Below are 57,671 nucleotides of genomic sequence, written 5' to 3' on the forward strand. Positions count from 1 at the left end.
GTGGTATTATTTGTGATCCCAGAAAACATTCTAAAGCAGAATTAGAGAAAATTACCAGAGGATATACCAAAGCATTAGCTGATATTTTTGGACCGAATAAAGACGTTCCGGCACCAGATATGGGAACAGGCCCTGACGAAATGGGCTGGTTAATGGATGAATTTTCGTTACTTCACGGCAAACCAATTCACGCTGTCGTAACCGGAAAACATTTGCATTCCGGAGGTTCTTTAGGACGAGTAGAAGCAACCGGAAGAGGTGTGAGTATTATTACGTTATTGGCCCTTCAAAAATTAAAATTAAGACCTGCAAGATCTACTGCCGCAATTCAGGGATTTGGAAATGTAGGATTGCATTCGGCCTTGTTTTTATATGAAAAAGGATTGAAAATTGTTGCGGTTAGTGATGTTTCAGAAGCTTTTTATAATCCTGACGGACTTAATATTCCAGAGTTAATATTGTATTATAACCTGAACAATAAAAACATTAAAGGGTATCCAAATTCGGTTGCTATTAAACACGAAGACTTGTTGCTCTTAGATGTTGATGTATTGATTCCGGCCGCTAAAGAAGATGTAATTACAAAAAAGAATGCAAAAGATATTCGAGCCAAAATCATTGTGGAAGGAGCAAACGGACCTGTTTCTTCAGATGCCGATAAAATATTGCATGACAATAAAGTTTTAGTTGTTCCGGATATTTTAGCGAATGCCGGAGGTGTAACTGTTTCTTATTTTGAATGGCTTCAGAATTCACTTTTAGAATCATGGAGAATTCATCAGATTAATACACGTTTGGAAGATATTTTGGAAAAAGGTTTTGAAACCGTTTTTAGAATTGCATTAAAACACAATGTAACGCCAAGAATTGCAGCCTATATTATCGCTTTGCAAAAAGTGGCTGATACGCAGGCTGTAAAAGAGGTAGCATTAGAAGAGCCAAAATTCAAGCAGAATTAAGTTTTTCTAATAAGAATAAGATTATTTTCATCAGTTAAACTTGCGATTGCAATTTTTTGATTGATGAAAATGTCTTTTTTCGTTTGTATCAAATCAATATAAAGTAATCTTTAAAATGAGACATATTAATTTTCTCGCTTTCGCAATGCCTGCTTTTTTTCTTTTTTTATTTCTGGAATATAAGCTGGCACAACGTAAAAAAAGACCTGAGATTTTCAACTATGAAAGTTCTGTTTCAAACATTAGCATTGGTATTGCCGAAAGATTAATTAATCTTTTTATCGCAGCCAGTTTTTATCAATTGTATTATTTGATTTATGATAATTACAGGCTTTTTGATATTCCGAGTAATATTTTTGTTTGGTTTGCCTTAATTCTCGCTACTGATTTTGTTTGGTATTGGTATCACAGGTTAGGGCACGAAGTCAATTTTTTCTGGGCCGCGCATATCGTGCATCATCATAGCGAAGAATTTAATTTTACAGCAGCCGCCAGAATTACGACTTTTCAGGCAGTTATACGAACGGGATTTTGGTGTGTTTTGCCTTTCGTCGGATTTCACCCGGCAATGGTAATTACAATGCTGATTGTTCACGGAGCATATTCTTTTTTTACACATACACAGCTTATTGGCAGAATAAAATGGTTGGAGTATGTTTTCGTAACACCTTCGGTTCATGGTGTTCACCATGCTTCTGATGAAAAATACCTGGATAAAAATTACGGAGATATGTTTACTTTTTGGGATCGTCTTTTTGGAACTTTTCAGGAAGAAGAAGAAAAACCAAAATACGGATTGACACATCCATTAAAAAGCTACAGTTTTCTTTGGCAGCACTTTCATTACTATTTTGAGATTTATGAGTTGTGGAAACGTTCCGTTGGATTTAAAGCCAAATGGAAAGCAGTTTTTGGAAGTCCGGCGCATATGGATCAGGATATTCGGCCAACATTAGAAAAACGCTTTTTACAAGACAAGGAGAATCCGCATCAACGACTTCGATTCCGAAATTACCTTTATATTCAGTTAGGAGTTTGTACGCTGTTTTTAACCGTTTTTACCTATTATTTTGAGTATTTAAATGGTTTAGATAAAGCTTTTGTGTTGTTCTTTATTCTTATTACATTGGTTAATTGCGGTGCTTTATTAGAACAGCGAAAATGGATTTACTATTTGGAATATGGCAGAATTTTTATGGTTACAACCTACTTTTTATACGAAGAAGATTTGACGGTATTTTTCTTTGTTCCGTTAGCGATAATGATTTTTGCCGAGCAATTGTTTTCGTTGAGTAAACGTTATCAGAATGTGGTGTTGCAGTTAGAGGGTTCAGAATAGAGAATATAGAATAAAGAGCCAAGAGAAAAGAAAAGCGCCATCTGAAAAGTTGCCGCTTTTTTTTTGCCACAGATTAAAGGATTAAAATAATTTTTTAATTTATTGCAAAGAGTCTCAGCTGGACATCAATATTTATAGAAATGTTTAAAATCATGTGATCGCACCCCATCGGGGTTATATGTATTTCGCTCCGCTGGAGCTTTTATTCACAGGCCTATCATATTTTCTATAAACATAGTCCTCCGCTGGAGCATTGAAATAAAATCCTTTTAATCTGTGAAATCTGTGGCAAAAAAACTTTTTAATATTAAATCGTCTTAATAGACATAATCTTCTCTTCAAAAGTATCTTTAAAATCAGATTTGCTTTTGATTCTTGTTTTATAAGTATAGATGGTAGCTACAGAAAGTTCCAGAAATTCAGCCATTTGATTACTGTCCTGAATTCCTAATCGATATAAGGCAAAAATCCTGAGTTCTGTGTTTAAAAGCTCTCCTTTTTTAACGATGCATTTATGATCATTTGGGAATAAATGATTAAAATCCGTCACAAAAGTCGGAAACAATTTCAGAAAGATTTCATCAAATTGATGGAAAAGATTTTCGCGTTCTTCCTTCACATTGTAACGTTTCAAACTCGCAATAACTTCATCTGTTCTTTTGGTGATGATTTTATGTAATGTGCTTTTCTGGATATGGTCGATCTTATTAATGAAAGCCGATGTCGCCTTAATAAAATACGTAATATATTCTTCTTTAATAGCATTGGCTTCACTTAAACTAATGTTCATTTCCTGAAGCTGCGCGTATGAAGAAGCCATTATTTTTCGGGCTTTATTTCTTTCTTTTAATTGTTTGAAGATGATAATCAGAAACAAAACAATAATTATGGTAAGAATCGTCAATAGAATAATGATTCTTTCGAGTTTGTCGTTTTTGTCTTTTACATTATTTAATTGCGCTTTCTCGATAATTGGCAGAATGGACGAAATTTCAATTTTTCGATGTCTGGCATTATAGAAAGTAGCGTCATCCATCGCGATATTGATGTATTCGTTGGCTTTATCCAAATAGCCCATTTTAAAGAGTTCATTGGCTAGATTCCGAAGTGCAACCGTTTCTTTGGTCGCATTTTTAACATCGGCAATAGCGGCAAGTGCCAGGTAATAAATGGCTTTTTTGGTATATCCTCTTTCCGAATAAATATAACCGAGACTTGAAGTTGCAATTCCGTAATAATCGGGTGGCAATTTATAGTTGTTGATCCAGTAGCTGAAGGCAAATTCGGCACCACGCCAATCCTGTTGTTTTAATCTTTTTAAACTTTCGGCAGCCCAATATTCATTAGTATTGGTCCCGATTAATTCTAAAGCCTTTTTCAGAAAATGATTTCCTTGCTGTACATAATGAATGTTAAAACGCTGATCTTTATTGTAATCGGCTAAATCATAATACGCACGGGCTTTAATGGAATAATATTCAAATTTGTTTTTTTGATCGAGTTTTTGGTCATCAATTACGTTCAAAGTATCTATGGCTTCCTTAAAAAGTCCGGAAGAAAGTAATACGAAACCTTCTTTAATTCGGCTTTTAGCCAAATACTTAGGGTCTTTTAAAACAATTGCTTTGACTTTTGCTTCTTCTAAATAATAATAAGCCGAATCGTATTTGAAGGATTTGTATTCATCGAACAACGACATATAAGTATTATAAAGTTGTTCGTTGTTTTGACTTACGGTAAATTTTGATACGTCTTTTTTTAAAGCTTCTATTTTACGATACTTCTGTTTTAAGTAAATATCTTTTTTAAGAAGCACTTTATCTAATTCTTCCAGAACAGGATTTGTCTCTTTCGCAGTTAGAGAAAAACCTGCAATAAAAAAAAACAGAATGTATATTCTTCGCATGGTTTTGTTTTTGGTTTAGGGTAAAATGTTTTCGGTGAGTTTGAGTTAATTCGTTTTTTATTCAGGGTAAAATGGTAATAAATGATGATTAAATAGCGCTGCAGATTTTGGTAATTCTCTTAATAACAAAGCTATAAAATTTAGATCATCAAACAAAAATAAGATCTAAATGTTAAATGTAGTCTAATAATTTGCAATTATACAATAAAAAGCGATGATATATATGTATAGTGAAAAAAATATCGACTTTAATTTACATATTGTCATAAATACTATTATTTAGATGTTAATCTTCATCTAAACAACGTCTTGATTTTTGTAATTTTAAAAATATATTAAAACATTGATTATTAGTGTTTTATGTTGGAATTTATTTGAATTGTATCTTGATTTTTATCAGATATTTTTTTTTAGGTTTTTTTAACATCTAGCTTCGCCTTGTCCTTTTAAGGGATGAAAAACTAACAAACAAACCACAAATTTATGAGATGTAAAAGTATTTATTGGTTAGCTGTTATTATGTGTCTGGTTGCTATTGGCTGTGACAATATTGATGACGGAAGCTATGTTGATCCGATTACCATTTATGAGAAAGTAAACGGAGATTGGGGATTAACAAATTTGAAAATGGTAGATGAAGCTGCGAAAGCAAATAAGATCGAGCCAAACGAAGAAAACTTGAGCACGTATTTTAACTACGAGGATTTTAAAATCAGATTCAGCGTAGACGAAAAGAACCAGCCAACAAGTTACGAGGTTATGGGCAATGTTCCTCCATTATTTGCCCCAAAAGGATATTGGAAATTAAGTTCAGATTTTCAACAGACAAATGCCAGCGCAGTAAGAATCTATCTGTACAGCGATGCTCAAAAAACACAAAAAACAGATGAACTTCGATTAACATCAGTTCCTGGAAGCAACGACGAAATGGAATTTCAATTAGTGCATTCTTCTAACGGAACCCCTTTTGTGTCTTATGTATTCAAATTAAATGCTATTAATTAAGTACTATGAAAAAGTTTATATATACAATTTTATTTGCCCTTTTGATGGCTCCCAATTTTATTCAGGCTCAGGAAGAAGCTGGGGCTGTGGGCAGTATAACGTCATTTCCTGTAGTTTACAAATACGATGAAAAAGTAACATGGTACTTTGATCTTTCTGAAACTACATTTGCTGAAAATGAAGATCTTTATATCTGGATTTGGTCACCATCTGAACCGGATGCAGGACATTGGGAGAACTCATCAGATTTTGCAAAACTTACTCATGTAAAAGATAAAATCTGGAGTTTTACTTTAACTCCAACTACTTATTTTTCTAAAACACCAGCTGAAATTGCAGCAAGCGCAGGATTTTGGTTTCGTTTAAAAAATAAAACCGGATCGAAGCAAAGTGGTGTAGCCAATGTACCATACACTGATTTCTCTTCATTTTATACAGCAAATGAGTTAATCAGGGCGTATCCGACAAAACCAACAATCGACAAAGGAGTTAGTATTTTGTTTAATGCCAACTTAGCTCCGGGATTTGCAGGCGCGACAAGCGTACATATGCACAGTGGTTTGAACAATTGGGATATTAAACAAGAATACCAATCCTGGCTTCCGGATATCGTTGAAAAAACGAAACTAAAAGATTTAGGAAATGGTTTTTATAAAATGGATTTGGTTCCGAAAGATTATTACAATGCCCCAGACGGTTATGTAATGGAAAATCTGGTTTTCCTGATGGTGAAAGACGATTGGGCCGGAACTATTCCGGATCAGGTTTTATATGCTGGAGAATATATTCCGCCACCGCCACCAGTATTTGGATTTTTTCCTTTGCAAATCAGTCAGAAAGATTTTCTTGGAATGTCTCGTAAAAATAACGAGCCGGGTGTAAACAAATTAATTTACACGATCAACGCGGGTAGTAAAGTAATTTCAGGTGAATTTGCCGGAGGAACTGCCGAAATAAAAGGATTTGTCAATTTGGTTTCTGAGCTTAACGGAATTCCTGGCTTAACTGAAATTCATGTTTTGGTAAAAGATAATAAAGACAAAACGATTTCGGATACCACAATTCCCCTTAAAACTTTAGACAAATAATTCACTATCAAATTAAAACATCAATTCTAATGAATAGTAAAAATAAAAAAATAGTCCTGCATCAAATGTGGACTACTAAAACTGTGGTATTCATGATTTTCATGCTTTTTCTTTCGGCAGGAATGTTTGCTCAGGAAAAAAAGCAGGTATCAGGTACCGTTTATGACAATACAGGAACTGTATTGCCGGGTGCATCGGTAATTGAGGTTGGTACAAAAAATGCCACCACAACAGATTTTGACGGAAAATTTACTTTGTCTGTAGCCGTAGGAGGTTCGATTGAAGTTTCATTTATAGGTTCAACAACTCAAAAAGTACAGATTACATCGGCAACGAAAACTAATATAGATGTTCGCCTGCAAAACGATGGTTATCAGTTGGCAGAAGTACAGGTTGTATCTGTTGGTTATGGAACTCAAAAGAAATCAGATCTAACAGGAGCAATTTCAACGGTTAGAGCAGATGATTTAGTAAAAGGAACAATCTCTTCGACAGAACAGGTTTTGCAGGGAAAGGTTGCGGGATTAAATGTTATTCGTCCTTCTGGAGATCCTGCAGCGGGTTCTAGTTTACGTTTGCGTGGAGGAACTTCATTAACAGCAAGCAATAGTCCACTTATTGTAGTAGATGGAATTGCCGGTGTTGATATCAATGTCGTTCAGCCTTCTGATATTAAATCTGTAGACGTTTTGAAAGATGCTTCGGCGACAGCCATATATGGATCAAGAGGAGCAAACGGAGTTATTATTATTACAACAAAATCAGGTACGAAAGGAGTTTCGGTTACCTATAGCGGATTATCAAGTATTGGATATGTAAACGATAATTTAGATCTTTTATCAGCCAATCAATGGAGAGGGTATGTGCGCCAAACCGGAAATAAGGATGCTATTGATTACGGCGGAAATACAGACTGGCAAAAAGCAATAGAACAAACCGCTATTTCACAATCACATACATTAAGTATTAATTCAGGTAAAACGGACAGCGGTTTCAGAGCGTCACTTTCGTACTTAAATAATGAAGGTGTTATCAAAACGACGGGTTTAGAAAGATTAAGCGGAAACGTTAGTGGATATCAATATCTTGGAGACAATAAAGATGTAAAATTTGATATGGGTTTATTTGCTAATATCGATAAATGGCATCCGTTGGATTACAGAATTTTTGAGCGTGCCTATAATTTAAATCCAACTATTCCGATATACGATGCCAATGGTGAATTTACATCAGTTGGAGGAACAATTTATGAAAATCCGGTTGAAATTTTAACCAACAGAACAACTGATAATGAAAGACACAGGCTTTTGGGGTATTTTAAAACGGAGGTTAAGTTTTTAAATGATTTTACTGCTGTTGCTAATATCTCATTAGAACATAATGCAGTTCAGGGAAATACTTACATACCAAGTTACGCGGTTATGGAAGGAAGAACGGAAGATGGTCGTGCTCAAAAAACATATGCAGAATATACCAATGCACAAGGAGAACTTTATGTGAATTACAATAAAGTATTCGGAAAACATAATGTAAGTGCTTTAGGCGGATACTCGTATTTAGAGAATATTTACGAAGGTTTTGGAGCGCAAAGAAGTGGTTTCGTAACCGATGCTTTTAGTTATAACAATTTAGGAGCTGGATATAATTACCGTTTGGGAGATGTGTATTCTTATAAAGGAAAATCAAATTTAGTTTCTTTTTATGCTCGTGCGAATTATAGTTTTGATAGCAAATATTTATTTACTGCAACAGTAAGAAGAGATGGTTCAAGCCGTTTTGGAGAAAATAATAAATGGGGAACTTTTCCATCCGCTTCTGCAGCCTGGAGAATTTCTAACGAAGATTTTATGAGTTCTACAAAAGGCTGGTTAGGTAATTTAAAACTAAGAGTTGGTTATGGAGTTACTGGTAATCAGGACGGAATTGGTGAATACAAATCGCTTTCGATCTTAGGAGTTGGAAATGACAGTTATTACGATCCGGTTACGCAAACCTGGAGTTTGGCTTATTCTCCAAAACAAAACCCGAATCCTGACTTAAAATGGGAATCTACAAAACAATTGAATATTGGTGTTGACTTTACTTTGTTTGACAGAATCACAGGATCATTTGAATATTATTCAAAAAACACAGAAGATTTGTTATACACTTATGAAGTGCCTCAGCCTCCTTATTTAGTAGGGAATATGTTGGCAAACGTTGGCGAAATGTCGAACAAAGGAGTTGAGCTTACGCTGAATGCTGATATCATCAAAGGAGATAAATTTTCATGGAATGCTAATTTAACTTTAGGCCATAACGTTCAGAAAATCGAAAAACTTTCGAATACAACTTATGAAACAGATGTTATTTACAGTGGGTCTTTACACGGATTAGCAGGTATGTCAGGACAATATTCTCAAATTATTGCTGAAGGATATCCAGTTGGAACTTTCTGGGGATTCAAAAGTGCGGGGCTTGACGCCGATGGAAAAATGTTGTACTACAATGCAGCCGGCGATAAAGTTTTAGAAAATGTTTTAGTTGATGCTGATAAAGGTGATTTAGGAAATATTCAGCCAGATTTGACTTTAGGAATCGGTATGAATTTTACGTACGGAAATTTTGATTTAGGTGTTTCCGGTTACGGAATGTTTGGTCAGAAAGCATTAAATGCTACGAATATGATGCTGAACGATCCTAACAGATTACCAGCCTACAATGTTCCGGATGATTTCTTAAATAGTGGTATTACTTCAGCTCCAAAATATTCTAGTTATTGGGTAGAAGATGCTTCTTTCTTCAGACTTCAGACACTTTCAGTTGGGTATACTTTGCCTTTGAAATCGCAATCTTCAAAATTCAGAGTTTATGTTATGGGAGAAAATCTGTTTGTAATTACAAGTTATAAAGGTGTTGATCCTGAGATTGGCTTAAATGCTCAAGACGGAATAAATCAAACCGGAGTAATGGATACAACCGGATTAGCAGCTCCTGGAATTGACAGATACAATAATTATCCGCGACCAACAACGATTTCTGTTGGATTAAATTTTACGTTTAATAATTAAGCGATTAACTCAAAAATAGAACAAATGAAAATCAAAATAACAGCAGCACTATTAATAAGCATGCTTTTTACGATATCATGTACCAATCTGGATGAACAATTATATGATAAGGTAGAAGATGGGGATTTTGGAAATACTCCCAAAGAAATTGATGCATTAGTTGGAGGCGCATATTCTTCATTGAGAGGATTTGCAGATGCGATCTCCAATAATTATCCAACGTGTGAGTATGTATTCTTTTTAAACGAGACGGTTTCTGATGAAGCCACAATTCCTACCAGAGGAACAAACTGGTATGATGGCGGACAATATCAGGATGCACAAAAACACACCTGGAAAGCAGATAATCGTATGATTCTTTCAGCCTGGCGTTATAATTACACCGGAATTGCAAAGATCAATTCTATCATTTATCAAATCGATAAATCTTCATTGACAGATGCTGCAAAAGCACCAATTTATGCCGAATTAAAAGCGTTACGAGCCTATTACTATTACAATCTTTTAGATATGTTCGGGAATGTGCCAATCGTAACCAATTTTGAGGATACGGCTTTGCCATCAAATTCGACCCGCAAACAAGTTTATGATTTTGTAGAGAAAGAATTGCTGGATGCTATTCCACATTTAACTGCAAACGTGGTATATTCTAAATTCACAAAAAATGTTGCCTATTCTCTCTTAGCAAGATTATATCTAAATTCTCAGGCTTTTATAGGAACAGCGCGTTGGCAGGATTGTATTAATATGTGTCAGAAGGTAACAGGATATACTTTAGCACCTGATTTCTTTGCCAATTTTGCAACAGAAAACCAAAAGTCACCTGAAATCATTTTTGCCATTCCGTATGATTCAAAAGCAGGAACAGTAGGAAACTATATGTCCTCTATGTCTTGTCATTACTTGCATAAATTAACGCTTTCACCAGTTGGAGATTATCCGTGGAGTGCAAACGGTATGTGTGCACAACCAGGAGTTTATTCTGCTTTTGCAGACACAGATAAAAGAAAGAAATGTATGGTTGCCGGAGATCAGATCAATTTAGCAACAGGTACAGTAATTATCATGGATAGCGGAGAACCTTTGACTTATACTGAAGAAGTAAACAGTGTTGCTGATGCTAAAGAAAATCAGGGAGTTCGTCTTGGAAAATATGAAATGAAAGCAGGAGAACAATGGGAACGTGACCATGATTTAGTAGTAATTCGTTATGCTGAAATTTTAATGATGCAGGCAGAATGTTACGTTCGGTTAGGGTCTGCTGATTTGGCTAAGCCATTTATACAGCAAATTACAGCGCGTGCCGGAGAAGAAATGCCTGCAACAATTGATCTTAATTTTATTGATAAAGAATTGCTAAAGGAATTCACTTTTGAAGGAAGAAGAAGAACGGATAATATTCGTTTTGGAACATTCTTCCTGTCATGGTGGGAAAAAGGAACTACAGAAAAATACAGAGCAATTTTCCCTATTCCAAGCAGTGTCTTAACTACAAATAAAAACCTGGTACAGAATCCTGGGTATTAGGTTATTGAATGTCAGTCTTCCATGTTGGTTAGTCCTGGAAGGCTGACATATTTTATAGTTTTTTTAGCCACAGATTAAAATGATTCGCACAGATTATTTGCAAACTAAATTGAACTTTAGATAAAATCATTTTTAATCCTTTAATCTGTGGCAAAAAAAAATAACCATCAATAGTTTTAAAAACAAATAGTATCTCAATATGAAAAGATATATCACATTATTGTTTTTTGGTATCATGAACATTTTAGTCGCTTCTGGTTGCAGCAGTGATGACAAAGGTTCAGATCAACCCACAGAACCAGAAACAATTCAGCCTGTTGCGATTGAAAAAACAAATAGCACCAAAATTTATGTGCATTACATGCCCTGGTTTGAAACCAATGAAAGTAGTGCAGATAAAAAATGGGGATATCATTGGACAATGGCAAACAAAAATCCGAATACGATAGGCGCCAACAACCGTCGAGAAATAGCATCGTATTATTATCCGCTGATTGGTCCCTATCATTCAGGCGATAAAAATGTGATTGAAAATCATTTATTATTGATGAAATATTCAGGAATTGATGGTGTTTTGATCGATTGGTATGGCACTTATGATGTTAACGATTACAGAATGGTAAAAGAAAACACAGAGCAACTTATTGCCATGTTGGACAAAGTGGGACTTGAATATGCAATTGTTTACGAAGACAGAGTTACTACAAATGTTGTCAATGCCGGAAAAGCAATTTCAGTAACCAGCGCTGCAAAAACAGATTTGGCTTATATGGAGAAAAATTATTTTGACGATGCCAATTATATCAAAATAAATGGAAAACCATTATTATTAAACTTCGGGCCAATAGTATTGCAAACACCAGCAGAATGGACCAATGTTTTTGGTACGCTGACTACAAAACCAACTTTTTTAACCCTTTGGGATCAATCTGTTGAAGCGGGTGCTAATGCTTCTGGTGAATATGCCTGGGTATATAAAAACAGCACCTATTTGACTAATTTCTATACCAATACAAAACCTAAACTTTCGGTTGCCATGGGAGGTGCTTATCCTGGTTTTAAAGATTTTTATGCCGAAGGTGGTGGCGGTTCCGCCATCGGTTGGACAATTGAACATAATAATGGAGCCACACTTGATGAAACGCTTGCATTAGCCAAAAATGCCAATTTAAGCTACCTGCAATTAATCACATGGAATGACTTTGGTGAAGGAACCATGTTCGAACCAACAGTAGAATTTGGATATACTTACATAGAAAAAGTGAAAGCCTTTGCCGGTGTAAAAAATACCGAATCCTTTTTTACAGATATCAGTAAATTATATAACCTAAGAGTAGAAAAGAAAGGTAATACCGATGCCCAGAAAAAATTAGACCAGGCTTTTAATTATTTTGTTTCTATGCAGCCTGCAAAAGCGAAACAATTAATTAGTGAAATAAAATAAGAGTTGTAATTAATACAATTAAATAATGAAAAACATAAAATATAGATACTGTCTGATTCTTTTTGCGTCGATTTTGATATACGCCTGCAGTGCCAGTACTAAAAAAACATACAAAGTCAGCTCTCCGGGAAAAAACACCGAATTAGTTTTTGAATTAACAGCTTCGGGTCAGCCTCAATACAGTTTTACATCTAATGGAAAATCAGTAATTGAACCTTCATTAATGGGATTTGAGTTTCAGGGAATCCAAAAAATGACCGAAGGTTTTGAAGTCGTTTCTACCGAAGAAAAAACTTCAGATGAAACCTGGGAACAACCTTGGGGAGAATTCAAAAAAGTGAGAGATCATCACAACGAACTGATTGTTCATTTGAAAGAAGCAAAAGGAGAAGAACGTTTGGTTGATATTATTTTCAGGGTTTTTGATGATGGAGTAGGTTTCAGATATTCTTTCCCAAAACAACCTCATTTAGGAAAAGTAAAAATTTCGAATGAAGTTACAGAATTCACTTTTAAATCTGATAATGATGTTTGGTGGATTCCGGTGCATCGTGAAAACAGTTATTATGAGAGCACGTATCGCAAAACGCCAATTAGTAAAACGGATACAATAAATACTCCGGCCACTTTTGAAACCAAAGAGAAATTGTTTGTAGCGATTCACGAAGCTAATCTGACTGATTTTGCTTCCATGACACTTTTAAAAACAAGTGACAAACAATACAAAAGCGAGTTGGTGCCTTGGGCAGATGGCGTAAAAGTATATGCTGAAACGCCTTTTCAAACACCCTGGAGAACTATTGTGGTTGGAAAAACACCAGGCGATGTTGCTACATCAACCATTATGCTGAATCTGAACGATCCGTCAAAAATTGAAGATCTTTCGTGGATTACGCCATCAAAATATATTGGAATCTGGTGGGGAATGCATTTGGAAAAATTCACCTGGGGGCAAGGGCCAAAACATGGGGCAACAACTAAGAATACAAAAGAATACATTGATTTTGCTGCGAAAAACAATTTTGACGGCGTTCTGGTAGAAGGCTGGAACGAGGGCTGGGACGGCGACTGGACAGCCGATGGAACTGCATTTAGTTTTGTAAAAGCGTATCCTGATTTTAATTTGGAAGAAATTACCAAATATGCGGCCATCAAAAATGTTCGGTTAATAGGACATCATGAAACGGCAGGTGCTACTAAAAACTATGAAAGCCAACTGGAAGATGCCTTTAAATTGTATCAGAAAATGGGTGTGAATTCGGTTAAAACGGGTTATGTCAACAAATATTTAGACAAAAAAGAATGGCACGACAGCCAGTACGGAGCACGTCATTACCGAAAAGTAATCGAAACGGCGGCTAAATATCATATTATGATTGACAACCACGAGCCAATGAAAGGAACCGGAATTCAGCGTACGTATCCGAACTTTATGTCTCAGGAAGGCGGAAGAGGGCAGGAATATAACGCCTGGTCCGTTGATGGCGGAAATACTCCGGAACACTTGACAACTTTACCTTTTACAAGAATGTTATCAGGACCGTTTGATTATACTCCGGGGAATTTCAATTTTGATTATAAAACCCCATCGGGAGCAAGAGTACAAACAACTTTGGCGAATCAATTGGCGCTGTATGTCATTATTTTCAGTCCATTGCAAATGGCTTCAGATTTGCCTGAGAACTATGTTGGGAAACCGGAATTTCAATTCATAAAAGATGTTCCCTGTACTTGGTCGTATACAAAAGTTTTAGATTCTAAAATTGGAGAATATACCACAATTGCCCGTAAAGACTGGGACGAGAAAAACTGGTATTTAGGATCTATTACCAACAAAGAAGCCAGAGATCTTAAAGTACAATTGTCATTTTTGGATGCAGGAAAAGAATACGAAGCTGAAATTTATGCTGATGGAGCAGGAGCGAATTATAAAATGAATCCGTATCCGGTAACCATTTCTAAGCAAAAAGTAAATACTAAAACAGTATTAGATATTAAACTCGCAGCTGGCGGAGGAACAGCTATAAAATTCTCTCCAATACAGAAATAATTGAGTTAGTTGAAGTTTATTTTAGTTAAGTTTGGACTGATCAGCCCGATAACTGTAAAAGTTATCGGGCTTGTTTTTTCACCATATAAGTCATATAAGTTCATTTTAACTTAACCGAAAAATGCTTATCATTTTAGATCATATAAGTTATATGTTATGATTGGCTTATCATTTAAACTACAAAAATCATATAAGTTCAATCTATTAAATGAACTTATATGACTTATATGGTGTAAACAAATTTTGGAATTTGGAATTTCTAATGTTTATAAAGCTTAACATGATTTCCGAAAGAGTAGGTAGCGGTTAAAGTTGGACCGTTGTAGCCCCATTTAAAAAATCCGTTAAGTCTTTCTTTTTCGACATCAACTCTAATATTTAAGCCAGTATAACCGGCAGTTAAACTAAAATTTTTGTAGACATTATATAAAACAGATATGTTATAACTTAGTATTCGACCGTCGATATCGTTAATTTTTAGGGCGAAATAATTCGTATTTACATAAAGCCCCCATTTTTGTGCTAAAACAACCTCTGCCCAAAGCCCCAGGTCAGGCAGTGGTGCGGTAAAGTCAAAATTATCTTTATATTCAGCTTGTGCATTTTCTCCTTCAACTTTTAAACCAACATCGCCAAACAAAACATGCGCTCCAATAAGGGCTCCAATTTCATATTTTGGCTTTGATATAAAGGCATAACCATAATATATACGAGCGATTTGACTGTCCTGAAAGGCAGAAATAGTTGTGTTTATATTGTAGGTATTATCACCAAATTGGATATCTCTTTCCAGTTTCTTAGTTGAGGTTCTTTTTAGATAGAAAAACTCACTTCCAAGTCTTGATCTTCTGGAGATTCTCCACTCAAAACTACCAGCAAATGATGTAGAAGTTTTATTAAATCCCAAGTCTTTTTCAAAATCAATCAGGCTTCCAGAGTCACCATTGTTTGTCCCTACTTGTACCTTTGCACTATTTGTGGGAAAAAAAACTCCGGCATTAAATTTAAAGCGTCTTGCATGCCAGGGTAAATCTTCAGGGTTATAATCCTGAGGTGTATCAGAATCATTTTGTAAGGCTGGTAAAGTATTCTCGGTAGAGATTTCAGCAGTATTCTGTGCATTTGCTGAAAACCAAAAAAGGGAAATAATCAATAAAGAAAATAATTTTTTCATAAGATTTATTTTTAAATTTTGGTAGATAATTTTAACAATTAAAGTTAACAAAAAAAATCATGCAATTCGTCTTTTTGCTTTTATTATTTGATTAATTACGTTGATAGTCAGTTAACTATGGGTTTTGTTAAAATTAGTTGACATGTCACTCTTTTTTGTAATTTTGCATCATGACAGATTCAAATACAAATTCAGAATCATTTGGTAAAGCTTTTAGTACTGAAATTGCAGACAGTTTTTTATTTCAGATACACCGCATTAAAAAGGCTCTTTTTCGTCGTACAAATGCTTTAATGAGTGAAGCTGGAATTACATTGCAGTTAGAACAATTGCCGCTCATCATGATTTTGCAGCATAAAGACCTTTCTCAAAGAGAGCTTTCAGACAAGACCATGCGAGACAAATCTTCTATTTTACGAAGCATTACTGCATTAGAAAAAAAGAGTCTACTTATTGTAAGAAAAGATAAAACAGACAAGCGTAAAAATGTCGTTAGTCTTACGGAAGAAGGAATTGCATTAGCTAAAATCATTCGCTCTTTAATGAAAAAATCTGAAGATGAGGTGCTTTCTGTTTTTACTGCAAAAGAAAGAATTGAAGCTTTGCATACCATAAGAAGTTATGCCGATAGATTAGATCAGCCTTAATTTTTTTGAGAATTAAAAGTTGACATATCAACGTTTAAAATAAGCAAGTAAAAAAAATAATGCCACAGATTTTCACATATTACTAAATTAAAAATCATTTAAATCTGTGAAATCTGTGGCAAAAAAAAATCAAAATATAAAAAATGAATAAAAAAGAATTATTAGAAGGACCAATACTTTCCTCATTATTAAAATTGGCTGTGCCTATTATGATAGCGAATCTTTTGCAGGCAGCTTATCAATTAGTTGATGCTTTTTGGGTGGGTCGTTTGGGAGGAGATGCTGTTGCGGCTGTGTCTGTAAGTACGCCGGTTATATTTTTAACGATCGCTTTGGGAACCGGTCTTGCGATTGCAGGATCGATTTTGATTGCACAATATTTTGGTGCCGGACAGCAGGAAATGGTCAATCATGTCGCAGCACAAACTTTACTGATGGTGATAACCGTTTCGGTTGTTTTATCGATTATAGGATATTTGCTGAGTCCGTATTTTTTACATGTACTGAATGTGACACCACAAGTTTATAGTGATGCATTAGGTTTTATGCGCGTGGCTTTTATTGGCCTGGTTTTTAGTTTTAGTTTTATGATTTTCCAGTCGGTTATGCGTGGGGTGGGGCGTGTGACTTTGCCGGTTTATATTGTTTTGGGAACTGTGATTCTGAATTTTGCATTGGATCCGTTGTTTATTTTTGGGTGGAATTTTATTCCGGCAATGGGTGTAAAGGGAGCAGCTTTGGCAACTTTATCAACTCAAAGTTTAGCCATTGTAATTGGTTTTTTTATTTTGTTCAGAGGAAAACATGGCATTCACCTGCAACTAAAAGACTTTAAACCAGATTATAAACACATTAAAAAAGCTTTTAAAATTGGTTTTCCATCGTCAATTGAGCAATCAATGCGTGCGATTGGTATGATGGCGATTACTTTTTTAATTGTGCATTTTGGTACTACGACTGTTGCTTCATACGGAGCGGGTTCTAATTTAATTCAGCTGATTTTGATTCCGGCTTTGGGACTTTCTATGGCTATTGCAACCTTAGTAGGTCAAAATATCGGTGCGGGAAATATTGCACGTGCGGCTCAAATTGGAAAATTAGGTGGTTATTTAGGTTTCGGTTTGCTGAGCGGCCTTGGGATTATTGCCTACGCTTTTGCGCCTTACTTAATTGCATTTTTTGTTCCGAATGATCCCGCGGTTATTGAAGGCGGAACCCAGCTGTTGAGAATTACTTGCCTTTCCTGGGGATTTTTGGGTTTACAGCTTTGTTTAACCGGAGTTTTCAGAGCAGTTGGAAATACAACGCTTCCGATGATTTTGACTTTGGTTTCGCAATGGGTGATTCAGTTTCCACTGGCTTATATTTTATCGCATAATACTTCGTTGGGAAAAATTGGTATCTGGTGGGCTTTCCCTATTTCATCTGTTGTAACGGGATTGATTACTTTAATTATTTATGCTAAAGGCGATTGGAAAAAAGAACGCCTAACCGGAAAAACAAATAAACTTATTGATAAAGTGGAGAAGGAGATTGTTAAGGAGGGATTTGAAAGTGTTAAGTAAAGATTCTAAGTTGCTAAGATACTAAGGGACTAAGTTTTTTTTGAGAGGTTCAAAGGAACAAAGGGGCAAAGGCTCAGAGGTTTTTTTTAAAGGTTCTGAGATTCTAAGTTGCTAAGGTTCTAAGATTTTTTAAAGATATATCGAAGAGGCGCACAGCAGTGCGTCTCTTTTTGTTTATTGAATGTCTTGAAATTTCTAAATAAATAATCGTCTTCTGAAAACTGGATGCGTGAGGGATAGGAGTAGGCTACCGAAGTAGCATGGATAGCCCGACAGCTTTTAAGAAAAGGCCCAATGAACGCAAAATTGATTGGGCCTTTTCTTAAAAGGTGGCACGCCCTTATTGAGTTAAGAGTTATGAGTTAAGAGTTAGGAATGTCAACTTATAACTCATAATTCATAACTTTTTTAAACTCTATTATAATCAGCTTTCCAGTGTACGATGGCTTTTTTAATGGCATCGCCGGTTAGACTGTTTTTTAGGGTGTCTTCTATAAGAGGTAGTAATTCGTTATCTGGTGCAAATCGCAGAGCAAATATTTGATCATCTGTTAATTTGTATTCGAATTCTTCCAGCCTTTTTCCGGTTAGGGTGAAATAACGGTAGCGGAGTTCTAATCTGACTATTCGGTTTTGCAAAATTAAGGCGTAATGTTGGCGTAACATATAGGCAAGGCAAAACAGGAATATAAAAGTAACACTTATAAAGGACCAAATTAATGGCTGATCTGTATTGAACGCAAAGTAAATACTGGCAATAAGAAAAATAATTAAAATGGGATAATAAACAAAATGATGGGGAGTGTAAAAACGTATGTGGTTGTAATAGGTTTGAATTTTCATAGTTTTTGTATTTAGGTTAAAGGTTAAATAAGAAAAAGCTACCCTATGAATAGAATAGCTTTTTTTTCAAAATAAACTAACATAACCAATGTTTCTTTATATATAAACTCTAAAGATTCCTTTTGAGTTTTCTTATGTGATATCTATATTTTAAAAAAGCCTCAATTGCATGTAATCAGTTTCAAATGGCTTTATTTCTTTAAAGTAAAATTAGATTGATTGTTGTAGTTTCTTGTTATATTTTAAGAGGATATTGTTATATGATTTCAATATTTTTTTTTTTGAGAAGATAGAGTATAGAGTATAGAAAATAGACTTTAGAAGCAATGCAAGAAGCAAGAGTAAGGCCTATAGCCTACAGCCTATGGCTTACAGCTATTTCCCATTCTTCTAATTTTGATTGGAATGATTTGCCTGCGTTGGCTGGGCTTGTTGATGGTAGTGTTATTAAGTGATACTCTTTTTTTAAGTGGACGTATTTCTTAAAAAAGACTGCGGCTTTTTGGCCGTTGAAAAGGATGGTTTTTATATTTGGATGTTGTTCTAAAAATGTTTCGAAATCGTTGGCTATTTCGTTTTTTATGGCACTGTCTAAACTTCCGACACGATCGCAGAATTGTAGTACGTCCCATAGTGCAATGTTGTTTTTTTGTAAAAGAGCTTTCCGGGTTTGATAGTCATTTGAGAAATCTTCTTTGAGAATAGGAAACATAAACTTCCAGAAATTATTCTGATTATGTCCGTAATATTGATTTAGTTCTAACGATTTTGTTCCGGGCATTGTGCCTAAAATCAAAATGTTAGCGTCTTGCGAAGTGATTGGGGCGAATGAAAAACTTTTCATGCTTTTAAGATTTTGTTTTAATTCAAATTAGTAAATGTTAAAATAATCATTTATAGGGAATTATAAAACAAAAATGAAAAATTATATAACACATTTGGCTATTGTGTGACGAACTTTGAATTGTAGATTTTTAGAATTCTGCTTCCTTACAAGAATTCGTTTTATTGAAATCTATAATCGTAGAATCTCAATTTTAATTACAAGCAAAATGAAAACAGTTACTATTAATACAGAAAAAATTAATGCTATTTTTGAACAGTTACATTCTAATTTTGGAGGAAAAGTAACGTCTGATTTAGATGAATTTACTTTAGAAATTAATAATAGTACTGCAAGTGGATCTATTATTGGAGCTTCTTTTAATGACAATATTTCGTATGTGCAATTCGACATGAATTTTACTGTTGATGTTCGAATTGATATTACAAATGTAGAATCGGCACCAATTTATTTTGCGTATTGTTCTCAGGGAAGTTTGTCGCATAGTTTTGGTATTTTGGGCGAAGAGAGAACGTTTAAAACCTTTCAGACTGCCATTGCAATCTCAAAAGTAAACCAGGATAATGTTTTGTTTTTTGAGAAAGATAGGAATACAAAATTCACGTTAATTATTGTTGGAACTCAGGCTGCTGATAATCAACTTTATGCTCTGGATAATTCTTTGAGCGATAAAGTAAAAGAAACCTTTTTTGAAAATAGTAAAGATGAAGATTTCTTTTATTTAGGTTCTTACAATCTTCAAATTGCTGAAAAAATTGAACAATTAAATGCCGTTTCTCAAACCGGAATTGTTAGAAAATTACTTAAAGAAGGTATTTTGAGAATTATTCTGGCAATGGAAATCCAACAACATACTGATGATTTGAATGCTTTCTCAAAAGATGCAAATTGTTTGACCTTGAGAGAAATGGAACAAATAAAAGAACTTTCGGAATTTATAAAAAATTCTCCGGAAGAGCCTTTTACCATTAAATCACTAAGTAAAAAATCAGGTTTATCTCCAAATAAATTACAGGAAGGTTTTAAAATGATTCACAATCGCACTGTAAATGATTATATCACACATATGCGAGTTTTAAAAGCCGAGTTGTTAATTAGAACATCTGACTTAAATATCTCAGAAATTGTATACTGCATTGGTTTTACCAGCAGAAGTTACTTCTCAAAAATCTTCAAACAAAAATTCAATTGTAGTCCTAAAGAGTATAAATTTAATTTGAATCCGTTGGCTATTACTGCGTAATTTAAAGATGCTAAGGTTCTGAGGTGCTAAGTTGCTAAGAAAAAAAACTTAGAACCTTAGCATCTCAGAATCTTAGAGCCTAAAAAAAATCACCGTCCAAACTTGTAATACTCCAAATCCTTATTCTTCTTATTATTAATCGAATCCAAAATAGAATTCATTCCCAAAACGCTAAAGGTAATTCCGTTTCCGCCAAAAGCTAAGACGTAATGTTCGTTTTTGTCCGGATTTGGTTTTCCAAAATAGGGAAGTCCGTCTTGTGTTTCTCCAAAAGTTCCTGCCCAGGAATAATCGATTTTGAAAGTAATATCAGGGAATTTTTTCTGGAATTGTCTTAAAAGCATTTGTTCTTTTTTAGGCAATAATTTATCTCTTCTTTTAGGATCTTTAAATTCTTCGTCGCCGCCACCCATGATAATTCGGTTATCTTCTGTGATACGGAAATAAAAATAGGGTGAACCTGTATCCCAAAAAATAGCATTTTTAAAAGAATTTGGCACTTCCGGCAAGGCTTCAGAGGCAATAACATAAGTACTTTTAAGATCTACGACCTTTTCGGTCAGTGTTTCCGTACTCTCGTAGCCACTGCAGTGTATAATATGATCTGCCGTAATGAGATGCCTGTTTTCGGTATGAGCAATTAATTTTGTTTTTTGTTTATGGATAGAAGTTATATTGGTACGATCAAAAATCTGCATTCCTTTTTGCTGGCAGTCATGCAATAAATCATTTGCCAAACGGTACGGATCCATAACTGCAGCCGTATTAGATTCGATGGCCGCCATTGCGTTTAATCCCAATTTTTTTAGATCTGATTCTTCAAGCCAGCTGACATCAAATCCGTGTTGTTTTCGGGTTTTGAATTCGTGTTTTAAAAACGGAATATCTTTTTTGAAGGAACAATAATATATGCTCTTCTTAAATTCAAACTGGCAATCGCTTTTAATATCATCTATTATCGTTCGCAAATCAAAAATAGCCTGTTTTCCATTTTTATAACTGTCAACCGCACATTCTAATCCTCTTAATTTAATGAGTTCATGTAATGGAACATCGATTTCATATTGCAACAAGGCGGTGCTTGCAGCCGTACTTCCATTACAGATATCGCGTCGGTCCACAAGTACTACTTTTTTGCCTTTATTAATTAATTTATAAGCAATAAGGGCTCCGGTTATTCCGCCGCCAACAATTAAAATTTCAGTATTTAAATCCTGGTCAATAGACGGATAACTGTACCTCATGGCACTCTTTAAGGGCCAGAAGGTTTCTGTGGAGCGAAGCTTCATTTCTTAGTTGTTTTTTTTGCAGCTTTAGTAGGTTGAGCGGTTTTTCTGGCGGTTTTTTGTTGACTTCTGTTTCTGTCTTTTCTTTCGTGCTGATCATATGCTTCGCCAATAGAATGGGAGGTTCTGATGCTTTCGTCTTTTTTAGCCAATTCACTTAGTCTTTGGTAGTACTTTTGCACGATAATCATTTCTTCTTCGGTCATACTTTCTATGTCAACCAAACTGTTGCTTGAATATTCGCTCGATGCAACTAATTCGTTTAATTTCAATTGAATAGCAAGCGAATCTTTATTTTGTGCTTTCTGAATTAAAAAGACCATTAGAAAAGTAATAATCGTTGTTCCGGTATTAATTACCAGTTGCCAGGTTTCGGAATAATTAAAAATTGGCCCTGAAACTGCCCAGCCCACAACAATTAAAAACGCACCAATAAATGCAGTTGTACTCCCTGCAGCTTTTGAAACTTTGGTTGCAAATTCTTCGAAGGCACTATTGCCTTTTGGTTTTTTCTTTTCCATTTTATTTTTAACTTTTTCGTTTGCTTACTTTTTCTTCCCGAACCACTTTATTATTTTTTTCATCATAAATGGCATCGTATATTTTTTGTCCTGTTTTACTGAAAATTTTGATTTTCGGTTCTTCATGCGTTCCTGTTATAACAATCGGGAAACCGACAAGTCCACCAGGTGGTAATCCTAATCGCATTCTTAAATCTAATAATCCATCAAAACTTGTTGTACCTTTTATAGTAGGCCTAAAACTCGCTACGCTAAATGTAAAGGGCTCAATATGAATTAAATTATTATCGATTGTGGATATAATTTCGATTCCCTTCATATCAGGGTTATTTAAACCCTTTTGTCCTGTCTGCGAGCTAATCCCGTCAAATAATTTAAGTCCTTTAACTTGTACATCGCGTAAAAGGATTGTTCCGCCGCCTTCAAGAGATTCGTAAATAGGTCCCATATTTCCGTCTAAATCTCCTTTAACTGTATAATCAACAGAAATAATTCCCTGCGCTTTTTCGGCTGCAGTTACCATATCATGAAACATTGGAATTTCTTTGTAAGCTCTTTGCACACTGAAATCTTTGGCTGTGAAATGTGCAGCAAAATGGGCAGAGGTTGGTGTTTCATCTTTGTATGTAGCATCAACTCCTAAAATACAATCAATGATGTCGAAAGTGGTATTTTCTAAAAAGAAGCCGCCTTTTGCAATCCCGACTTTACCGGAAAGTTTGTTTAAAACGAGCCCGTTATATTCTACTTTATCCGCATTTGCAGTAAGCGCTACGTTTAAGTTTTTCGGTATAATAACCACACCGCTCATTTTCGGATGATCTTCTTTAGCATATTCCACTTCAATATTTCGGTCTTTATTTTCGCCTTTTTCAAGCGCCATAAATTCATCTACATTAATCAATTTAGATTTCATGTTGAAGTTTCCGTTCAAAGTTCCATGCGACTCGAGAAAGTAATTTATGGTGTTTAAAAGATATCCGTTAATATCAAAATCAGATTTTCCATAAGAAGCGTAAAATTTTTCAAACCACATTTTTTCATTCTGAAAACGGAAATTTCCTTGTTTGATAAAGAAAGCTTTCGGAAATAGTTCAGATGTGGCTTTGATATTTCTCAACAAAAGAGTTCCTCGATTATCGAGTTTTTCATATTGTCCTGTGGTGGCATAGCTTTGTTTTCCTTTTAGTGAAAGATCTGCTTTCGCATACCCGGTAACATCAAGTCCCTTTTGAGAAAATACCTGATAGATTCGGCCCACATTCAGTTCGCCTTTTATTTTAGCATTATAGGCCAAATCGCTAAAATCGGATAAAGTCGCATTGACATACATCGGATTTCCTTCAAAAACAAAAGAAGCAGGCGCGACAGCAATAATTAAATCCTGAAAAGTTCCTGCTTTGTTCAGGACATTTGCGATAAAAGTAATATCCGTAATTGGGTTAGGATAAGATTCGGTTTTAAGCCAGCCCTGACGTAAAGAAATTCCACCGATTGTTTTAGGAAATAACTTTTTTGAAGTACTAAAAACACCTTTTGCCTGAATATTGGTTTTCAGAATTCCTTTTAAATCAATTGAGGTTAAGCCTAATGCCGCATCAACAGTTGCCAGATCCAAAGCGCCTTTTACACTTGCATCTACGGTCATTTCGTTGAAACCTTTACTGTGTAAATAAGCATTAAAATAATCCTTTTCACCCACTTTAAATTTCAACGTTCTTAAATTAATCAACAGTTTTTCGACATCAAGCGAAGGCAGTATTACATTCAAATTCATTTGAAAATCCTTCAATGGAGCAGGAGCATTCTGATAGTTGATTGCACCTTCATCAATTTTTAAATTAAATGCCAAATCTGGTTTTTGTTTTTTTGATACATTATAATTTCCTCTAAAAGTAAAAAGTAAATCACTTTTACCTGAAATTTCAGTTTCATCCATCCAGGTTAAATATTCGGGAGGCATCACAGAAAATAAATCTTTTACCGTTGTATTTTCTGATGCTGCTTTGATATTTATTTTATATCCATCTCTTAGAATGGTAAAAAAGCCAGTGAATTTTAAAGGAAGTTTATTGATTTTTACTTCGTTTTTCTGAAGAATAAAAGATAAGGCATTCGTATTGATTCGGGTAATCAGATCAGCTCGCAGTTCTTTTTTTCTTAAGTAAGCCGTTCTGTTATAGTAAAAGTCAATATTATCAATTTTTGCATCTGTATTTAAGTCAAAAATATCTTCGCTTAGATTTCCTTTTCCTACATAATTGAAACCTCTTGCATCCACCAAAATTTTAGCAGAACGGTCATTGTATTTAACGTGACAATCTTCAAGATCGATGCGTTCTAATCGAATCGCCGTTCCTTCTTCTGGTTTATCTTCATTTTTTATGTTTTTAGGATCAGAAATATAGATATTATAATTGGCTTGCCCTTTTTGGTTCACCATTATATTAATCAAAGCTTTAGAAACGTAAAGCTTGTTAATTTTAACTTCATTGTCAAAAATCAATCTTTTGAGGTTAATTCCAAAAGCTACTTGTTCTGCTTTAATCAAAGTGTCATTTCGAAAGGGCGCAGAACCCGTCATAGACAAATCGTCAAGAGAAACTGTAAGGGATGGAAAATGGGTAAAAAAGGACAATCTGGATTTCGAAAAATCCATTTTCGTATCCAGACGTTCGTTTGCTATTTTCTTTACTTCAGCTGCGACTGTTCCTGGGAAAAGTAATGGAATTAAAAACAATAATAGCAAGATACTTGCTATTACTATTCCTGTCACTTTCAGGATTTTTAGGCTTATATTTTTATAAGAGGCTTTCATTACATTTGATTCTAAGTTTACGATTTTGCTTTTTCAGATTGTGCTTTTTTGGCGTCTTCTTCTTTTTGCTTTTCTTCTTTAGCTTTTTCCTCTTTCTCTTTTGCTTCTTTCACTTCCTTTTCTTTTGCTTCTTTTTCTTTAGCTGCTTTTTCGGCTTGTTCTTCTTTTTTATCTTTAGCTTCTTCCGCCTGTTTTTCTTTTTGTTTCTCTTTTTTCTTGAAATAGCCTCTAAATAAGAAATTGCTTTTTGCAGCTTCCATATTTTCGCTGAAACCTTTTGTTCCGTTCTCTAAGTTAGAAAGCGTATTCGAAACACTGGCTGCCATTTTATCATCACGAACTAATCTGGCCAAAGCGCCATTTCCGTTATTCATGCTATGGCTGAAAATGGCTAATTCTTCAGAGATAACACCTACGTTATCCATGCTTTTTTTAACGCTTTTCATAATGTCATTCATTTCAATTCCCTTAAGAGAAGCCAATTGTCCTCCATTTTCTATTATTTTAGTTGATTTTACACCCGGAGAAATGGTTAAGACTTTATCACCCATTAATCCGTCAGAACCAATGCTGGTACGGGCATCTGTTTTGATAAATTCGCGAACTTCATCTTTAATGACCATTGAAACGACAACCGAAGAATCGTTTATCAACCTGATTTCTTCGACCGTTCCGATATTAATTCCTGAAAAACGAACATTGTTTCCGACCTCCAGACCGCTCACGGTTTTAAATTCCGAGGTAATGTTGAATGTTGAGCCAAAAAGGTTTTTTTGTTTTCCAATAAAATACACTGCCAGTATAAAAAGCAGTAAACCTATTGTTACAAACATTCCTAATTTCCAAGTATATCCAGATTGCTTCTCCATGATTTCTAATAGTTTATTTTTTGGTTTATTCGAAAAAAGAACGAACCCATTCGTCTTCGTCTTTTTCTAATTCTTCGTATGTTCCTTCAGCGTGTATTTTTCCGTCTTTCAAAACCATAATACGGTCGGCAGTAAGTTTTGCGCAGGCCATATCGTGAGTAATAATGATTGATGTTGTTTTTTGCTTGTGTTTGATATCTAAAATTAATTCGCTGATTTCTCTAGATGTTATTGTATCTAAACCTGTTGTAGGTTCATCGTATAAAATAATTTCCGGTTTCAAAATTAAAGTTCTGGCCAGTCCAATTCTTTTCTGCATTCCACCGGATAGTTCAGAGGGCATTTTATCAATTGCATCGCCTAATCCTACGTTATCCAGAGCTTCCATTACTTCACTTTCAACTTCTTCGGGGGTCAATTCTCTTTTATGCTTTCTTAGAGTAAAGGCCAGATTTTCCCTAACTGACATTGAATCGTATAAAGCGCCACTTTGGAACAAAAATCCAATTCGGACTCTGATCTCGTTTAATCCTTTTTTTGTCAGATTCAAAACATTTTCATCAAACACTTTAATTTCACCTTTATCAGGTTCAATCAGACCCACGATGCATTTAATCGTAACCGATTTTCCTGAACCGGAACGTCCCAAAATCACTAAATCTTCACCTTTGTTTACGGTCAGATTTACGCCTTGCAAGACCTTATTATCTTTACCAAAAGTTTTGTGCAAATCCTTGATTTCAATCATCGGAGTTTTTGCCTTTTCTTTTGTTTTTGCTTCTATATTTTCTTTCTCTTTAATCATTGTACAAAGAATAAATCGGTTATTTGAACTGCGACCATATCAAGAATAAAAATGGCTAAAGATGCTGTTACTACTGCAGAATTTGCTGCCTTACCAACACTTTCAGTTCCATTTGCTGCATTAAAACCTTTGTAACACCCAATCATTCCGATAAAAAACCCAAAAAAGAATGTTTTGATTGTAGCTGGAAATAAATCTAAAAACTCAAGTGATTGAAAAATTTGGGTCATATAACGGTAAAGATTCACATCACCATGAATATTAACCCCAATATAACCTCCAAAGATTCCGATCGCATCGGCAAAAAATACCAATATCGGAACCATTAAGGTACAGGCTAAAATTCTTGTTACCACCAAATAATTATAAGGATTGATCGCCGAAACTTCCATGGCATCAATTTGTTCGGTCACTTTCATCGAGCCTAATTCGGCCCCAATTCCTGACGAGATTTTTCCGGCACAGATTAAAGCAGTAATTACCGGAGCTATTTCTCGTATCAGTGAAAGCGCAACCATTCCGGGCAACCAGGATTCGGCTCCGAATTTGACTAATGTTGGTCTTGATTGTAGCGTTAGCACTAATCCCATAATAAAACCGGTTATTGCTACCAAAGGCAATGATTTATAACCAATGACATAACATTGTTTCAAAAACTCTTTTGCCTCATAAGGAGGAACGAAAACCTCCTTAAAAAACTGCTTCGCAAACAAGGTTGCATTTCCAATTTCGGTGAATGTATTTTTTAAAGTGAGAATCATATTATGTTTTAGTTTTTGTTTGAAAACCTTTAGATATCAACTCTTTATAAAATTGACTATGTCTTGATTATCAAGTATTAAAGATATCTTATAACTAAAGAAATTCCATTACACAACTTTTTTGGAAGTTTATATAATTAACATTGCAAAACACAATAATAATGCGGAAAAGACGTTAGCCGAAACATTATAAAACAAAAAATCCCTTCTTCTAAAAAAAGGGATTTCCTGGGTTTATAGCGTTTTGGCCAGTCTTATTATCGCTATAGTATTAAGAATTAATTGCTAAACCTGAGTTGGATTTCATTAAAGGAATCACTTTAGTATCAGATACTTTAAGGTTTTCCATCAATAATCGGGCTGTTAAATAACATACTGTTGATTCTGCGCCCTGATTTAGGTTTACGTTCTCTTTTTCCAGTCCGTCATAACCACCACCGCTTACAGGATTATACATAATCTGATTCAAATGATTTTTTCCTAAAAACCAATTGAAGGCTGTTTTCATTTTATGTTTGTATTCCGGAGTGCCAAAAGCGTCATAAAATGAATTCAAAGTATGAATGGTGTACGCAACATCAATTGGTTGCTCTCCATATTCTTTTGGCTCTTCACCTTTATGTAGCCATCCGTTATTCGAAATTACCTTGAAGTTTTTATTGACAAACATTTTTGACATTAAGAAATCTAATGAATCCAGTGCTACTTTTTTGTAAATAGGCTTGTTGGTTACTAAATAGGCAAACAACATCGATTCCGGTAAAATACCATTTCCGTACGTCATATAATTTTCAAACCATTTCCAGTCACTTGAAGCGTGAAGCTCATAATTTGAAAGCAATTTTGCATTCAGTTTGTTGATAATCGCCGCAACATATAAATTTGGAACAGCGCTATTGTATAAATAAAGCCCTTTTGTAGCAAAACCAATCGAACGTGGCGACTGAATTGTTTCGGCCCATTTTAAAGAATTCAATAAAACTTTTGAAGCTTTTTTAGAAATGGCTTCCGGTAAAATAGCAGCGATTGAAACCACAGTTCCCAGCGCCCATAAAGCTCGTGCATTTGAATCCTCTAGATTAACCTCTGCATTTTGCTCTATATGTTCTCTATTTTCCTGATCAACGTAATTGATAAAATTACCTTTAGGTTTTTGGCAACGTTCGATAAAATCCAAATAAATTAAAATATAAGGTAAATCTTCTTTATCCTTTGTTAGTTTATAATGCATGCAAAAAGCAATTAAAGCTCTAGCATTATCATCTAAAGTATATCCTGAGGAAAGATCTGGAATGGAGATTTTACTGAATTGTATGATTCCTAAATCAGTAGTTAATTTTTTGATATGTCTTAACTGAATTGAAGGATAAGTGAATTTAATTTCAGCAGGATTCTCCATTAAAGTTTTATATGTGTTCATGTGCGTGATGGCAACGTTTTCCCAAGATGAGGCACGCATTTTTGTAAATGCATTGATTCCCATTTCTTCTCTCAATTTATCATCAGCAAGTAATTTTATTGTTTCCTCTGCAAATTGGTCTACGTTTCCGATATCAACCAAAATACCGCAGTCAGATGTTAAAACTTCTAAAGTATGCGGGATTTTTGAAGCTACCATCGGACAAGCGCAACTCATTGCATAAGAAAATGTTCCGCTTACTGCCTGATTTGGATCTTTTGAAGTAAACAGATATACATCAGTTGCTTTCAGATAATCTAAAAGCTCATTGGTATCCAGATATTGGTTAATAAAGCGTACGTTGTCTTTTAAATTTAAATATTCAACAATGCCTTCCAGTTTATCACGATAAGCATCAACCCCGTCTTTAATTAAATTTGGATGTGTTTTTCCAATAATTAAATACAAGACATTTGGTTCTTTTTCGATGATTTTAGGTAATGCCTGAAGTCCGGTTTCAATGTTTTTTCCTTCTCCTAAAAGTCCAAAAGTAGAAAGCACTTTTCTGTCCTGAATATCGAATTTTTGTTTTGCCTGATCCGGAGTTTCATAAATTACAATATGAGTTCCGTGTGGTACACAAGTAATTATTTTTTCATCTATGTCGTAATCTCTCATCAAAATTTCTTTTGACTGATTGGTCATTACAAAAACCGAATTGCTGTAACTCAACAACAATTTTACAAAAGTTTTCAATTCATTATTCGGATTTTGAATAACAGAATGAAAAGTATAAGTAAGCGGTTTTTTAATAACGTTTAAAAAGTCTAGCAAATAATCGCCATAGTTTCCTCCAAATAAACCAAATTCATGTTGAATATGGACTAGTTTTACCGATTTGTCATTATTGATTTGTTCAGCAACTTTAGCATATTCGGCTTTATCTTTTGTATTTAAGGTAAAGGCCTGTGTTGGTTTTGCTTTTGGCTCATTGACCAATTCGCAAATTTCACAAGTTACTGATTTACCAAAAACATCTGTAATTCCTTTAATGGTATCCTGCGTGTAAGTAGCTATTCCACATTGTGTTGGAGGAAAGGTAGATAGAAAAACTATTTTCGATTTATTTGATATCGTTTTCATTGGGATTCTGTTTTAGTTCCGTTAATAAGTCGTTAAGGTTCAAAGAAGCCACCGCAATCTTGTCATCGGCGGCACCGTAATAAATATATAATTGGTCATCAAAAATGGCTGTTCCCGTTGGGAAAACAACATAATTTACATAACCGTGTCGTTCATAATATTCTGCAGGCGTAATAATGGGTTTTGGCAATCGGGCCAAAACTTTTTGAGGATTTTCAAGGTCTAATAAAACTGCTGAAGCATGATAAACCAATCCTTTTTCCCGCTTTTCTGCTGAATGATAAATTAATAACCAGCCATCTTCTGTTTCAATAGGAGGGGCGCCAGGGCCAATATGACTTGTTTCGTGATCGTATTTTGGCTCCATTACAATATGATCTGGCAGGTTTTTTATATAATCTTTCCAAAAATCAACCGTTAAATCTTTCTTTTTTTCGAAAGTAACGATTTGAATAGAAGGGAATAATCGATGTAAAGCCACAAATTTCCCATTTATTTTCTTTGGAAAAAGCACCACATTTTTATCCCAAACAAACAAATGTTCCTTCATTGTTTCAGTCAACGGATAATTTCTTGCCGTATTAAAAGCCAATATTTTTGCAATACCTGGATTTAATAAATGATTTCTAATCAGATTAGTAAAATCATGCAAAATAAATTTTGGCGTAATAATTCCTTTCTTTTTAAACTTAGTCAGGTCTTTTGAAGTTGCCAAAGCGCCACTAGCATTTATTCCGTCATAAGTAACATACGTCATATAAAAAGTATCATCAATCCTGGTGATACGAGGATCCTCAACGCCATGAATTTCATAAATATATTCTGGTACAAAAATGGGCTCTTTATGTCTTTCTACTAAAGTTGTCGGGCCTTCAAAACGACAATAACCAATAGTTGAAAAATTACCCTTTTTAGCAGCTCTGTAAAACATGTGTACTGTATTCCCGTCCTGATAAATGGCAGGATTTAAAACGCCTAGTTCTTCAAATGCCCTTTCTGTTTTTTCTAAAATTACACCGTGTTTTGTTGCAATTAAACTTTGCGTTACTGCCAATTCCATCTCTTAAATTTTATTAAGCTAAAATTACTTTATGAATAGAGGGGCTATTAATCCAATCGAGCAAAAAATTAACTCAAAAGGATTGATATGGGAATTATGTAATAAGAAGTGGGGGATTATAAAATTAATCCAAAAAACTGGTTTATAAGGTATTGCAAGTAATAAATTAACGTTAACGAATGATGCTTTTGTACTATTCATAAAAAAAGCGAAACAGATTATTAGTTTCGCTTTTTTTAGGTATTAAAAGTTTTGTTTCTGTAAGTTTTAAGCTTCAGGTTTTGGTCTCATTCTCAGTTTTCAGTTTTCACTGTTAACCGCGAATGTGACCTAATATTGTTTAACGGTGCAACGAATAATGTTTTCTTGTAATAAAGGCAATTGGGATTCCGATACAAAAGATTAAAATCAATATAGATAAAATTAAAGGAAAATCGAGGTGTTTTTCCGGAAGACCTGGAAATACAGTTGGTAAAACCACGAGATTCATTATGATCCAGACAAAAATTCCGTATAAAATCCCTGATAGTAAGGTATTCTTTTTTAGAAAATTGAAATAGGGATAAATAGTAAAATAAAACCAGGCAAAGGTAAGGGCAATAAAATAATGTAATAATAAACCATACAACGCCATTTGCGAACCACCGGAATAAGCCTCTTTTTTAAATATTCCAGAAGCAATGGATTGAAGAATTTTGATAGAGGTCGTTTTTTGCAAAATGAGATCATAAATAATAAGAGCTGCAAGTATGTCGAGTGTACCTGCAATTAAACCCGATAAAAATATTGTTCCGCTTTTTGATTTCATATATTATGGTTTTTGAGGTTTGGTTTTGGAGGGTTAAAATTATGATTTTATATTTTGGTCAACATCTTATAAATAGTATTCAATTGATGGGTATGTCGTTGTGTATGAATTAACGCGAAAGAAATCCATTCTAAAATAGTAAATTTTTCAAATCCTGGAACTTGAAAATCAAGGCAAGTTAATGTTAAATCATGAATTTCAGCCAGGGTTAATAAATCAGATTCTTTATTGAGCAGCTCTAGAGTTTGTTCATTTTTATTGTAGTCCGTAATTTCAGGTAGCAGATAATCCGGCGAGTTCATTTTTATGTTGAAGTTTAAAAAAAGAGCTTCAATATCTTTAATGTACAAATCTGGCTTTCTGTTCGTTTTTTCTGTTTTTCCTAAAAATAATGCGGCATAACCAGAACAGGCTTTAAGAATATGCTGCGTTGTTTGCCCTGCCGTCCAGCTTCCCTGATAAGGTACTGTATTGAGCTCTGCTTCAGAAAACTTCGAATGGATTTCGTTTAAATTTTTGAATGTTTCAACAATGTTGGTTTGAAGAGTTGTTTTCATTTTTCTGATTTAAATTGTGAATTCATTTACTGATGTGATCCACCAGACATTTCCAAAAGGATCAGTTACGCCACAAGTCCGGCCATATTCCTGATCGCTTAATCCCATCAATTCTGTAGCACCTTCTTCAAGTGCTTTTTTGAAACTTTCATCGGCATTCGGGACATAAACAAATAAGTTTGCCGTTTGTGGTTTCCAATCATTAGTTGCATCCGTTACCATAATAGTACTTCCGTGAATGGTAATTTCAGCATGTTGAGCAGTTCCGTCGTCACGTAATTTAGGTGCATGCAAGACGGTCGCATTGAAAACGTTTTTTGTGAAGTCGATAAAGTTTAATGCTCCATTTAAAATTAAATACGGCATTACGGTTTGATGATTTTTTGGAATATTCATTTTGTATGATTTGATGATTACTGATTATCCAAATTTACAATTTTAAATTAAATATTTAAAAATCAAATGATTATGTTTTGATTACAATAACACTTCACAATGATAACCGTACGAATCGAGAACTTCAATAATTTTTTTATGTGAAATGGAAGCGCCATGAATTCGCAAAATCCTATCGCAGTCTTCCAAATCAAAATTGATAGCACTGTTTGGAAAATGCTCAAGAAGCTTCCCCACAATCAGTATAGATTGCTCGACTTCCTGAACATTTGTTTTGAAAACTTCTATCATCGTCTAAAAAGTTTATAACGCAATATTTTTATAGCGTTCGATTTTATGATAATAATGGTATGAAATAGCCAGAATAACTAAAAAGATTAAAGGAAAAAAGGATTGAAAATTAACCCCGTCAACAGCAAAATGACTGATCGAAGCAAATATAAAATCGAATCCAAATCCGGCATAAGCCCATTCTTTTACGTTTTTAGGAATTGATGGAATAACCAGAATTAAAACTCCTAAAATTTTAAATACAACTAAAGCGTTTCCAAAATATTCAGGATAGCCCAAATGCCTGATTCCTTCTTTAGCCATTTCAGACTGAGAAGTCAACGCTGGCATAACGCCTTCAAACAAGAAAATAATAGTTGTAGTAATCCAGAAAATAATCTTTGCTTTTTTCATGTGGTTTATTTTTAAATAGTTATCAGTTAATTATTTAATACAAATCTACTACTCTTATTTTTCTTACGGAATAGTTATTTACGACTATTTTGGGGTCATTTGGGACAGATTGAGTGATTTTAGGTTTTAGAGGGTTGATTTTAGATTGAGAGGCGAGAAGCAAGAAGCAAGAAGCAAGAGAAAAGAATATAGAGAAAAGAATATAGAGGAAAGAGGTAAGAAGCAAGAGGCAAGAAGAAAGAAATCTGCTGGATCTGCAAAATCTGCGAGCGACTTTCTGTACGGAGTTTCTAGTGTGACCTTCGTTCCTCAGGGTGACAAAATGCGGATAGAAAAATCCATAAGAAAATAAAAAAAATCCGCGACAATCCGCCAAAACCCGCGTGATCTGCGTGCCATTTTCAACACAATTAAAGAAAAACTTTGCGACCTTGCGACTTTGCGAGAGCTAAACAAAACACTTTGCGAACATTGCGTAACCCCTTAGCGTCCCTTGCGGTTAAACAAAAAAAAACGCTGCAAAACCGAAGTCTCACAGCGTCATCTCAAATAAATAAATAATTAAAACGGGTATTATCTCCAACCTCCGCCCAATGCGCGATATAACTCGGTATTGGCAGAAAGTTGTGCTCTTTTTATATCAGCTAATTCTAATTCGCTTTGCAATAAACTTGCTTGCGCAGAAAGTACTTCAAGGTATTCCGCCATTCCGTTTTTAAATAACAGATTGGCATTTTTAATTGCTTGTTGCAGCGTTTTTACACGTTCTTGCAAGAATGCTTCTTGTTGTTGTAATTTTTCAACAGCAACCAAAGCATCAGCAACTTCACTAACGGCTACTAAAACAGACTGTCTGAAATTGATCACGGCTTTTTCTCTTTCAACAACAGCAATATTATATTGCGTTTTTACTCTTTTATTGTTGAATAAAGGTTGTGTTAAACCTCCCGCAACAGTTCCGAATAAAGAAGCTGGAATAGTAAACCAATTGCTGGCTTCGAACGAATTTACTCCGCCCTGCGCTGTAATTCTCAATGCAGGATAGAAATCGGCTTTTGTGATTCCGACATTGGCATTAGCTACTTTTAAAGCCAATTCAGCACTTTTTACATCTGGTCTTCTGCTTACTAGTGAAGACGGAATTCCAATAGCAGCATTGTTTTTTACAGCAATAGTACTCAAACGAATCGTTCTTTCTTTTGAATCCGGAAAAGATCCAGTCAGCACACTCAAAGCATTTTCCTGAATGGCAATGTTTTGCTCCAATAACGGAATCAATTGCGCTGAGTTTAATTTCTGCGCTTCCGATTGCTGAATAGCCAATGAAGTAACTTGTCCTGCATCATATTTCAATTTGATGATACTGGTTGTACTGTCATTCAGTTTTAGGGTTTGTCTGGCAATTTCCAATTGTGCATCCAGCATCAATAGATTGTAATATCCTTTAGAAACATCAGCAACAATAGTTGTCTGCAACGCTTTTTTTACCTCTTCAGATTGAAGATACTCAGCATATGCTCCTTTTTTCTGATTTTTGATCTTCCCCCAAATATCTGCTTCCCATGAAAGTGTTGCACCTGCAGTGAAATCATTAATGTGATTTTGACCCAAAGCCTGACCCAGATTTTTCCCCGTAAAACTATTGTCTGACGGATTACTAGTGCTTGCTGTGACACCCAAATTCACCTGAGGAACATTATTCCATTTTGATTGTGTAAATCGGTATTGCGCAATTTCGATGTTTTTAGTAGCGATTTGCAAATCGTTATTTCGAACTACCGCACTGTCAATAAGCTTGATAATATCTTTTTCTGTAAAGAAGTTTTTCCACTCCAGATCAGCAATACTTGTCGTATCTTTTGAAACCGATGCATTCCTGAAATTCTCAGGAAGTGCATCTTTTGGAGTTTCAATATCCTTCGAAACAGAACAGGATATTAATGTGGTGATCAAAATAGCGACCATCACGATTTTGGTTATATACTTTTTCATTTTATATTTTGTCATTAAATTTCTGTACAAGTATCTTTTTTAGCTTCAAGATCTTTTGAGATTCTGTACGATATATACCCGATGCCAAATATGATGGCCACCAGAATTGTCGTTATATAATTTTCCATATTTATTTTTCTTCTCCGTTATGAATTACTGCTACCGGTTTTCCGGTAACTTTTTCTTGTAAATGTTGGAATACGATGAATAAAACCGGGATGATCAACAACCCTAGAATTACTCCTGAAATCATACCTCCGGCGGCACCAATACTAATCGAGTGGTTACCTTGTGCTGATGGTCCTTTGGCACTCATCATCGGAATTAATCCTACTACGAAAGCCAGTGACGTCATGATAATTGGACGTAAACGTAATTTGGCAGCATCTATAGCAGCTTTAACCAGGGCCTGTCCGGATTTTCGTTTCTGGACGGCGAACTCGACAATCAAAATCGCATTCTTGGCGAGTAATCCAATTAACATTACCAATGCAACTTGCACATAAATGTTGTTTTCAATTCCTGTTAATCCAATCGCTACAAATACTCCAAAAATTCCTGCAGGTATGGATAAGATTACGGCTAAAGGCAAAATATAACTTTCGTACTGTGCGGCAAGTAAGAAATAGACGAATATCAAACACAGTAAGAAAATCGTTGCCGACTGACCTCCGGAAGAAATTTCTTCACGGGTTTGTCCTGACCATTCATAACTATATCCTGCAGGTAATTGTTGAGCTGCTACTTCTTCAATTGCTTTAATGGCATCTCCGGAACTAAATCCTGGTTTCGGAATCGCATTAATCGAAATCGAGTTAAACAAGTTGTATCTCGAAGCAGTTTCAGAACCATAAATACGGCTTAGTTTTACTAAAGTGTTTATCGGAACCATTTCGCCATTTTTGTTTTTTACAAAAACTCTGTCAATAGCTGATGGATCTGCTCTGTCGGCAATATCAGCCTGAACTACAACTCTGTAATATTTACCAAATCTATTGAAGTCAGAGGCTTGTGCGCTACCAAAATAAGCCTGCATCGTTTGCAGAATATCTTTTACTTTAACACCTAACTGATCTGCTTTTTCGTCATTGATATCCAATTGTAATTGAGGATAATCTGCTTTGAAACTGGTAAAGGCTACAGCAATTTCAGGGCGTTTCATTACTTCACCAATAAAGTTTTGTGAGATTCCACTAAATTTATCCAGTTTACCTCCGGTTTTATCCTGAAGAACCAAATCTAATGCCTCAACGTTACTAAATCCGGGAACAGTTGGGAAACTAAATACGAAGAAACTTCCGCCTGAAATTGCACCTAATTGGCCACGAACCTGATTCATAATTTCTTCAATATTTTTAACCTCGCCACGTTCTTCATTTGGTTTAAGCAATACGAAAACTACTGCTGATGATGGGCTTGTAGAATTCGTCAATAAGTTGAAACCAGAAATAGCAGTTACAAATCGTGATGCACCCAATTTTTTTAAAGTGTTTTCTGCTTCTGTCATTACTTTCTGAGTTCCATCTAATGATGTTCCAGAAGGCGTATTAACAGCAATAGCAATAAATCCCTGATCTTCTGTTGGGATAAATCCGGCAGGAGTAGTTTTCACCATTACAATCGTAGCGAAAGTAATTAAAGCCAATCCACCTAAACTAACCCATTTGTTACGAATTAAGAATTTTAATCCGCCAACATAACGGTTGGTCAATGATTCAAAACTATTGTTGAATCCGGTAAAGAATTTTTCTTTAAATCCTTGTTTTTTATATGGAGCATCTCCTTCGTGTGCAGCATGATTATCTTTTAAGAATAAAGCGGCAAGGGCAGGGGACAATGTCAAAGCGTTTACGGCTGAAATTACAATTGCAATCGCCATCGTAAAAGCAAACTGACGATAGAAAACCCCGGTTGAACCTTCCATAAAACCGACCGGCAGGAATACAGCAGCCATTACCAGCGTAATCGAGATAATAGCACCCGTTATTTCGTGCATTGCTTCATGTGTGGCTACTTTTGGAGACAAGTGTTTATGCTCCATTTTCGCATGCACGGCTTCGACGACGACAATCGCATCATCCACCACAATACCAATCGCCAGAATTAAAGCGAAAAGCGTTAAAAGGTTGATCGAAAAGCCGAATAACTGCATGAAGAAGAACGTTCCTAAAATTGCTACAGGTACAGCAATGGCCGGAATTAATGTTGATCTGAAATCCTGTAAGAAGATGAAAACAACTATAAATACCAGTATAAAAGCTTCAATTAAAGTATGTTCAACCTGTTCGATCGATTGGTCTAAGGATACTTTTGTACTGTAGAAAATATTGTGTTTTATCCCTGCCGGGAAATCTTTTGAGGCTTTCACCATCAATTTATTAATCGCAATCTGAATTTCATTTGAGTTAGAACCTGCTAACTGAATAACACCAATTACAACTCCTTTTTTACCGTTCAAACGAGTTAAACTGTTATAAGAGTAAGCACCAAGCTCCACTCTGGCAACATCTTTTAAACGAAGAATAGATCCATCTGCATTCGAACGAATCGCAATGTTTTGATAATCCTCCGGTTTGGTAAGTTTCCCTTTGTATTTAATTACGTATTCAAAAACTTCTTTACTTCTTTCTCCAAATTTACCCGGAGCAGCCTCTAAACTTTTGTCCTGGATAGCTGCCATAACTTCATTTGGCGTCACATTGTAAGTCGACATTTGAGTTGGATTTAACCAAACTCTCATCGAGTAATCTTTAACTCCACCAAAAATACTGGCAGCACCTACACCCGGAATACGTTTAATCTCCGGAATAATATTAATTTGAGCATAATTGGCAACAAAAGTCTGATCGTATTTCGATTCGTCTTCTGTGTACATACCAATCGCCATGATGAAACTGTTTTGTTGTTTCGCGGTGATTACACCTTGCTGAACAACCTCTGCAGGCAACTGACTCGTTGCCTGGGCAACTCTGTTCTGAACGTTAACTGCGGCCTGATCGGCATCTGTACCTAATTTAAAGAAAACAGTAATCGCAAGCGTACCATCGTTACTCGCTGTTGAACTCATGTACGTCATGTTTTCAACACCATTTATAGATTCTTCCAGAGATGGTGCAACCGAACGTAAAACCGTTTCGGCATTCGCTCCCGGATAAACCGCCGTAACCAAAACCGAGGGAGGCGCAATATCAGGAAACTGTTGTAAAGGCAATTTTGTAAGTCCAAGTACACCCAGGATCACCAATAAAATGGAGATTACGGTTGCCAGTACAGGTCTTTGTATAAATATTTTGAACATTGTCGTAAAAATTATTTTTTGTTAATTATTTGGGCAACTTCAGAAGTCGATTTTTGAGGTTGGATCACTTGTCCTTCCTGAAGTTTATCAATTCCGCTTAAAACAATTTGGTCGCCAGATTTTACACCTTCACCAATAAGATAGTTAGTTCCGCTTTTACCAATAATCGTGATAGGCATTTTGTTTACTTTATTCCCTTTGTTAAGCGTGTAAACAAATACTTTATCCTGCATTTCTATCGTAGCCGATTGTGGTACCAGAATCGCATCGTCATGATTGATTCCTAAACGAATTTTTCCTGTGTTTCCAGAACGTAATGTTCCGTTTGCATTTGGGAAAGTGGCTCTTAAAGTAATAGCACCTGTGTTTTTATCAAATTGACCATCCACCATATCAATTTTTCCTGATTGTGCATAAGCATTATTATCAGCCAAAATCAAAGTTACAGGAGGTAATTTTTTGATTTTATCACCTAACGTATTTCCTGCATATTGTGATTTGAATTTGATGAAATCAGTTTCACCAAGAGAGAAGTAAACAAAAACTTCGTGTACATCTGAAAGTTTGGTTAACGGTTCAATATCAGTAGCCGAAACTAAACTTCCTTGTTTTTTAGGCAATCTTCCAATGTAACCACTAACAGGGGCTGTCACATTAGTATACCCTAAATTAATTCTGGCAGATGCTACCATTGCTCTTGCTTGCTCGATATTAGCAGCAGCAATTTTTTGAGACGCTTTAGCCGTTTTCAACTGATAATCAGAAACTACTTTGTTTTGAACTAAAGGAGTTAATTTATCTACTTCTAACTGAGCGTTGATCAAAGCCGCTTCAGACGCATGAAGGCTAGCCAAAGCATTGTTTAATTGCTCGCGGAAAGGACGTTCATTTATTTTGAATAAAGTTTGACCTTTACTTACATAAGCACCTTCATCTACTAAAACGCGATCAAGGTTTCCGCTTACTTGTGGGCGAATCTCTACGTCTACAGTTCCTTGTATCGAAGCCGGATATTCAGCATCAGTAACAGCATCAGAGTTTTGAATCGCTAAAACAGGCAGGAGTGGGGCTGCCGGAGCAGGAGCCTGCGCTTTATCTGCACAACTACTTAGTACAAGTGCCAGAATAAAACTGGTTATAATTACATTTTTCATTTTCGTATTAGTTTTAATTTGTTGGACATTCATTTGAGTTAAAATCTTTTGTATTCTGGCATTCCCGGTATTCATAATTAATTGAATTAAATTATCTAACGTTGTTAAGTTAAAGGGCGCAAAATTCCGTAATAGTGAGCCCATTCCGATTGTTTAAAAAATCGGTATTAAATTATTTATCACTGTTAAGTAAATAGTAAAAAAAGGTTACTAAATTACTTTAATTAAATTTTCTAACACTGTTAAGTATAATGGAAAATTTTTTTACTGTATTGATTTGATGATACCACCAATCGCATCTTTCAGGATTTGATTGTTGATGGTTTCCATTACTTCGCTTTTGTTAATGATGTTAATCGCAATTAAACCATGAATAACAGAAAAGAAAGTAAAATATTTTTGTTTGATAACTTCAGGGCTCGGATTACTGTTTTTCATAATTTCAGCAATCACTGCGGTGAACAATTTATAAGGTGCTTCTGCAGCCGAACATTGTTGGGAACAACAATTCATTTGCACACCAAACATAACCTGATACATTTCGGTATCTGTAAAGGCAAAATCCCAATACGCCATCCACATGGCTTCTAATTGGTCTTCCGGTTTATCAAATTTAGCTCTGGCATTTTGCAATTCCTTCGATAATTTAATAAAACCTTTACCGGTTAATTCATTTAAAATAGCTTCTTTATTAGAGAAGTATTCGTAGATAATAGGGGCAGTGTATTCAATCTTGTCAGCAATCTTTCGCATACTCAGACCTTGCCATCCTTCTTCTTTTACGATAGAATAAGCAGCTTCAAGAATGTTATTTCTTGTCTCTTCTTTTTGTCTTAATATACGATCTTTACTTGCCATTTTGATGAGTATTAAATAATCTAACACTGTTAGGCAAATGTAATACCGATTTTCTGATTATAGTACAAATTCATTATAATTTTTTCTTATTCTGTCATAGAGAACATTAGAGTAGTAGTAAAATCAGGCCTTTTGAGAGATTTTATATTTTCTGAAAATCTAATTTTAATTAAAGTTTAACTAAAATTCAATTGCGACTAAGGTCATTTTGATACTTTTCTAATTATAAAAACGTCTCATTTTCTTTCTGAGGAATAAAAATCCATTCAAATTTTAATATAAGTTGATTTTTAAGGAGCAGAAATTTCCGTTTTCTTTACGCGTTTAGTCCCGCTATCCACTTGTATCTTTTATGGTGAACCCCACCATAAAAGGATACCGCTTCTATCGGGGCTAGGAGAGAGGTTTAGTTTTCATAAGATGATAAAAAAACAAATGCAAAACCATACGAGACTGGACTGAAATCCAGCGCTACAATATTGATCATTCCTCCGGAATTTAAATCTATATGGTCAATCTAAAAGAGCCAGAGGCTCTAACAATATTGTAGGGCTGGACTTCAGTCCAGTTTAAATATAGATTATTATAAACGATATAAAGTTTTTATTTTATCATTGACATCATTATAATAAGGAGTTTCGATTCCGTATTTATGAGCGTTTTCAATTACATAATCAACCAAAAATTGTTTTTCAGTTTTATTGTTGTTTTCAAAATCCAATTGCAAAGACGATTTCGATTCAAAAGGAAATTTAATCAATAAATCTTTAGCCGTTTCAATGTCTTCGTTAGTTAGATTGATATTGTTTTTGATAGCTAGCGATTGAATTTCAATCATCATATTTTCCAAAATATGCATTAGATTTTGATCTTCCAATAGCTGACCAAAAGTAACTTTATAGGCAGAAGTTATGGCTGCAACCGGCGCAACAAACAAATATTTCTTCCATAGCGTTTCGTTGAAATTTTCCAGATACGTAATGTCTAAACCTCCGGCTGCTAGCAAATCTATCAAAGGTTTATTTTCTTTTCCGCCAACAAAAATTTTCCCTGGTCCGCCAACATGTTGTACGTGTCCTGGCTTCTTCACATTCGAAGCTACATAAATACAACCTTCCATAATTTGGCCCACCTGCGGCAAAGTCTCACGTATAATTTCTGCTGCATTTACCACATTTTGCAACGTGATTATAACAGTGTCCGCATTGATACAATCTTTATAAGCAGAAAGCACCTCTTTTATAGAATAAGATTTCGAGGTAAGAATCAAAACATCCAAAATTCCTATTGCTGTTGGATTATCAGATACTACATCGGGAAATATAGTTTCTGCTTCGCCTTTAGACTCAAACAGCAAACCTTCACTCTGAATGGTATTTTTGGTTTCACCTCTGCAAATAAAAATGATTTTGGTTGTACTACCTTTGTATTTATTTGCCAATGGGGCACCAACAAAGCCGCCGATTCCACCAATTCCAAGAATTCCTATTTTTATTGTTTCTGAGTTCATGTTGTAGTTTTAGGTTTTAATTATAGATGCAAAGTAAATGGGTTACTACTTAATAGCTGATGTAATAATATAGGTTATATTTGTAAAAATTAAGGATTATGAAAGACACCTTTTTTATATACAAAGATTTCGAAATTTATTCTGTCGAAGAATTAACATGGAAGAAAGAAGTCCACAGACACAATTTTTTCGAATTACTTTACATTGAATACGGAACTGGAAATCATATTCTAAATTCAATTCATCACAATTATAAAGAACAAGATATTTATTTGCTTACGCCAAAAGATTATCATTCGTTCAAAACCTTAAAACCAACAAAGTTTCACTGTCTGCGTTTCTTGCCTAATTTCTTTTCGAATAAAAAAGAAATTGAAGAGATCGAAAAATTGTTTTATTACCACAATCAGACCAATGGAAATTTAATTTTCCTGGAAGAGGACAAAGCTTTTTGCGAAACACTTATTGTAAGAATATTAGATGAGGTTGCTAAGCCAAAAGGGCAAAATGAAGTTATAATCAAAAGTTTAATGACGGCACTAATTCAAATCATTCGTCGAAATGCCATTTTAAATGAAAATAATCTAAGCTTACAAACTACCGAAATACTGAAGATTGATACGATTTTAAGTTATATCCGATCGAACATTGCTAATCCGCATTTATTGAAGAAAAAAGAAATGGCCAGTTATTTTAATGTCTCGATCCATTATATAGGAGAGTATTTTAAAAACCATTTAAATATTACTTTGAGAGATTATATTGTACAAACCAAGCTTAAGGTGGTAACCGAAAAATTGAGCAAAAACAACTTAACTTTTTCAGAAATTAGTAACGATTTAGGTTTTATTGATAGCAGTCATTTTAATAAATTCATGATGAAAAGCACTGGAATTTCTCCATCCGAATTTAAAAAATCATTAAGCATTTCTTAGCAATAATATGCCCTGCCAAGAAATGCTATTCTATTTTTATTTAACCAAATCCATTTCGACATGCTCAATTCCGGCGTCGAGGAAAAAATTGTTTGTTTGTCTGAATCCGTTTTTAATATAAAATGGACTAGCATTAACCTGTGCATAAAGATAAATCTTCTTTTCGTCGTGTAAATCTTCAACAATTTTTTTCAGAATTGCTTCTCCAACTTTCTTTCCTCGATAAGAACTCAAAACCGCAATACGTTCAATTTTTGCTCCTTTCTCCATTATTCTGTAGCGCGCCGCTCCGGCAGGCAAACCGTTGACCGTTGCCAAATAATGAATCGCCTCAGTATCATCCATCGATTCGCGTTCCTGCGATACATTTTGCTCTTCAACAAAAACTTGCCTTCTAATGGCAAATGCGATCGATTCTAATTTATGATCTTCAATTTTTTCTACTTTAATATCGTTTTCTACTGCTTTTTCAGAAGCATGTAGGTTCATTTCTTTAATTGTTGTCATTCGGTCAAAAAGATTTTTTGTTTTTAAGTTTTGATTTACTTCGTTTATGGCTTTGTACAAATTATTTTCAGTATCCGTCAATTCCACTAAAGCCTGCGTCATAACAGCCCACAAGGGTTGCAATTGTTGTATGAGTTCATTTGCTTTTTCTGTAAGTGTAATGAGTCGTTTTCGCTCGTCTTTAGCATCTTTAGCAGAACCAATGAGTTCCTTTTTTTCTAATTCTTTCAAAAGCGAAATTGTAGTGGGGTGAGAGTACCCAATTTCCTGAGAAAGTTCCACCACACTAATTGCTTTTCTTTGCGAAAGGACATAAATTACCGGAAACCATTTCGGTTCAAAATCAATATTCTGACTTCTGTAAAACAGTTGCGCTTCTTTACGCAAGTTCTCCGTCAAACGCTGCAAAAGATTCCCTAATACCAAGGATTTTGATTTTTCTAATACCATAACAAATAATTTGTATGCAAATTTACGTAGTTGACTACATATATTCAAAATCAAAAGAAGAATTTTAAGTTTTATTTATAAAGTTTAGGATCTAATGTGGGGTTCATTTTTAGGAGCAGGGGGAATTGAACATACGCATCCAGAATGATTATACATTAATTATTTCATTCCCCTAACGTTCATTTCTATCGTATAAACACTTTTACCGGCAGTAATAAATAATGTCTTACGTTTTTTTCCTCCAAAACAAACATTGGCTGTCCACGGTTCAGGAACATCGATATGGGCTATTTTTTCTCCTTGTGGATTAAATACCGTAACGCCTTTTCCGGTTAAATAAATGTTTCCGAATTTGTCTATTGTCATTCCATCTGAACCTGATTCAGTAAACAGCGTTTTTTTGCCTAAAGAACCATCACTGTTTATTGTATATGAATATGTTTTGTTGGCTCCTATATCCGCTACGAATAACATTTTTCCATCGGAAGTTCCAATAATGCCATTCGGTTTTACAAGGTCATTGTCAACGTTTGTAATTCTAGATTTATCCGGAGATAAATAGTAAACACATTCTTTCTCTATTTCTTTGGAGGTATGTGTCCAGTAATCTCTTTTGTAAAAAGGATCTGTAAAATAGATACCGCCTTTTGGATCAACCCATAGGTCGTTAGGACCATTAAGCCTTTTTCCTTCGAAGTCATTCACTAATACCGTAATATTTTTGTTTTGGTCTATTTTCCAAATTTCATTTTTTTCATCAGCACAAGCCAACAGATTGCCTGCATGATCAAAATACAAGCCGTTAGCTCTTCCCGCATTTTCCATAAAAATAGAAAGTTCACCATTAACCGACCATTTCATGATTCTGTTATTAGGCTGATCGGTAAAATAAATATTTCCTTTTTTATCTGCGGCAGGTCCTTCTGTAAAACTGTATTGGTCTGATAGTTTAGTGAGAACTGCGCCTTTCGCTATTAAGTTATGTTTTTTTTCTTCTGATAGCTGAGCGTATATAAAATTTGTAAAAGCAAAAGTAATAATGAATATAAGGAGTGATTTTATTTTAATTTGGAGTTGGTTCATTATAAAAAGGTTTAAAGATTGCTTTGAAAAAATGAAAGGCTAATATAGTTTGTTTTTATGGTTCTCGTGTTAATTTCTTTTTGTTCATGAGTAAGGTGCTCCCGCTGGAGTGGGATATTCTTTTTTAGGAGCAGAAGAATTATGTTTTTAAGACGAGTTGTCCCGCTATCCGTTTCAATCTTTTGTGTCCGCCGCGGCGGACACAAAAGGATTTACACTTCTATCGGGGCTAGGCGAGAGATTTAGTTTTTCAAAAATTTATAATTATATATATTTTCCTACTTTTTGTTTTAACAATGCTATCTTTGATTTTTAAAATTTGTAATAAAAAATAATTTTAAGATAGTAATTCTACTATCTTTGTAAAATCATTTAGATAGTGAAATCAAAAGAATTTATTAGAGAAGCTTTGCGGAATGGCTGGGTATTCGTAAGGCAAGGCAAAGGAAGTCATGAGATTTATCAAAAAGATGGTAAACAAGTTGTTATTCCGAATCATGGATCAAAAGAAATTGGAAAAGGATTAGAACAGAAATTAAGAAAAGAGATGGGGCTTTAGCATCTTAAAAAAATAGGTAATTATGAAAACAATTAAAATTATTATCGAAAGAAACGAAGATGGCTTTTGGGGTTATGCTGAAAATGAAAAAGCGATAGTTGGTGGTGGTAACACAGTTCAGGAATGCAAACAAGATGTATTAGACTGTATTGAGACATTAAAAGAATTAGATGAAGAAAATAAACCAGGTTTTTTAGAAAAAGAATACACGTTAGTTTATAAGTTCGATACGGCGAGTTTATTAAATTATTACAAAGGAATATTTACAAACTCAGCACTTGAAAGAATTACAGGTATAAATCAAAAACAAATTCAGCATTACGCATCAGGTCACAGAAATCCAAGGTTAGAACAGCGTCTAAAAATAGAAAGCGCCTTACATAATTTAGGAAAAGAACTTCTAGCAGTAGAACTATAAGATAAAAAAAGCAAACAAGTAAAAATTCCGAAGGAATGATAAATATTGTAGGGCTGGACTTCATCCAGTTTAAGTTCAATATATTAATAATTCAAAAAGACAAACATATACAAATTCATAACGGATTTGTACAATTTCCAGATTCTTCTTTGTGAGTATCTTTGTGTTATTAGTTTAAATCAAAAGATAAAAAAGATGAAAGCAATAGGATTTAAAACCTCATTATCAATAGAAAAAGAAGATAGTTTTATTGAATTTGAAATACCAAAACCAGTTCCCGGAGCGCACGATTTATTAGTTAAAATCGAAGCCATTTCTGTTAATCCGGTAGATTTTAAGATTCGCCAGAATAGTGCCAAAGAAACTGTTTTAGAAACCCCAAAAATCATAGGCTGGGATGCTGTTGGAATTGTAAAAGCAGTTGGTGATCAGGTTAGTTTGTTTAAAGTGGGAGACGAAGTTTACTATGCAGGCGATATTACCAAACAAGGCAGTAATGCCGAATATCAAATTATTGACGAACGTATTGTGGGTAAAAAACCAAAATCTCTTTCGATAGAACAGGCAGCAGTAATGCCGTTAACCGGTTTAACAGCCTGGGAAATATTATTTGACCGAATTCGTATTAATCCGGAAAAAGATAATGGCAAAAGCATTTTAATAATTGGCGGAGCCGGTGGAGTGGGTTCAGTAGCCATTCAATTGGCTAAAAAAGTGGCTGGGTTAACTGTAATTGCTACAGCTTCGCGACCTGAATCTATCGAATGGTGTAAACAACAAGGCGCCGATTTTGTGGTAAATCATAAAAACTTGATCGAAGAAGTTCGTAACGCAGGTTTTCAGCAAGTTGATTTTATTTTAGATTTGGTTGATGCCAATCAGTATTGGCAGGCATTTACAGAATTGATTAAACCTCAGGGACATATTGGTTCTATTAGTACTCCTAACGAAAATGTGAATCTTCTTCAATTAAAAACTAAAAGTATCAGTTTTCATTGGGAATCTATGTTTACACGCTCGACGTTTCAAACAGAAGATAGGATCTCTCAGCATCATATTTTAAACGAATTATCCAATTTATTAGACAACGGTACAATTCAGTCTACCTTAAAGACAACGTTAAACGGCCTGACAGTTTCCAATTTCAAAAAAGCACACGAGTTGCTGGAATCAGGAACTACGATCGGAAAAATTGCGATCAAATTTTAAAGAAAATAATAAAACAAAAACAAGCTAATAAAGCTTGTTTTTTGTTTTTAAGCGCTACGTAAAAGCATTTTTTGTATTATTACAATAAAAAAGAAAATGAAATTAGCGGCAACCATTACGATTGCAGTTCTTGCATTATTCATGCAACAATCTGTACAAGCGCAAGAAGTAAAAAAAGAAACGACTTCAACAGAACTAAAATATACGATTGAAAATTGTGTCAATCACTTTGAGTTAGACAAAGCTACCAAAACAAAAGTGGGTTATCAATATTGGTTTGGGGATAAAAACTTTACTCAGGAAAATACCCTCAAAATGAGTATCGTCGAACCCGGAAAATCTACGCATGCGCCGCACCACCACGTCGAAGAAGAATTCTTTTTCATTCTTGAAGGCACAGCTCAATTCTATCTTGACGGAAAAACCGTAATCGCAGGGCCAAATACCAGTTTTTACTGTCCCTCCAATATGGAACATGGAATTAGTAACGTTGGAAAAACGGATTTGAAGTATTTGGTGATTAAGAAGGATTTGAAGTAGTAAAAAACATGGAATCATTTTATATAGGAATCGACATTGGAACCACGGCCACAAAAGCCATTTGTTTTGATATACACGGAAATGTAATTAAACAGGTTTCAAATGCCTATCCGATGTATCATCCAAAACCGGATTGGAGTGTGCAAAATCCGCAAGAGATTTTACAGACTGTTATAGATTGTATTGCAGAAATTACAAAAGGGATTCAGCCGGAATTTATCAGTTTCAGCTCAGCGATGCAAAGTATTATTGCTATTGATAAAGCTGGTAAACCGTTAACGGATGCTATTTTATGGGCCGATAACAGAGCCAATGCGATTGCCGAAAAAATTAAGAATTCTGAAAAAGGAAAACATTTTTATCGAAAAACCGGAATCCCGATTCATCCATTTTCGCCCATGACCAAAATTGCATGGTTTAAAGAATTTGATTCCGATATTTTTTCTCAAACCTATAAATTCATTAGTATTAAAGAATATGTATGGCATCATCTCACGAATGAATATTGTACAGACACTTCAATGGCATCCGGAAGCGGATTATTAAATATTCATACTTTACAATGGGATCCCGAAATTCTGGATTTTTTAAACCTGAAACCAGAGCAATTATCCACAGTCTGCGAAGTAACACATCAATGCAAAGGAGTTTCAGATGATTTTCTTTATGTAATTGGCGGTGGCGACGGAGCGTTGGCAAATCTTGGAACAGGAGCTATGAATAAAGGCTGTATCGCCCTAACCATTGGTACAAGCGGAGCCGTACGATTACCCATCGACCAACCCTATCTCGACGAACAAATGCGAACGCAGTGTTACCATTTGATAGATGACCAATATCTTGTTTTAGGAGCAGTAAATAACGGCGCGATTATTTTGCAATGGCTCAGGGAAACTTTATTGAAAACCGATCAGTCTTTTGAAGTTCTTTTTGAAGAAGCAGAAAAAATATCGGCCGGTTCTGAAGGTTTGCTTTTTGTGCCATATTTACTAGGCGAAAGAGCACCAATTTGGGATGCAGCTGCACAAGGATCGCTTTTAGGAATGCAGATTACACATACTCAGGCACATTTGGTAAGGGCAACTTTAGAAGGTATTTTATTTGGACTCTTTCAGATTACAGAAATTTTGCTTCCGGATCCTGAAAAAAGAAAACAAACCACAGTAATGGCCAGTGGCGGATTTGGTAAAAGTGAACTTTGGCTCCAAATGGTTGCCGATATTTTTCAGATTGAAGTAGAAACCTCACAAACTATTGAAGGTTCTGCCTGGGGAGCTGTTATGATTGGTATGAAATCGATAGGGAAGGATATCACCAGTGAAAATAAAACCGGAAAAACTTTTTATCCTAATGCAGCATATAAAAGTGTCTATGAAGCCGCTTTTACCAAGTTTAAAAAAGTGTATCCGGTATTGAAAGATTTGTCGTGATTTTTTTTTCACCATATAAGTGATATAAGGAAATTTAAGCATTGGTGCGAATACTGGACTTTAGGGCATATAAGTTTTTTAACTTCTTTACGAAATACATCAAACATAGCCCGCGGTTAAAACCGTGCGCTATGTTTTAAATTGGAAAAAACATTGCTCCCGAAGCTTCGGAACCACCTGATTATTTCTGCGCTTTTCTTTCTAAAACTTTGCGAATCTCCGGGTCTCCTCTGTGTAACTTTGTGGAATTATACAATTTGAGACTGCGCATTTACAAAATTATTTCTCAACCACTATACTTCTCCACTGAATTTCGGATTATAATTGACCATCCACTGAACGGCAAATTTATCCGCAAACATTCCGAAATAATTTCCTGAAGGACCGTCAAATAAAGGCATTTCAATTTTTCCGCCTTCTGAAAGTCCGTTGAATAATTTATCTGCTTCTTCCTTGCTTTCCGCAATGATGGAAACGGTGTATCTGTTGTCGGTTTCGTTGACTTTTCCCATAGCCTGCATGACATCGCTTGCCATTAATACACCGGTTTTGCCAATAGGCAAGGCAATGTGCATAATGCTGTTTTGATCGTTCTCCGGTATTGGATATTGCTCACTCGAAATGTCCCGATACCGACTGATATTGGCAAACTCGCCACCAAAAACAGATTTATAAAACGTAAATGCTTCTTCGGCATTTCCGTTGAAATGGATGTAAGGATTAATAGCTGCCATGATTTCTATTTCTTTAAAGATTCCAATAATTTCTCCAGATTAGCAACAGACATTTTAAAGCCTTCTGTAAAGCCCATTTCAATCATCATCTCTAAACGTTCCAGTGATTCGTTATAAATACTGATATTCACTTTTGTGATGCCATTTTCTTCACTGAAATTATAATCCCAATCAGAACCAGGTAATACACGATTTTCATTTTCGTCTGAAAACGTGTTGTACATTTTGAAATTGGTTTTCGGACTAATAGAAGTAAATTCCTGAACCGCCCAGCGTTCCATGCCTTCCGGACTTACCATAGCGTAAAATCGTCGCCCGCCAACTTCAAAGTTCATGTATTTTGTTCTGGCTGACCATGGTTTTGGTGCCACCCATTGATCTAAAAGTTCCGCTTTTGTAAAAGCATCCCAAACAAGCGGCAATTCTGCAGCAAATTCTCTTGTAATGTAAACCGTTTTGTTAGGTTTGTCAACGGTAAAATCAAATAGCAAATCGTTTTTCATTTTTTCTGGTTTTTTAGTGTTACTAATAGTTCGTCTAGCTGATTAAACTTGGTTTCCCAAATTTCTCTGAATTGTTTGATCCATTTATCAACCTCTTTCATCTTTTCAATTTCAAGCGAATAGTAAATTTCCCTGCCTCGCTGTTCTTGTTTTACTAAATCACATTCGGTAAGGATGCGAAGGTGTTTCGAAACAGACTGGCGTGTTGTATTAAAGTTCTCCGCAATGGCATTTGGTGTCATTGCCTGTAGCGCAATTAAGGTTAGAATAGACCTTCTTGTCGGATCGGCTATTGCCTGAAAAATGTCTCGTCTCATAGTGATTCAATTTAATTAAGAAGCCAATCGGTTGCAAATATACATGCAACTATTCGGTTTCGCAAATTTTTGGTAATTTTTTTTCACCATATAAGTGATATAAGGTAATTTAAGCTTTGGTGCGAAAGCTAAAGTCTTAGAAATATAAGTTTTGATCTTGCGAAATAAAATCTCGAAATCCTTTGCAATAGCAAAAAATAACAACGCGTATATTCTTAAAATTCTTATACTTAACCCAAAGCTTAAATAACCTTACATGACTTATATGGTAATATTTTTAAGTTATTCCTTTGCTATAGCAAAATAATAGAAACGCTTATATTTTCTAAAATTTTAACTTCAGCCCAAAGCTTAAATTACCTTATATGACTTATATGGTTATTTAAGTTTGGTGCGAAACCTATTCGCGCGAATCAATATTTATCGTAAATTGACTAACTTTAATTTCCAAAAAAAACTTTATGAACCAGAAAACCACAACCCGATCATTCGCCAATTTCCTTAGCAAGAATAAGGGAATGACTTTATTATTTATTGTTTTTATTACTATAATCAGCAATAATCTTTATGCAGTTGAAAAAGATTCTCTCAAAGGCAGCTGGGACATAACCATTGACGTCGACGGAAAACCGGCACCAGCCTGGCTCGAAGTCAGACGTTCAGGTCGAACAACGCTTGTAGGACAATTTATGTGCGTAGTAGGCAGTGCCCGTCCAATATCTGAAATCCATTTGAAAGATGGAAAATTTAGTTTTGCAATACCACATCAATGGGAGCAGGGAAGCAACGATCTTCGCGTAGAAGGTAAAATTGAAGGTGAAATAATATCCGGAACCCTACAGACTGTTGACGGTAAAACGCAAACGTGGACAGGTGTTCGTGCGCCTACACTTCGTCGTACTGCTGCACCAGTGTGGGGCAAGCCGATTCATCTTCTCAAGGACAATTCAATCAAAGATTGGCATGCAGAAGGTACCAGTCAATGGGTTATAGAAAATGGTGTTTTGCGCAGTCCAAAATCGGGTGTAAACCTTTTTACAAATGAAAAATTTAATGATTTCAAACTTCATATCGAGTTTCGTATTCCAAAAGGCAGTAATAGCGGCGTGTATCTTCGCGGTCGCTACGAAGTACAGGTAACCGATGGAAAGGGAATGGAACCTGCTTTGGATCAAATGGGAGCCATTTACGGGCTTCTGGTTCCAAATGAAATGGTTGCCAAAGAAGCCGGCGAATGGAATACATACGATATTACTCTTATCGGCAAAATGGTGACCCTTGTTGCTAATGGTAAAACAGTAATCAACAATCAGTATATTCCCGGAATCACTGGCGGAGCGATAGACAGCAAAGAAGCCGAGCCTGGACCTATATTCCTTCAGGGAGATCACGGTCCTGTGGAATACCGCAATATTATTATAACACCAGCTAAATAATTTTTTTTCACCATATAAGTCATATAAGATAATTTAAGCATTGGAACGCAGGCTAGAACCTTAGGGCATGTAAGCTTTGAGGTTGTTTCTATAGTTTTTTCTTTGCGATAGTAAAGAAAAACAACAAAGCTTATATTTCTAAAATTTTAAACTCAACCCAAAGCTTAAATTATCTTATATGACTTATATGGTGGAAATTTTTTTTACTTCAAAATCACCACTTCCTCCGGGACTTTAAACAACAATACACATCCATTTTTCGAAAACACCGAGTGCGTACTTCCGGGTGGCATGTACATATAATCGCCTTTTTTTAATTCGTCTTTTCCAGAGCGGACTTCGCCTTCAACTACGTAAATTTCTTCTCCGGCGGGGTGAATGTGATTCGGATACGAAGCGCCGGCTTCAAATTTTAATAAAAAGGCATTGGGTCTGTTTGCAATTGTATCAAAAGATAATACTTTTGAAAAAATACCATCCGTGTTTATACCTTCTTCAATAAGAGGTTTCCAGTCTATTTCACTGCTTTTTGTGATTTGTTTTTCCATTGTAATTTAATTTTAATTGTTTTTATTTTTCATACTAATTTCATCTAAACTCCATTTATAGTTATCCATAGTCGCCAAAAGAAAAGCGCCCATAGCAAATACAAATACAGAATAATCAAGCGGATCTTTTACACCAAAAGAATACGTCATGGCAAGCGCAAACAGCAAAGTCAGAATTACGGCGCCAATCGAAGCCAATCGGGTTTGATAGCCAATGAGTAGGAGTAAAGCCAAAACCGATTCGGCAATAGTGGCGGTAATGGCGATGGTTGTAATACAATTTTTTGGAGCGAAAGAATTTACTTTTTCGGCGTAAGCCAGAAAACTTTCCCAGCCCGAAGAATAACTTCCCCAAAATCCTAAACGACTCGAAACGGCGGACATAAATCCTGCTGCTAATGCAATCCGCAAAAGAAAAGCCGCATAATCCTGATATCTTTTCATATACTAATTTGTTAGTAATTATTGAGATACAAAGATGTTGCAAGTACGCTTGCTAAAGAATAGAGAATCTTGGAAAAAGCATGTAATTATGAATTAACAGCTTTTTCTTTGAATGATTTAGGAGAAATCTCCGTGTGTTTTTTGAAGAAATTGGAAAAATAAAAAGGATCATTAAAACCCAGGGCATAAGCGACTTCTTTCACCGAAAGCTTTTCATAAGTAAAAAGTCTTTTGGCTTCAGAAATAACCAATCCGAAGATAACATTTTGAGCTGTTTTGTTGGTGTGGAGTTTCGAAAGCTCGTTGAGTTTAGATTCGGTAGTACCAATTAAAGTTGCGATTTCGTTTACCGATAAATTCTTTTCGAAATTCTGTAAAGTGGTTTCCAGAAAATGAAGAAAAAGTGCATCGGGTTTGTAGATTTCGTCGCCGCGATTAATTTTGGTACGGTTGATTTCGATCAAAATCAATTCGATTCGGCTGTGAATGGAAATTAAATACTGATACGGCGTTTCGATTACTTCTTTGCTGATTTCCTCTAATTCCCTAACAATAATTTCAGGATGATCCACCGTAATCATTTCGTTCATTGCAAAATGGCAAAACAAACCATTGTGGAAAATCAATTCCATGTCATTATCATCTTTGCAAAAGAAAGCGTAGGTAAATTCCAAAACAAATCCGGTTGCATTTTGGATGTTTTTGAAATAATGAATTTGCCCGGAAGTAATTGTAACTACAGCTTTTTCAGTCAATAGAAATTCATTTTCATCTACAGAAATAGTCGTTGCACCCGAAGTACAAAAAACTAAAACGTATTTTAAAACACGTCTTGGTTTTTCTAAATCTGTCGCCTGATCAAATGTTTTTATTGAAACCATATTGGAATAATTCTTTATCAAAAATAAGAATTATTTCATACAGTAACCACAATCTTGTCATTTCGACGAAGGAGAAATCCTCGCAAGTAGCTCGACAAAGATTGGCAAATCAAGATGCTTACAACTACAGTTTGTCATCCTGACGAAGGAAGGACCACACACGTAACTCGACAAAGATTGGTTTAAGATTTTAAATATCCTGACATATATTTCTTATTTTTACAAAAACTCAAAACCCCATGATCAAGATAAATTATAAAATTCAATTTGTGTTATTTGTTCTTTGCTTATTCTTTATTGGTCTTGGTATATTCGAGACTCTTGATGAAGGATTAAAAACAGGAATGGATCTTTTTTGGCAAATTTCTCATTTTGTTCCATTTGTTATGGGAGCCATTATTTTTGGTAATAATTTATATTCCAAACGAGTTGAAAATTTCAAAATTTCAGAAACTGTGAATCCGTATTCAGATAAAAAGTAATTGCTCAGAAATTATCGCCTAACCACCGTTTAGTCAGTCCGTTCCAATCAGAAGTTGCACTCCTTTGTCAAATGCTTGTTTGACGATTGTTGTGAATGTAATCTGTTTTTTGCCTGATAAAAGTGTTACCCTAAATATGTTTTGTGCAACGTATTACTCTAAAAGTTTTGCAAGTTTTTCGAGTGACGATTTTGTCCCTTCTTCATTATCTTTAGGATTAATTCCTTTAGGAATATTTTTAAAATTAAATGTTACCGCAGTACCTGTTTCCACTTTTTCCAAATCAATTTGCATTAACATTTCTCCAGCGAAATCTTTATCTTGAGATTCAAATGTTACGCATTGCACAATTTTTTTATTGTTTTCGATTTCCAGAAACTTTGAAGTAAATCTATCTTCGTTGCTTTCCGTTTTTCCTATACCTTCGTCTGAAGAATAAAAAAGTGACATAGAATAACCTCCGCCAATCCTAAAGTCAAAGAAATGAATTTTTCCAGTCATATCTCCGGCAACTTGCCATTTTACTATAGCATCAGGATTTGACAAAGCATTAAAAACTTTCGATAAATCGGCTTTTATAATTCTGGTATTTGAAGTTTCCTGTTTCATAATCGAAGTTCTAAATTGCTGGCTAATGTCCCACAGATTAGATCAGTGGAGACTTTTAAATAATGTATTCTAAGATAATAAAAAAAACTGCAATTGCCGGATAAGAAAAGCTGGTAATCAATTTTACGCTGACGTTTTACAGATCTGCCAGCCGGTATCTTTAATTTTCCATCCAACTACGGAATTTGATATTGTTCCAGCTGTAAATGGAAATAGTAACACCAGAATTTTTTTCAATATTTGTAGCAGAATAATTGTTTAAAATAGTTGCCAGTTTGTTAAATTCCTGAGCATCCTTATATTTAAAAAATCGCGTAGTATGATTGACCCAATTTCCACTCGTTGTTTCAGGATAAGGAATTCTTCCTTCGCCCTCGAACGTAAATTCTGTAAAATCCGGGTTTTGCTTTATTAACGCATAAAAATCAGTATAAATTTGCGTATTATTTTTATTTGTTCCGCACAGGTAGGCAAATGAATTCGTCGGAATTCTAAAAGTTTTGTTGTATAATGAGGTTGTGAAGTGCTTTTCAATGAGTGTAATAGATATTTTTTGGGCATTGATGTCTATGGAATACTGATCAATTTTGTCTCCGTTTATAAACGTAATTTTGTCTGTGTTTTCTGGTAAGTCGATGTAGGAGATTGCTGGCCCAATTGCAGTAAAACAGCCACCGGATTCTGTTATTTTGTCGAATCTTACGACTAGTTCGTTTCCTTTTGCAAACTGAGTAGTGCTTAAACCATAATTGATGCAGGGAAATTGATCTTCGGTAATTAATTTTAATTTTAAAACAGGCGGTTGTGAGGCGTTGATAACAGGATAAACTTCCTCCGGCATAAAATTAATAGCTGAGACATTAGAATTTTTGGTAATGTACTCACGATATTCGGAGCTATTGTTCTTATTGTCATCAGAACTGCAGGCATTAATCATAAATCCAATCAGGATCAGTAATGTTATTTTTTTCATAACAGCTGTTTTATTTACATAGATGAATTTTTTTACAAAAGGTTGCGTAAAATGGCTAAAGTGTTTATTTAAAATTACATATAATTTTATTGCCTGCCTATTTTTTATTATATCTACATTCAATCTCATTATTAGGAGACAACACTCAGAGGCATTTGCAGCTTTTTATAAGAATATTTTTTCTTAGCTTTCATGCTATAAAATAGTAAACTAGATGGATGTCAATCTTATATAATTTCAATTTAATTTTTCATAAAAATTTGAATTTCAGTTAATTAACTTTTATTAAAGAAAGGTTTAACAGGATCTGTTTTCGCTGGCTGTCTGAAATAACTAATTTTAGGTAAATCAAATTAATAACGTTTTAAAACTTAAAATTATGAAAAAGAATATAGCCATATTAGCAACAAACGGTTTTGAAGAATCAGAATTATCATCGCCTAAAGCCTATCTCGAAGAGCAAGGCTGGAATGCAGATATCATCAGTTTGAAATCAGGAACTATCAAAGCCTGGAAAGACGGCAATTGGAGCAAGGAATATAATGTTGATGTAGTATTAGATCAGGCAAATGAAGCCGATTACGATGCTTTGGTTCTTCCGGGAGGAGTTATAAACCCTGATTTATTGAGAAGAGAAGAGGCTGCAGTAAATTTTGTACGTTCCTTTTTTAAAAGTAAAAAACCAGTAGCGGCTATTTGTCATGGGCCTCAAATTCTGGTAGATGCTGATGTTTTAGAAGGTCGAAAAGTAACTTCGTTCTTCTCTATTAAAAACGATTTAAAAAATGCCGGAGCACAATGGGAAGACTCAGAAGTAGTCGTGGACAATGGATTGGTAACCAGCCGAAACCCGAATGATTTGCCCGCTTTTAATAAAAAAATGGTGGAAGAAATTAAAGAAGGAAAACACGAGCGTCAGACAGTGTAAAAGATTTCCTATTTAGATTTATTAAGTTACAAAAAATGCAAGATCAATTTTGGTCTTGCATTTTTTTTGTAATTGTAAGTTT

Annotated in this window: 53 protein-coding genes (2 of these 53 only partly in view); 20 read left to right on the top strand and 33 right to left on the bottom strand. The window is 34.9% G+C overall.

Annotated features, from left to right (window positions below; all coding sequences use genetic code 11):
• Together AC6CH4_RS14935 and AC6CH4_RS14940 are read left to right on the top strand one after the other, a co-directional pair.
• On the top strand, positions 1 to 959 hold the 3' portion of the coding sequence (locus AC6CH4_RS14935; RefSeq protein ID WP_498104261.1) for a Glu/Leu/Phe/Val family dehydrogenase. Its footprint begins 328 nt before the window's first position; the window shows 959 of its 1,287 coding nt (coding positions 329-1,287); its start codon lies beyond the left edge, outside the window; it ends in the stop codon at positions 957 to 959.
• Between the two features lie 115 nt (positions 960 to 1,074).
• Positions 1,075 to 2,298, top strand: coding sequence for a sterol desaturase family protein (locus tag AC6CH4_RS14940; RefSeq protein WP_498104263.1), 1,224 nt, complete (start codon positions 1,075 to 1,077; stop codon positions 2,296 to 2,298).
• A 307-nt stretch (positions 2,299 to 2,605) separates the two neighbouring features.
• On the opposite strand, the gene susR is transcribed toward AC6CH4_RS14940, so the two are convergent.
• On the bottom strand, positions 2,606 to 4,204 hold the full coding sequence (gene susR / locus AC6CH4_RS14945) for a SusR family glycan utilization regulator (RefSeq protein ID WP_498104265.1): 1,599 nt from the start codon (positions 4,202 to 4,204) through the stop codon (positions 2,606 to 2,608).
• Between the two features lie 483 nt (positions 4,205 to 4,687).
• Here susR and AC6CH4_RS14950 point away from each other — a divergent pair, with 483 nt between their 5' ends.
• The 6 genes from AC6CH4_RS14950 to AC6CH4_RS14975 all read left to right on the top strand — a co-directional run bounded on the left by AC6CH4_RS14950 (position 4,688) and on the right by AC6CH4_RS14975 (position 14,368).
• Positions 4,688 to 5,209: a DUF5004 domain-containing protein gene (locus AC6CH4_RS14950; protein ID WP_498104267.1), complete on the top strand. Its 522-nt coding sequence runs from the start codon at positions 4,688 to 4,690 to the stop codon at positions 5,207 to 5,209.
• A gap of 5 nt (positions 5,210 to 5,214) precedes the next feature.
• Positions 5,215 to 6,297 carry a hypothetical protein gene (locus AC6CH4_RS14955; RefSeq protein ID WP_498104269.1) on the top strand — a complete coding sequence of 361 codons (1,083 nt, stop codon included), beginning with the start codon at positions 5,215 to 5,217 and terminating at the stop codon, positions 6,295 to 6,297.
• Positions 6,298 to 6,326: 29 nt separating this feature from the next.
• A complete protein-coding gene (locus AC6CH4_RS14960) occupies positions 6,327 to 9,347 on the top strand; it encodes a SusC/RagA family TonB-linked outer membrane protein (protein WP_498104271.1) in 3,021 nt (1,006 codons plus the stop codon).
• Between the two features lie 24 nt (positions 9,348 to 9,371).
• On the top strand, positions 9,372 to 10,874 hold the full coding sequence (locus tag AC6CH4_RS14965) for a RagB/SusD family nutrient uptake outer membrane protein (RefSeq protein ID WP_498104273.1): 1,503 nt from the start codon (positions 9,372 to 9,374) through the stop codon (positions 10,872 to 10,874).
• Positions 10,875 to 11,073: 199 nt separating this feature from the next.
• Positions 11,074 to 12,318, top strand: a complete 1,245-nt coding sequence (locus tag AC6CH4_RS14970; RefSeq protein WP_498104275.1) for a glycoside hydrolase family 99 protein — start codon at positions 11,074 to 11,076, stop codon at positions 12,316 to 12,318.
• A gap of 25 nt (positions 12,319 to 12,343) precedes the next feature.
• The gene (locus AC6CH4_RS14975) at positions 12,344 to 14,368 is read left to right on the top strand and encodes a glycoside hydrolase family 97 protein (protein WP_498104277.1); all 2,025 of its coding nucleotides are present in this window, start codon (positions 12,344 to 12,346) and stop codon (positions 14,366 to 14,368) included.
• 259 nt (positions 14,369 to 14,627) lie between these two features.
• Here AC6CH4_RS14975 and AC6CH4_RS14980 read toward each other — a convergent pair whose 3' ends face one another.
• Positions 14,628 to 15,542, bottom strand: a complete 915-nt coding sequence (locus AC6CH4_RS14980; protein WP_498104279.1) for a hypothetical protein — start codon at positions 15,540 to 15,542, stop codon at positions 14,628 to 14,630.
• Between the two features lie 170 nt (positions 15,543 to 15,712).
• Between AC6CH4_RS14980 and AC6CH4_RS14985 the strand changes: the two genes are divergently transcribed.
• Complete coding sequence (locus AC6CH4_RS14985) at positions 15,713 to 16,189, top strand: MarR family winged helix-turn-helix transcriptional regulator (protein WP_498104281.1); 477 nt, start codon at positions 15,713 to 15,715, stop codon at positions 16,187 to 16,189.
• Positions 16,190 to 16,332: 143 nt separating this feature from the next.
• Positions 16,333 to 17,754 carry an MATE family efflux transporter gene (locus AC6CH4_RS14990; RefSeq protein ID WP_498104283.1) on the top strand — a complete coding sequence of 474 codons (1,422 nt, stop codon included), beginning with the start codon at positions 16,333 to 16,335 and terminating at the stop codon, positions 17,752 to 17,754.
• 408 nt (positions 17,755 to 18,162) lie between these two features.
• Here AC6CH4_RS14990 and AC6CH4_RS14995 read toward each other — a convergent pair whose 3' ends face one another.
• Both AC6CH4_RS14995 and AC6CH4_RS15000 read right to left on the bottom strand, forming a co-directional pair.
• Positions 18,163 to 18,597, bottom strand: coding sequence for a DUF6526 family protein (locus tag AC6CH4_RS14995; RefSeq protein ID WP_498104285.1), 435 nt, complete (start codon positions 18,595 to 18,597; stop codon positions 18,163 to 18,165).
• Positions 18,598 to 18,952: 355 nt separating this feature from the next.
• Positions 18,953 to 19,441 carry a DNA-deoxyinosine glycosylase gene (locus AC6CH4_RS15000; RefSeq protein ID WP_498104287.1) on the bottom strand — a complete coding sequence of 163 codons (489 nt, stop codon included), beginning with the start codon at positions 19,439 to 19,441 and terminating at the stop codon, positions 18,953 to 18,955.
• Positions 19,442 to 19,649: 208 nt separating this feature from the next.
• Here AC6CH4_RS15000 and AC6CH4_RS15005 point away from each other — a divergent pair, with 208 nt between their 5' ends.
• Positions 19,650 to 20,684 (top strand): helix-turn-helix domain-containing protein, encoded by a 1,035-nt coding sequence (locus tag AC6CH4_RS15005; RefSeq protein WP_498104289.1) that lies wholly within the window; start codon positions 19,650 to 19,652, stop codon positions 20,682 to 20,684.
• Positions 20,685 to 20,773: 89 nt separating this feature from the next.
• On the opposite strand, the gene AC6CH4_RS15010 is transcribed toward AC6CH4_RS15005, so the two are convergent.
• The 18 genes from AC6CH4_RS15010 to AC6CH4_RS15095 all read right to left on the bottom strand — a co-directional run bounded on the left by AC6CH4_RS15010 (position 20,774) and on the right by AC6CH4_RS15095 (position 42,603).
• Positions 20,774 to 21,973, bottom strand: coding sequence for an NAD(P)/FAD-dependent oxidoreductase (locus AC6CH4_RS15010; RefSeq protein WP_498104291.1), 1,200 nt, complete (start codon positions 21,971 to 21,973; stop codon positions 20,774 to 20,776).
• Positions 21,970 to 22,491 (bottom strand): low affinity iron permease family protein, encoded by a 522-nt coding sequence (locus AC6CH4_RS15015; protein ID WP_498104293.1) that lies wholly within the window; start codon positions 22,489 to 22,491, stop codon positions 21,970 to 21,972. Before AC6CH4_RS15015 ends, AC6CH4_RS15010 begins: the two co-directional genes overlap by 4 nt.
• A gap of 7 nt (positions 22,492 to 22,498) precedes the next feature.
• A complete protein-coding gene (locus AC6CH4_RS15020; protein WP_498104295.1) occupies positions 22,499 to 25,267 on the bottom strand; it encodes an AsmA family protein in 2,769 nt (922 codons plus the stop codon).
• 59 nt (positions 25,268 to 25,326) lie between these two features.
• Positions 25,327 to 26,178 (bottom strand): MlaD family protein, encoded by an 852-nt coding sequence (locus tag AC6CH4_RS15025; protein WP_498104297.1) that lies wholly within the window; start codon positions 26,176 to 26,178, stop codon positions 25,327 to 25,329.
• Positions 26,179 to 26,203: 25 nt separating this feature from the next.
• The gene (locus tag AC6CH4_RS15030; RefSeq protein WP_498104299.1) at positions 26,204 to 26,983 is read right to left on the bottom strand and encodes an ABC transporter ATP-binding protein; all 780 of its coding nucleotides are present in this window, start codon (positions 26,981 to 26,983) and stop codon (positions 26,204 to 26,206) included.
• On the bottom strand, positions 26,980 to 27,744 hold the full coding sequence (locus AC6CH4_RS15035) for an MlaE family ABC transporter permease (protein ID WP_498104301.1): 765 nt from the start codon (positions 27,742 to 27,744) through the stop codon (positions 26,980 to 26,982). The genes AC6CH4_RS15030 and AC6CH4_RS15035 overlap by 4 nt, the downstream gene beginning before the upstream one ends.
• Positions 27,745 to 28,015: 271 nt before the next feature.
• Entirely contained in the window at positions 28,016 to 30,286 is a 2,271-nt protein-coding gene (locus AC6CH4_RS15040) for a glycosyltransferase (RefSeq protein ID WP_498104303.1), read from the bottom strand.
• Entirely contained in the window at positions 30,267 to 31,346 is a 1,080-nt protein-coding gene (locus AC6CH4_RS15045) for a glycoside hydrolase family 130 protein (RefSeq protein ID WP_498104305.1), read from the bottom strand. Before AC6CH4_RS15045 ends, AC6CH4_RS15040 begins: the two co-directional genes overlap by 20 nt.
• A gap of 340 nt (positions 31,347 to 31,686) precedes the next feature.
• A complete protein-coding gene (locus tag AC6CH4_RS15050) occupies positions 31,687 to 32,154 on the bottom strand; it encodes a DUF1440 domain-containing protein (protein ID WP_498104307.1) in 468 nt (155 codons plus the stop codon).
• A gap of 47 nt (positions 32,155 to 32,201) precedes the next feature.
• Positions 32,202 to 32,711 (bottom strand): DinB family protein, encoded by a 510-nt coding sequence (locus AC6CH4_RS15055; RefSeq protein WP_498104309.1) that lies wholly within the window; start codon positions 32,709 to 32,711, stop codon positions 32,202 to 32,204.
• Between the two features lie 9 nt (positions 32,712 to 32,720).
• On the bottom strand, positions 32,721 to 33,107 hold the full coding sequence (locus AC6CH4_RS15060) for a VOC family protein (RefSeq protein ID WP_498104311.1): 387 nt from the start codon (positions 33,105 to 33,107) through the stop codon (positions 32,721 to 32,723).
• 81 nt (positions 33,108 to 33,188) lie between these two features.
• Positions 33,189 to 33,398 carry a hypothetical protein gene (locus AC6CH4_RS15065; protein ID WP_498104313.1) on the bottom strand — a complete coding sequence of 70 codons (210 nt, stop codon included), beginning with the start codon at positions 33,396 to 33,398 and terminating at the stop codon, positions 33,189 to 33,191.
• A 12-nt stretch (positions 33,399 to 33,410) separates the two neighbouring features.
• On the bottom strand, positions 33,411 to 33,791 hold the full coding sequence (locus tag AC6CH4_RS15070; protein WP_056192491.1) for a DoxX family protein: 381 nt from the start codon (positions 33,789 to 33,791) through the stop codon (positions 33,411 to 33,413).
• 573 nt (positions 33,792 to 34,364) lie between these two features.
• On the bottom strand, positions 34,365 to 35,783 hold the full coding sequence (locus tag AC6CH4_RS15075) for a TolC family protein (RefSeq protein ID WP_498104315.1): 1,419 nt from the start codon (positions 35,781 to 35,783) through the stop codon (positions 34,365 to 34,367).
• A gap of 130 nt (positions 35,784 to 35,913) precedes the next feature.
• Complete coding sequence (locus AC6CH4_RS15080) at positions 35,914 to 39,081, bottom strand: efflux RND transporter permease subunit (protein ID WP_498104317.1); 3,168 nt, start codon at positions 39,079 to 39,081, stop codon at positions 35,914 to 35,916.
• Positions 39,082 to 39,092: 11 nt separating this feature from the next.
• Positions 39,093 to 40,310: an efflux RND transporter periplasmic adaptor subunit gene (locus tag AC6CH4_RS15085; RefSeq protein ID WP_498104512.1), complete on the bottom strand. Its 1,218-nt coding sequence runs from the start codon at positions 40,308 to 40,310 to the stop codon at positions 39,093 to 39,095.
• Between the two features lie 189 nt (positions 40,311 to 40,499).
• Entirely contained in the window at positions 40,500 to 41,093 is a 594-nt protein-coding gene (locus tag AC6CH4_RS15090) for a TetR/AcrR family transcriptional regulator (protein WP_498104318.1), read from the bottom strand.
• Positions 41,094 to 41,676: 583 nt separating this feature from the next.
• Positions 41,677 to 42,603, bottom strand: a complete 927-nt coding sequence (locus tag AC6CH4_RS15095; protein WP_498104320.1) for a ketopantoate reductase family protein — start codon at positions 42,601 to 42,603, stop codon at positions 41,677 to 41,679.
• A gap of 98 nt (positions 42,604 to 42,701) precedes the next feature.
• On the opposite strand from AC6CH4_RS15095, the gene AC6CH4_RS15100 reads away from it, so the two are divergent.
• Positions 42,702 to 43,538, top strand: a complete 837-nt coding sequence (locus tag AC6CH4_RS15100) for an AraC family transcriptional regulator (RefSeq protein WP_498104322.1) — start codon at positions 42,702 to 42,704, stop codon at positions 43,536 to 43,538.
• 36 nt (positions 43,539 to 43,574) lie between these two features.
• On the opposite strand, the gene AC6CH4_RS15105 is transcribed toward AC6CH4_RS15100, so the two are convergent.
• The gene (locus AC6CH4_RS15105; RefSeq protein ID WP_498104324.1) at positions 43,575 to 44,495 is read right to left on the bottom strand and encodes a GNAT family N-acetyltransferase; all 921 of its coding nucleotides are present in this window, start codon (positions 44,493 to 44,495) and stop codon (positions 43,575 to 43,577) included.
• Between the two features lie 159 nt (positions 44,496 to 44,654).
• The gene (locus tag AC6CH4_RS15110) at positions 44,655 to 45,578 is read right to left on the bottom strand and encodes an SMP-30/gluconolactonase/LRE family protein (protein WP_498104326.1); all 924 of its coding nucleotides are present in this window, start codon (positions 45,576 to 45,578) and stop codon (positions 44,655 to 44,657) included.
• A 379-nt stretch (positions 45,579 to 45,957) separates the two neighbouring features.
• On the opposite strand from AC6CH4_RS15110, the gene AC6CH4_RS15115 reads away from it, so the two are divergent.
• The 5 genes from AC6CH4_RS15115 to AC6CH4_RS15135 all read left to right on the top strand — a co-directional run bounded on the left by AC6CH4_RS15115 (position 45,958) and on the right by AC6CH4_RS15135 (position 49,734).
• Positions 45,958 to 46,137, top strand: a complete 180-nt coding sequence (locus AC6CH4_RS15115; RefSeq protein ID WP_498104328.1) for a type II toxin-antitoxin system HicA family toxin — start codon at positions 45,958 to 45,960, stop codon at positions 46,135 to 46,137.
• Positions 46,138 to 46,159: 22 nt separating this feature from the next.
• Positions 46,160 to 46,555: a type II toxin-antitoxin system HicB family antitoxin gene (locus tag AC6CH4_RS15120; RefSeq protein WP_498104330.1), complete on the top strand. Its 396-nt coding sequence runs from the start codon at positions 46,160 to 46,162 to the stop codon at positions 46,553 to 46,555.
• 195 nt (positions 46,556 to 46,750) lie between these two features.
• Entirely contained in the window at positions 46,751 to 47,764 is a 1,014-nt protein-coding gene (locus tag AC6CH4_RS15125; protein ID WP_498104331.1) for a zinc-binding alcohol dehydrogenase family protein, read from the top strand.
• A gap of 96 nt (positions 47,765 to 47,860) precedes the next feature.
• Complete coding sequence (locus AC6CH4_RS15130) at positions 47,861 to 48,304, top strand: cupin domain-containing protein (RefSeq protein ID WP_498104333.1); 444 nt, start codon at positions 47,861 to 47,863, stop codon at positions 48,302 to 48,304.
• Positions 48,305 to 48,312: 8 nt separating this feature from the next.
• On the top strand, positions 48,313 to 49,734 hold the full coding sequence (locus AC6CH4_RS15135) for a gluconokinase (RefSeq protein ID WP_498104335.1): 1,422 nt from the start codon (positions 48,313 to 48,315) through the stop codon (positions 49,732 to 49,734).
• Between the two features lie 293 nt (positions 49,735 to 50,027).
• On the opposite strand, the gene AC6CH4_RS15140 is transcribed toward AC6CH4_RS15135, so the two are convergent.
• Genes AC6CH4_RS15140 through AC6CH4_RS15150 form a run of 3 tightly spaced genes read right to left on the bottom strand, consistent with a single transcriptional unit; the run spans position 50,028 to position 51,288 of the window.
• The gene (locus AC6CH4_RS15140; RefSeq protein ID WP_375034089.1) at positions 50,028 to 50,468 is read right to left on the bottom strand and encodes a VOC family protein; all 441 of its coding nucleotides are present in this window, start codon (positions 50,466 to 50,468) and stop codon (positions 50,028 to 50,030) included.
• Positions 50,469 to 50,473: 5 nt separating this feature from the next.
• On the bottom strand, positions 50,474 to 50,971 hold the full coding sequence (locus AC6CH4_RS15145; RefSeq protein ID WP_498104337.1) for an SRPBCC family protein: 498 nt from the start codon (positions 50,969 to 50,971) through the stop codon (positions 50,474 to 50,476).
• Positions 50,968 to 51,288 (bottom strand): ArsR/SmtB family transcription factor, encoded by a 321-nt coding sequence (locus tag AC6CH4_RS15150; RefSeq protein WP_498104339.1) that lies wholly within the window; start codon positions 51,286 to 51,288, stop codon positions 50,968 to 50,970. Before AC6CH4_RS15150 ends, AC6CH4_RS15145 begins: the two co-directional genes overlap by 4 nt.
• Before the next feature lie 461 nt (positions 51,289 to 51,749).
• Here AC6CH4_RS15150 and AC6CH4_RS15155 point away from each other — a divergent pair, with 461 nt between their 5' ends.
• Positions 51,750 to 52,724: a 3-keto-disaccharide hydrolase gene (locus AC6CH4_RS15155; protein WP_498104341.1), complete on the top strand. Its 975-nt coding sequence runs from the start codon at positions 51,750 to 51,752 to the stop codon at positions 52,722 to 52,724.
• A gap of 203 nt (positions 52,725 to 52,927) precedes the next feature.
• Here AC6CH4_RS15155 and AC6CH4_RS15160 read toward each other — a convergent pair whose 3' ends face one another.
• From AC6CH4_RS15160 to AC6CH4_RS15170, 3 genes are all read right to left on the bottom strand, one after another.
• Positions 52,928 to 53,272 (bottom strand): cupin domain-containing protein, encoded by a 345-nt coding sequence (locus tag AC6CH4_RS15160; RefSeq protein ID WP_498104343.1) that lies wholly within the window; start codon positions 53,270 to 53,272, stop codon positions 52,928 to 52,930.
• A gap of 12 nt (positions 53,273 to 53,284) precedes the next feature.
• Entirely contained in the window at positions 53,285 to 53,716 is a 432-nt protein-coding gene (locus AC6CH4_RS15165) for a DoxX family membrane protein (protein ID WP_498104345.1), read from the bottom strand.
• An 86-nt stretch (positions 53,717 to 53,802) separates the two neighbouring features.
• Positions 53,803 to 54,597: a helix-turn-helix domain-containing protein gene (locus tag AC6CH4_RS15170; RefSeq protein WP_498104347.1), complete on the bottom strand. Its 795-nt coding sequence runs from the start codon at positions 54,595 to 54,597 to the stop codon at positions 53,803 to 53,805.
• Between the two features lie 239 nt (positions 54,598 to 54,836).
• On the opposite strand from AC6CH4_RS15170, the gene AC6CH4_RS15175 reads away from it, so the two are divergent.
• Positions 54,837 to 55,079 (top strand): hypothetical protein, encoded by a 243-nt coding sequence (locus AC6CH4_RS15175; RefSeq protein ID WP_498104349.1) that lies wholly within the window; start codon positions 54,837 to 54,839, stop codon positions 55,077 to 55,079.
• Between the two features lie 153 nt (positions 55,080 to 55,232).
• Here AC6CH4_RS15175 and AC6CH4_RS15180 read toward each other — a convergent pair whose 3' ends face one another.
• Together AC6CH4_RS15180 and AC6CH4_RS15185 are read right to left on the bottom strand one after the other, a co-directional pair.
• A complete protein-coding gene (locus AC6CH4_RS15180) occupies positions 55,233 to 55,688 on the bottom strand; it encodes an SRPBCC domain-containing protein (RefSeq protein WP_498104351.1) in 456 nt (151 codons plus the stop codon).
• Between the two features lie 160 nt (positions 55,689 to 55,848).
• The gene (locus AC6CH4_RS15185) at positions 55,849 to 56,661 is read right to left on the bottom strand and encodes a hypothetical protein (RefSeq protein ID WP_498104353.1); all 813 of its coding nucleotides are present in this window, start codon (positions 56,659 to 56,661) and stop codon (positions 55,849 to 55,851) included.
• Positions 56,662 to 57,040: 379 nt separating this feature from the next.
• Between AC6CH4_RS15185 and AC6CH4_RS15190 the strand changes: the two genes are divergently transcribed.
• Positions 57,041 to 57,589 carry a type 1 glutamine amidotransferase domain-containing protein gene (locus AC6CH4_RS15190; protein ID WP_192188094.1) on the top strand — a complete coding sequence of 183 codons (549 nt, stop codon included), beginning with the start codon at positions 57,041 to 57,043 and terminating at the stop codon, positions 57,587 to 57,589.
• A gap of 80 nt (positions 57,590 to 57,669) precedes the next feature.
• On the opposite strand, the gene AC6CH4_RS15195 is transcribed toward AC6CH4_RS15190, so the two are convergent.
• On the bottom strand, positions 57,670 to 57,671 hold a 2-nt sliver of the coding sequence (locus tag AC6CH4_RS15195) for a hypothetical protein (RefSeq protein ID WP_498104355.1). It continues 739 nt past the right edge of the window; just 2 of its 741 coding nucleotides fall inside the window; its start codon lies off the right edge, out of view; the stop codon is cut by the window's right edge — 2 of its three bases fall inside, at positions 57,670 to 57,671.

The organism is Flavobacterium sp. GQ95, from assembly GCF_059758655.1.

Bases quoted from the DNA above. Each gene is read 5' to 3' on its own strand.
- AC6CH4_RS14965 (WP_498104273.1), top strand. From the start codon at position 9,372: ATGAAAATCAAAATAACAGCAGCACTATTAATAAGCATGCTTTTTACG.
- AC6CH4_RS15055 (WP_498104309.1), bottom strand. From the start codon at position 32,711: ATGAAAACAACTCTTCAAACCAACATTGTTGAAACATTCAAAAATTTA.
- AC6CH4_RS15090 (WP_498104318.1), bottom strand. From the start codon at position 41,093: ATGGCAAGTAAAGATCGTATATTAAGACAAAAAGAAGAGACAAGAAAT.
- susR (WP_498104265.1), bottom strand. From the start codon at position 4,204: ATGCGAAGAATATACATTCTGTTTTTTTTTATTGCAGGTTTTTCTCTA.
- AC6CH4_RS15165 (WP_498104345.1), bottom strand. From the start codon at position 53,716: ATGAAAAGATATCAGGATTATGCGGCTTTTCTTTTGCGGATTGCATTA.
- AC6CH4_RS14990 (WP_498104283.1), top strand. From the start codon at position 16,333: ATGAATAAAAAAGAATTATTAGAAGGACCAATACTTTCCTCATTATTA.
- AC6CH4_RS15180 (WP_498104351.1), bottom strand. From the start codon at position 55,688: ATGAAACAGGAAACTTCAAATACCAGAATTATAAAAGCCGATTTATCG.
- AC6CH4_RS14980 (WP_498104279.1), bottom strand. From the start codon at position 15,542: ATGAAAAAATTATTTTCTTTATTGATTATTTCCCTTTTTTGGTTTTCA.
- AC6CH4_RS15045 (WP_498104305.1), bottom strand. From the start codon at position 31,346: ATGGAATTGGCAGTAACGCAAAGTTTAATTGCAACAAAACACGGTGTA.
- AC6CH4_RS15095 (WP_498104320.1), bottom strand. From the start codon at position 42,603: ATGAACTCAGAAACAATAAAAATAGGAATTCTTGGAATTGGTGGAATC.
- AC6CH4_RS15070 (WP_056192491.1), bottom strand. From the start codon at position 33,791: ATGAAAAAAGCAAAGATTATTTTCTGGATTACTACAACTATTATTTTC.
- AC6CH4_RS15175 (WP_498104349.1), top strand. From the start codon at position 54,837: ATGATCAAGATAAATTATAAAATTCAATTTGTGTTATTTGTTCTTTGC.
- AC6CH4_RS15155 (WP_498104341.1), top strand. From the start codon at position 51,750: ATGAACCAGAAAACCACAACCCGATCATTCGCCAATTTCCTTAGCAAG.
- AC6CH4_RS15075 (WP_498104315.1), bottom strand. From the start codon at position 35,783: ATGAAAAAGTATATAACCAAAATCGTGATGGTCGCTATTTTGATCACC.
- AC6CH4_RS14950 (WP_498104267.1), top strand. From the start codon at position 4,688: ATGAGATGTAAAAGTATTTATTGGTTAGCTGTTATTATGTGTCTGGTT.
- AC6CH4_RS15125 (WP_498104331.1), top strand. From the start codon at position 46,751: ATGAAAGCAATAGGATTTAAAACCTCATTATCAATAGAAAAAGAAGAT.
- AC6CH4_RS15135 (WP_498104335.1), top strand. From the start codon at position 48,313: ATGGAATCATTTTATATAGGAATCGACATTGGAACCACGGCCACAAAA.
- AC6CH4_RS14985 (WP_498104281.1), top strand. From the start codon at position 15,713: ATGACAGATTCAAATACAAATTCAGAATCATTTGGTAAAGCTTTTAGT.
- AC6CH4_RS15030 (WP_498104299.1), bottom strand. From the start codon at position 26,983: ATGATTAAAGAGAAAGAAAATATAGAAGCAAAAACAAAAGAAAAGGCA.
- AC6CH4_RS15080 (WP_498104317.1), bottom strand. From the start codon at position 39,081: ATGTTCAAAATATTTATACAAAGACCTGTACTGGCAACCGTAATCTCC.
- AC6CH4_RS15015 (WP_498104293.1), bottom strand. From the start codon at position 22,491: ATGGAAAAGAAAAAACCAAAAGGCAATAGTGCCTTCGAAGAATTTGCA.
- AC6CH4_RS15105 (WP_498104324.1), bottom strand. From the start codon at position 44,495: ATGGTATTAGAAAAATCAAAATCCTTGGTATTAGGGAATCTTTTGCAG.
- AC6CH4_RS14960 (WP_498104271.1), top strand. From the start codon at position 6,327: ATGAATAGTAAAAATAAAAAAATAGTCCTGCATCAAATGTGGACTACT.
- AC6CH4_RS14975 (WP_498104277.1), top strand. From the start codon at position 12,344: ATGAAAAACATAAAATATAGATACTGTCTGATTCTTTTTGCGTCGATT.
- AC6CH4_RS15185 (WP_498104353.1), bottom strand. From the start codon at position 56,661: ATGAAAAAAATAACATTACTGATCCTGATTGGATTTATGATTAATGCC.
- AC6CH4_RS14940 (WP_498104263.1), top strand. From the start codon at position 1,075: ATGAGACATATTAATTTTCTCGCTTTCGCAATGCCTGCTTTTTTTCTT.
- AC6CH4_RS15050 (WP_498104307.1), bottom strand. From the start codon at position 32,154: ATGAAATCAAAAAGCGGAACAATATTTTTATCGGGTTTAATTGCAGGT.
- AC6CH4_RS15160 (WP_498104343.1), bottom strand. From the start codon at position 53,272: ATGGAAAAACAAATCACAAAAAGCAGTGAAATAGACTGGAAACCTCTT.
- AC6CH4_RS15130 (WP_498104333.1), top strand. From the start codon at position 47,861: ATGAAATTAGCGGCAACCATTACGATTGCAGTTCTTGCATTATTCATG.
- AC6CH4_RS15005 (WP_498104289.1), top strand. From the start codon at position 19,650: ATGAAAACAGTTACTATTAATACAGAAAAAATTAATGCTATTTTTGAA.
- AC6CH4_RS15000 (WP_498104287.1), bottom strand. From the start codon at position 19,441: ATGAAAAGTTTTTCATTCGCCCCAATCACTTCGCAAGACGCTAACATT.
- AC6CH4_RS15085 (WP_498104512.1), bottom strand. From the start codon at position 40,310: ATGAATACCGGGAATGCCAGAATACAAAAGATTTTAACTCAAATGAAT.
- AC6CH4_RS15145 (WP_498104337.1), bottom strand. From the start codon at position 50,971: ATGAAAAACGATTTGCTATTTGATTTTACCGTTGACAAACCTAACAAA.
- AC6CH4_RS15140 (WP_375034089.1), bottom strand. From the start codon at position 50,468: ATGGCAGCTATTAATCCTTACATCCATTTCAACGGAAATGCCGAAGAA.
- AC6CH4_RS15110 (WP_498104326.1), bottom strand. From the start codon at position 45,578: ATGAACCAACTCCAAATTAAAATAAAATCACTCCTTATATTCATTATT.
- AC6CH4_RS15025 (WP_498104297.1), bottom strand. From the start codon at position 26,178: ATGGAGAAGCAATCTGGATATACTTGGAAATTAGGAATGTTTGTAACA.
- AC6CH4_RS15170 (WP_498104347.1), bottom strand. From the start codon at position 54,597: ATGGTTTCAATAAAAACATTTGATCAGGCGACAGATTTAGAAAAACCA.
- AC6CH4_RS15035 (WP_498104301.1), bottom strand. From the start codon at position 27,744: ATGATTCTCACTTTAAAAAATACATTCACCGAAATTGGAAATGCAACC.
- AC6CH4_RS15060 (WP_498104311.1), bottom strand. From the start codon at position 33,107: ATGAATATTCCAAAAAATCATCAAACCGTAATGCCGTATTTAATTTTA.
- AC6CH4_RS15190 (WP_192188094.1), top strand. From the start codon at position 57,041: ATGAAAAAGAATATAGCCATATTAGCAACAAACGGTTTTGAAGAATCA.
- AC6CH4_RS14970 (WP_498104275.1), top strand. From the start codon at position 11,074: ATGAAAAGATATATCACATTATTGTTTTTTGGTATCATGAACATTTTA.
- AC6CH4_RS15040 (WP_498104303.1), bottom strand. From the start codon at position 30,286: ATGAAAACGATATCAAATAAATCGAAAATAGTTTTTCTATCTACCTTT.
- AC6CH4_RS15150 (WP_498104339.1), bottom strand. From the start codon at position 51,288: ATGAGACGAGACATTTTTCAGGCAATAGCCGATCCGACAAGAAGGTCT.
- AC6CH4_RS15120 (WP_498104330.1), top strand. From the start codon at position 46,160: ATGAAAACAATTAAAATTATTATCGAAAGAAACGAAGATGGCTTTTGG.
- AC6CH4_RS15010 (WP_498104291.1), bottom strand. From the start codon at position 21,973: ATGAAGCTTCGCTCCACAGAAACCTTCTGGCCCTTAAAGAGTGCCATG.
- AC6CH4_RS14995 (WP_498104285.1), bottom strand. From the start codon at position 18,597: ATGAAAATTCAAACCTATTACAACCACATACGTTTTTACACTCCCCAT.
- AC6CH4_RS15065 (WP_498104313.1), bottom strand. From the start codon at position 33,398: ATGATAGAAGTTTTCAAAACAAATGTTCAGGAAGTCGAGCAATCTATA.
- AC6CH4_RS14955 (WP_498104269.1), top strand. From the start codon at position 5,215: ATGAAAAAGTTTATATATACAATTTTATTTGCCCTTTTGATGGCTCCC.
- AC6CH4_RS15100 (WP_498104322.1), top strand. From the start codon at position 42,702: ATGAAAGACACCTTTTTTATATACAAAGATTTCGAAATTTATTCTGTC.